We start from the raw sequence: 54,767 nt of genomic DNA on the forward strand, positions 1-54,767 counted from the left end.
CCGGACCGCTCACCTCCTGGTCCCATGACCACCTCTTCGAGGACGACGGCGATGGCACCATCATGCGCGACTCCGTCACCTACACCCTGCCGTTGCCGGCTGCTGCGTCCCGGCCGCTGGGGTGGCTCTCGAACTGGGGCGAGGACCGTTTCGCGGCGGAACTGCAGCGCATGTTCGAATACCGGGAGCGCCAGCTCATCGGCGACCTGCTCTTCCACTCGCGCCACGGCACCGCCCGGCCCCTGCGCATCGCCATCAGCGGCTCCTCGGGGCTGATCGGCACCCAGCTGCGCGCCCTGCTGCTCGGTGGCGGCCATGAGGTCCTGCGCCTGGTCCGCCGACCTGCCACCGCCCCGGACGAGATCTCCTGGGACCCCGATGCCGCCAGGATCGATGAGGCGGCTCTGGCCGGATGCGACGTCGTCGTCCACCTGGCCGGGCATCCGATCGGCGGCCGGTTCACCCCGGCGAACCGGCAGCGCATCATGTCCTCACGCACCGCAGGGACCTCCCTGATCGCCCGCACCCTGGCCGGGCTGTCGGCCGATGGGCGCCAGCGGGCCCTCGTCTGCGGATCCGCCATCGGCTACTACGGCGCCTCCCCGGCGTCCCGCCGGCCCGGCGCTGGACGGGAATTGACCGAGGACTGCCCACCGGGCACCGACTTCCTCGCCGATGCCTGCGCCGCGTGGGAAGCCTCGTGCGCTCCGGCGGAACGCTCCGGGGTCCGGGTGGCACGCATCCGCACCGGCATCGTGCAGACACCGGCCGGCGGGGCGCTGCAGCGGATGCTGCCGTTGTTCATGGCGGGCGTGGGCGGGCCGCTGGCCGGCGCCGGGATGCAAAGCTGGATCGGCATCGACGACGTCGTGGGGATCTTCGCCCAGGCGGCCCTGGATGACCATGTGGACGGGGCGCTCAACGCCGTGGCCCCCTATCCGGTCGACGGAGACGGGTATGCGCGGACCCTGGCCGAGGTGCTGGATCGGCCGGCGCGGCTGAGGGTTCCCGCCGCCGGCCCCGCCCTGCTGCTGGGCCGCCAGGGTGCCCGCGAGCTCGTCCGGGCGGACCAGCAGGTCTCCTCGCTCCGTGCCGAGGAGCTGGGCTACGGGTTCAGGCACCCGGACCTCGCCTCGGCCCTGCGCCACGTGCTGGGACGAACCTGAAGGTCACGAATCGTTACCAGGGAGGGGCTGCCGCGGGACGGTAACGGCCGATCCAGGCACGATGTGGTGCTCCTGGGGCGTGTCTGAAACCTGTGAGGGGTGGGCGGTGAGACTCACAGGAAAGCCGAATAACGGCGATCCTGCCCCGGAATTCCGGGCTTTTGTCTTGTCAACTTTTTGTGGAAACCCCGCGGATGCCACGCCGTGAGTTGACGTGGACCCCCGTTGTGCGGTTACCGTTATCAAGTCACGTTTTGATAACGCCTCGCCGTTCGGGGTAGTGCAAAACGACATTGCACCCGGGTACCTCTTGGATCGTCCACCCGGCTGCCCACAAAACTTGGAGTCGACATCGACGCCGGACGATCGCGCAGTGAAGGCCGGGGACGGTCAGAGCGAACAGGTGGCCCCTGGAGAAATGTGATCCAGCAGCAGAACAAGAAGTTTTCGAAGTTTTCCCGCATCGGCGCGAGCAGCGGCGTAGCCGCACTGGCCCTGGCCGGCGTGGCAGCAGGCATCGGAGCAGCTCCCGCCTCCGCAGCCTCGACCGGGACCTGGGACGCACTCGCCAACTGCGAGTCCAGCGGTAACTGGTCCATCAACACGGGCAACGGCTACTACGGCGGCCTGCAGTTCAGCCAGCAGACCTGGAACGCCTTCGGCGGCTCGGGCAGCGCGGCCAACGCCAGCAAGTCGCAGCAGATCGCCGTCGCCGAAAAGGTCCTGGCTACCCAGGGCTGGGGCGCCTGGCCGGCCTGCTCCGCCAAGCTGGGACTCTCCGGCAAGAGCGGATCGATCGCCTCGACCTCCTCCTCGGTGAAGCCGGTGGAGAAGCAGGCACCGCAGAAGGTCGCCAAGAAGTCCTACGAGGCTCCGCAGAAGACCTACAAGGCAGCCCCGAAGCACCGCTCCGAGGCCCCGGTCCAGAAGGCCGCCCCGCAGCAGTCGGTCAAGTCGACGGGCAAGCACGTTGCCACCGTCAAGGCCACCGACTCGGGCAAGGACTACACGGTCAAGTCCGGCGACACGCTGGCCAAGATCGCCCAGTCCCAGGGCCTGGACAGCTGGAAGGCGCTCTACTCGCTGAACACCGACACGGTGCAGGACGCGAACCTGATCTTCGTGGGCCAGACCCTCGACCTGCCGACCAAGTAAGCTGGCCGGCCCCGGAGCCCAGCTCCGGAACCACAAGCTGCGGGAGCCCCGCTCCCGCATGAAAGCAGCGGCGGTTCACCTTTCCCCCCAAAGGTGGACCGCCGTTGTTTGCGTTGCCGGGCAGGTTCACCGCCCCCCGGCGCCCCCGGTGACCGACTCGACAAAGGCCAGCGCCGCCGGACGGTAGGCGTCGCGCAGGGCCAGGAAACGGGAACTGCTGGCCACCCCGGGCCAGTCGGCAGGCAGGCAGTGCCGCGGCAGGCCGGGATCCACGTAGGGGATGATGCGCCAGCTGTCGATGCACCTGACATAGGTGGCAAAGGCGGCGGCCCCGTCGGCCGGCGGTTCCCCGGAGACGGCCTCCTGGCCGGCGAGGAACCCGCGATGCAGCCCCGCCAGCTCGTCCAGGTCCCACCAGCCGGCAACCGCGTCGCGCAGCGCGCCCTGCACCAACGGGGTGTCCGTGACGAACAGCACCGCGGCACCACGTAGCCCCAGGTCCTCGAGGATCTCCTCGGCTTCCGTGCGCAGATAGTCGGGGCAGATCCACAGGCCTGGCCCCACCGTCCCGCAGCCGATCCAGTGCAGCCGACGGCGCAGCTGGTGCCGGAGCCCGCGTTCGGACTCGGGGATGGTGAAGGTGACCAGGCACCACGCATCGCCCGCCCCCATGGAACGGGGCTGGTGGATCCTGCGGTCACCGCGTTCGAGCATGTGCCGGGCCCGTTCCCCCACGGCATACCCCGAGGAGCCCTCGCGCGTCCGGGCATCCAGCACGCCCTTCTTGCGCATCCGCGTCAGCGCGGTGCGCGTCAGGGGCGCCGTCACGCCCACAGCTTCCATGAGGGTGACCAGCTCGGCCGATGACATCCAACCGCCCGCCTGGCGCAGGTACAGCCCGATGATGGTGCGCAGCAGCGACGTGGTGCTCCCGGGGCGGGAGTCCATGTCGTCGAGGACGGCACTCACTCCATCTCGGCCAGAGTGGTGGCGATGGCGTCGATGCCCGCCTCGAGTTCGGCGAAGCTGGTGCTCAGCGGCGACAGGCCGATGCGCAGCCCGTTCGGCGGACGGAAGTCGGGGATGACCCCCAGGTCCCACAGCCGCTGCGTCACCTCGGCGAACCTGTCGTGGTCCACGGTGACATGCGAGCCACGCCTGGCCGGATCGCGGGGGCTGGCGAGCCGGGCGCCGAGCGGGACCAGGCGCTCGTCGACCAGCCGGATCGCGTGCTCGGTCAGGGCGATCGACTTGGCCCGCACGGCGTCCATGCCGGCCTCGGCGATCAGTTCGACCATGTCCTTGAGCGGTTGCATCGCCAGGATGGGCGGGGTGCCGGTGATGAATCGGCGGATGTTGGCCGCCGGCTCGTACTGTGCGCTCATGCCGAAGGGGTCGGACGCCCCCATCCACCCCCAGATCGGCTGGCGCAGGCTGGACTGCAGCTCGGAGCGCACGTAGGCCAGGGCGGGGGAGCCGGGGCCACCGTTGAGGTACTTGTAGGTGCACCCCACGGCCAGATCCACGCCCCAGTCGTCCAGCTGCAACGGAACCGAACCGACGGAATGGCACAGATCCCAGACCATCAGGGCCCCGGCGGCCTTCACCTGGGCGGTGATGGCCTGCGCATCGGCCAGGTAGCCGGAGCGGTAGGCGACGTGGCTCAAGAGCACGACGGCGGTGTTTGCCGTCAGGACCGGCTCCAGGTCCGCGGTGCCCACTCCGGCCTGCGTCTCGGGGGTGATCCAGCGCAGCGTGGCGCCGCGTTCGGCGGCAATGCCCTCGACGATGAACCGGTCGGTGGGGAAGTTGCCGGCGTCGATGACGATCTCGTTGCGCGACGGATCGACTGCCTGTTGGTGGTCCAGTGCGGCGCGCAGTGCCTTGTAGAGCAGCACCGACGTCGAATCCCCGACGAGCGTCTGGCCGGGCGCGGCCCCCAGGACCACCTGGCCGAGGCGGTCCCCGAGCACCGTCGGCTCATCCATCCACTGCTCACCCCAACTGCGGATCAGCCCGGCTCCCCAATCGGTGCGCACGAAGGTGGCCAGGCGTTCGGCCGTGGCGGTCAGCGGGCGTCCCAGCGAGTTGCCGTCCAGGTAGGCGACGAGCGGGTGGGCCGGATCGTGCTCGGGGACCAGGAAGCGGTCGCGGTAGGCGGCCAACGGGTCGGCGGCATCCAGCTCGGTGCTGGTGGGGGGCACAGTAGTCATGAAAGGGCGCCTTTCGGGCTAGTTGCCGATTTCGGTGCGGACGGCGTAGAGCTCGGGGAAGAAGGTCAGGTCCAGGGCCCGCTTGAGGAAGTCGACGCCCGAGGAGCCGCCGGTTCCGCGTTTGAAGCCGATGGTGCGCTGGACGGTGCGCAGGTGGCGGAACCGCCAGGACTGGAAGTTGTCCTCCAGGTCCACCAGGTCCTCGCAGGCCTGGTAGAAGGACCACACGGTGTCCTCGGATTCGTAGATCTTCTTGAACACCGGGATGAGTTCCTCCTGCAGGACCCAGGGGCTGGAGAAATCACGGTGCAGGATCGATGCGGGGATGTCGTATCCGGCGCGGGCCAGTGCCGCCAGGAACGCATCGTAGACGGTCGGTTCCTCGAGGAGCCGGGCCAGCATGGAATGTGCCTCCGGGTGGGATTCGAAGACCTTGAGCATGCCGCGGTGCTTGTTGCCCAGGATGAATTCCACGGCACGGTACTGCCAGGACTGGAAGCCGGAAGCGGAACCGAGGGACCCACGGAACTGGGCGTATTCACGAGGTGTCAGGGTCGCCAGCACGGACCACTGGTCGGTGAGGATCTTCTGGATGTGTTTCACCCGTGCCAGGCATTTCAGTGCCTTGCCCAGGTCGTCGGCGTCCATCAGGCGCCGTGCCTCGGTGAGTTCGTGCAGGACCAGCTTCAGCCAGAGCTCGCTGGTCTGGTGCTGGATGATGAAGAGCATCTCGTCATGGTGCTCGGGGTTGCTGTGGGGGTGCTGGGCGTGCAGGACGCGCTCCAGGTCGAGGTACCCGCCGTAGGACATCTCGTTGCGGAAGTCGGTGCGGACCGTTTCCTCGATGTCGCGGACGCCTGCCGTGGCGCCGGGCGCCGGCTCGGGATCGTGCTCGGTGGTGTGGTGGGCGCTGCCGGGACCGGTTCCGGGCGTACCGGAGGGATCTTGGGAGTAAGGGCAGCTCATGCACCAAGGATATCTAAAATGTGACGAGCGTCAAGAGTTTGAAATTCGAGTCTTGCCGGGTCCGGCTTTCGCCACCGCTGGTTGGTTGGCATGCTGGAGGCATGGATGACAGCCCAAGCCCCACCCCGCCCACGACCGTCTATACGGTGGGGCACTCGACGCATCCGCTGGATGAGTTTGCCCAGTTGCTCACCGCCCATGGCGTCCAGCGGATCATCGACATCCGCACCGTGCCCAAATCACGGCACAACCCGCAATTCGGCATCGACCAGCTGCCGGGGAACCTGGCGGGACATGGACTCGGCTACACGCGCATCGAGGCCCTGGGCGGCCTCCGGCACACCACCAAGGACTCGCCCAACACGGGGTGGCGGAACACGTCCTTCCGCGGCTACGCGGACTACATGCAGACCGACTCCTTTGCCCAGGGCATGGACGAGCTCACGCAGTACGCCGAGGCGGAGACCGTCGCGATCATGTGCGCCGAAGCGGTCCCGTGGAGATGCCATCGCTCCATGGTCGGCGATGCCCTGCTGGTGCGGGGCTTCGAGGTGCTTGACATCTTCAGCGTCAAGCAGGCGAAGCCACATACGCTCACGTCCTTCGCCCGCGTCCAGGGCACCGGGATCCTCTACCCGCCCGACGACGAGGCGGCCGAGGGGTGAGCGGCTGCCGCCTCAGCTGAAGCCGCGGCTCATCGTGAACCGGTGCGCCACGATATCCAGCAGGGCGCGGCGCCCGGACAGTGCCGAAAGGCCCCGACCGCGCAGCCGGTCCACCGCCGGTGGCAACGGACGGCCGAGCATCATGTTCAGGTGGGCCTGGCGTCCGGCCCGGGCCGCCGCGCGCAACCGTGTCGTGGAGAAGGCGGCGAAAGCAGCCCGGGACATGTCGCCGGCGTCGCCCCGGAGGGTACGAGCCAGCAGCGGTGCCAGGGCGGCGGCATCCATCAACCCCAGCGCCATGCCCTGGCCGCCGATGGGACTGACCTCGTGCGCCGCATCGCCGATGAGGAACACGCGGCCGCTGGCCATGGAACGCACGCTGCGTCGGGAGCAGCGGAAGTTGCCCGGTCCCTCGGCCGCCTCGCGGGCGAGTACATGCCCGGTACGCCGCAGCACCAGTCCGGGCAGGTCCACCGGCTCCCGTGGCAGCCGCCACGCCACCCAACGCCGCAGGCCATCGGGCAGCGGGAAGGACTCGACGATGCCTTCCCGGTGCAGGACCAAGGCAGCGGTGGCCCCAAACCCCGTGCCGTCGGGGTAGTCGCCCATGACGTACCGGTCGCGGTAGCGGCCGCCGGCAAAGGCTTCGCCGGCCAGTGTGCGCACTGTCGAGTCCACCCCGTCGGCGCCGATGAGGAACCGCGCACCCAGCGTGTGCCGGGTGCCCCCGGTGCCGGGGCCGGCTGAAGCGTCGGCGGTGGTGAAGGCGACCCGCACCCCGTCCTCGTCCTGCCGGTAGGTCTCCAGCCGGGCACCGCGCAGCAGGGCGCCGGCGTCCAGCGCCTTCACCCGGTCCTCCAGGAGCCGGACCGTTTGCGCTTGGGGAAGGGAGAGGATGTAGCGGTGCGGTCCGGGCAGGATCCCGAAATCCAGGGAGGCGATCTCCCTCCCGCCGGCCAGGCCCACACCGCCACGGATGCGGACCCCCGCCGTGACGGCGGCATCCCCGACGCCGACGGCATCGAGGACCTCCAGGGCCGGAGGGTGCAGGCCGATGGCCCGCGAATGCGTGCCGGGGCAGTGCCGGGCCTCCAGCACCCGGACCGTGAACCCGGCGTCGAGCAGCAGCGAGGCCAGCGCCAGGCCGCACGGGCCGCCGCCGGCGATGAGGACGTCGATCATGCCAACGGCTCGACGCGATGGAGCAGCAGGTTCCTGAACGGGCGGCGTTCGATGACCTGCCACGCCGGTGGCACCACGGCACGGAGTTCTTCCGGCAGGTAGCTGCGTCGGATCGACGTCAGCCCGTCGCGTCGGATGAAGGAGGTGCCCGCCAGCGGCAGCGTCGCGGCACCGAAGAGCAGCAATGCTGCACGCGAACGCCGGATGTCGGCGTGCACCGCGAGGGAGCGGGCCAAGGCCGCGGAATCGGCGAGCAGGCCATCGAGTTCCGCCTCGCCGAGGTGGTGCAGCACGTGGTTGGACACCACGACGTCGAAGCGCTCACCGGCAGCGACCAGGTCCGAACTGGTGGCCCGGCGGAATTCGACGTCGGGTGCCCCGTGGCGGAGGCGGGCCCCCGCAGCAAAGCGCTGCGCCCTGTCGTCGGGGTCGATGCCGGTGACGTGGATGTCGAAACCGTCGCGCCGGGCCCACCGGGCCAGGGCCAGGGTGATGTCCCCGCCGCCGCATCCAATGTCCAGGATGCCGGCCGGTCCCTGCGTCGGAAGGCGGGGGCGGATCAGCTGGCGGTAGAGCCCACCCCAGCCGGAGACAAGGGTGTTCACCAGCGGGAACTGGGCATAGGTCCTCCGAAGGAGGACCGGGTCGCAGTCGGGACGGTCCATCTCCTCCACGGCGGTCACCGCACGCAGCATCGGCATCCCTAGCGGGTCGGTGCCGCGACCGCCGACTCCGCCCGGGGGGAGCGGCCGGCGACCCCGGGAACCAGCGTCATGAGGGAGGTTTCAACTGTCAGGCCGGGGCCGAACGCCATCGAGCACACGCGCTCGCCGGCGGCATCGGCCCGGGCGGCACAGCCTGCGAGGATGTCCCGGAGCACGAACAACACCGTCGCACTGGACATGTTGCCGTAGTCGTGGAGGACCCTGCGGGCCGGGGCCAGCTGTTCGTCGATGAGGCCCAGGCGCTTTTGCACCCGGTCCAGGATCGCCCGGCCGCCGGGATGGATCCCCCAGTGTTCGATGTCCGTATAGTCGTCCGGGACCGTGGGGTCGTGGGCCAACAGGGGGTCCAGGGCGCCGACGATGTGGTCGTCGATGATGTGCGGGACATAGCTGCCCAGCACCATCTCGAATCCCTCGTCGCCGATGTTCCAGGCCATGGCATCCTCGCCCACCGGGGTCAGCACCGTCTCGAAGAAATCCAGTTGCAGGCCCGGCCCCGCCTGGTCTCCGCCCGGGCGTGCGGTGACCATGGCCGCGGCGGCCCCGTCGGCGAACAGGGCGGAGCCCATGATCGTGTCGGGGTCGTTGGAACTGCGCACATGTAGGGAGCACAGTTCCGCACACACCACCAGGACGACGGCGTCTGGCTCGGCTTCGCAGAAGCTCTTGGCAGCGCGCAGTGCCGGGAAGGCGGCATAGCAGCCCATGAAGCCGAAGTGCGATCGTTTGGTCGAGGGGCTAAGACCCAGGGCGCGGACGATCTGGTAGTCCGGCCCCGGGTTGTAGAAACCGGTGCAGGACACTGTAATGACGTGGGTGACATCGGCGGCCGTGAGGTCCGGGCACGCCTGCAGGGCCCGCCGGGCGGATTCGATGAACAACGGGGCAGCCTCGCGGGCGAAGACCTCGTTGCGGACCTTCGTACTCGGGCTGAGCAGCAGCCGGGTCTCCGCGTCGAAGAACACCGGGTGCTCCACCCGCTCGTCCAGGGTCATCTCCGGCACCGCGGTGTGCCGGGTGGAGATGGCGGCCGAATCGAAGGAGGTGGCGATCAGCCGCTGGCCCAGGCGGGTCAGGCCCGGTTGGGCGGCGAAGACATCACGTGCCTGGTCCTGGTGCAGGATCGTCGGGGGAACGGCCGTCTGGATGGTCCTGATCATTACCGTCATGTCGCGAGCGTAGCCGCGGGGCGTCGGCCCGTAAAGGAACGCGGTCGGGCTCCCGGGGCGGCTACAACTTCCGGTCGCTGCGGTAGACGTGGACCAGGGCGTTGGCATGCCCATGCCCGAAACCGTGCTCGGTCTTCAGCCATGCGACCTGTTCCAGGTGCTTCTTGTCCTGCACTTCATCCAGCACCGTCATCCAGTGCTGAATAGGTTGACCGTACTTCGCCTCGATCGAGGGGAAGTACGACTTCGGGCCCTTCACGGCTTCGCTCATGCCACCATCCCAGCATCGCGGGCCGGACGTGGCAATGACCGGGGGGCGCCCAGGTCGTGAATCGCCGATTCCGCCCTGCCCCACTTCGTGCTTATGGTGGGTGCGGAAGCCCATCCTCCTGCGGCAGTGCCCGCGCCAACGAACCCAGGGAGTATCCATGCAGCAGCTCGTCCCCACCCGCCATCTCTTCGGCCCCGGCCCCTGCAACCCGTACCCGGAGGCGACCGCGGCGTTGGGACTGCCCCTGCTGGGCCACCTGGACCCCGAATTCATCGCCCGCATGGACCGCACCTGCGACGGGCTGCGCACCCTGTGGGGGACCGCGAACGCCCGCACCCTGCCGTTGAGCGCCACCGGATCGGCCGGCATGGAGGCCGCCTTCGTCAACACCATCACCCCCGGCGATGTTGCCATCATCGCCGTGAACGGACTCTTCGGCGAGCGCATGTGCGAGGTGGCCTCACGCGTTGGCGCCGAGGTCGTGCGCGTGGACCACGAGTATGGGACCCCGGTGGACGCCGAACGCGTCGCCGCTGCACACCCGAACCCGAAGGTGATCGCCGCGGTCCACGCGGAGACCAGCACCGGGGTCCTTTCCGACATGGCTGCCTTGGGTGCCATCAAGGATGATGCCCTGTTGATCGCCGACGCCGTCACCTCCATCGGCGGCATGCCGGTGCTGGCCGACGAGTGGGGGATCGACATCGGCTACGCGGGCACCCAGAAGTGCATCGGTGTTGCCCCCGGCCTGGCGCCCTTCACCATCTCGGATCGCGCGTTCGAGCAGCGCGTGCAGAAGCCGCAGTCCTGGTACCTGGACCTCGGACTCCTGGGCGGCTACACCACCGGCGGCTCCGGCGGGCAGCGCACCTACCACCACACGGCTCCCGTGGGCATGGTCGCCTCCCTCGAGGCGGGCATCGACAGGATCCTCGCCGAAGGGCTCGACGCCGTCACCGAACGCCACCGCGCCGCGGGAACGGCACTGCAGGAGGGGCTGCAGGAGATGGGCCTGGAGCTGTTCGCCGCCGAAGGACACCGGCTGCCGCAGCTGACCACGGTCAAGGTCCCCGACGGCGTCGATTCCGCCGCGGTGCGCAAGTACCTGCTGGAGCGCTACACCATCGAGATCGGTGGCGGCGTCGGCCAGTACGCCTCCACCGTCTGGCGCATCGGGCTCATGGGCCCCAACGCGAACCAGGACTCCGTGGCACTGATCCTCGCCGCGTTGAAGGACGCCATCGCCGTCAACAGCTGAGCACGACGGCGCTGACCGGGGCTACTTCTTCTTGGTCCTGGTCAGCGCCGAGCCCTTGTGCATGGCCACGTGGTCGGTCTTGTCGCTGCGGATCTCGTACTGCGGATCGTCCGGGCTGCACCGGCGCATGTGGCCCTTGTACTCGACGTCCTGGGTGTGCTTCCTGACGATGGTCCCCGAGACGCGGCCCGCCTCGGAATCCCACGACACGTGATCTCCGGTGGAGAATCCGGCCGACATTTTGCCTCCTCGGTTCGGGGCGGGTGGTGCACCACGCCGATACGCCCGATGCTACCCGTCGTCACCCGGCGAGCAAGCCGCCCCCATAGCCCAGTGCCGCGGCCGCAACACACAGCACGGCCATGCCCGGGCCGTTGGCCAGCGCTGCCAGATAGCGGCGTTCCTGCAGCAGGCGAACCGACTCGAAGCTGGCCGTGCTGAACGTCGTGTAGCCGCCGAGGAACCCGGTTCCCGCCACGACGTAGACCGGATGGGGTGTCACGAAGGCCAGGGTCAGCCCCGCCAGCAGGCCCAACACCAGCGATCCCGAGACGTTGATGAACCAGGTCCCCACCGGGAACGCGGCACGGGTGCGGGCCTTGACCAGGCCGTCGACGACGAAGCGCAGGGCGGCTCCGCACCCGCCGGCGATCGAGAGGGCAACGAACAGCAGCGGGCTCATGCCGTCCCCTCCGGCCTGGCTCGCCGCAGCCAGCCCGCCAGCGCGATGCCCGCCCAGGAGGCCAGGGCACCGGCCAGGATGGTGGCCAGCAGGAGGAGCACTGCAGCCCCGGGGTCGGCCAGGCCGATGCCGGGAACACCCCACAGCTCGACGACGTCGACGGCGAAGGTGCTGTAGGTGGTGAAGCCGCCCAGGAACCCCGTGCCCAGCATCAGGCGCAGCGCGCGCCGGGCACCGTCGTCGTGCCCGGCCCGCAGCAGCGATTCCAGCAGCAGCCCGAGCAGGAACGCCCCGAGGAGGTTGATGGCCAGGATGGTGCTGGGGAACCCGCCGATGCCGGGGACTGCCAGGCTGAGGCCCTCGCGGGCCGCCGTGCCGAAGACCCCGCCGAGCAGGACCAGGCCCACGTGGGGCAGGCTGAGGTGCAGCGGCCGGCCGGCGGTCCGGCCCTGCGGTCCCCGACGCGGTGGGCGGCGGGTGGTGCGCGGGGGGATCTCGAGGGAATCGGTGTCGGAGTCGACCGGCAACTCGGGGTGCGGGTCCCGCTGGCTCATGTCCAGACGCCCGAGGTGCCGCGCCGGTGGCTGTCGACCAGGTGGGTGTCCACGATCCCGACGGCCTCCATGAGCGCGAACATGGTGGTGGGGCCGACGAAGGAGAACCCCTTCTTGCGCAGCGCCTTGGACAGGGCGATGGATTCCGGCGACGTGGTGGGGACCTCGGCGATGGTCGTCGGCGCCGGGGTGGCTTCCGGTTGGAAGGACCAGATGAACTCCGGCAGTCCTCCCTCGGCCCGCAGGGCGATGGTGGCTGCCGCGTTGTTGATGGTGGCGCGGATCTTGGCGCGGTTGCGGATGATCCCGGCGTCGGCGAGCAGGCGTTCGACGTCGTCCTCGCCGAACGCGGCGACGGTCTCGGGGTGGAACCCGGCGAAGGCGGCCCTGAAGTTCCCGCGCTTGCGCAGGATGGTTGCCCAGGACAGGCCGGACTGGAAGGCCTCGAGGCTGAGTCGTTCGAAGAGCCCTTGTTCGTCCCGTACGGGCATGCCCCACTCGGTGTCGTAGTACTCGCGCATCAGTCCGTCGGCGGCCCAGGCCGGGCGCAGCAGGCCGTCGTCGCCGCGGACCAGTCCGTCTGGTGGTGTTGGCTGCTGGGTGGTGGTGGCCATGTGCGCTGCCTTCCCTCGCTGATGTCCTGCCCACAGGTTATCGGTTCCGGGCATCAACCGGTCTGGTTCCGATATGCTGCGGCCAATGGTTTCTTCATTCGTGCACGTGTGGCTCAAGCCGCTGGCGGTGAACATCGCCGGCTGGCTCCTGCTGGTTGTCGGGGTGTTGGCACTGGTGTTGCCGGGGCCCGGGCTGTTGTGCATCGTGGCGGGCCTGGCGGTGCTCTCCACGCGTTACCGGTGGGCCGAAAAGCTCATGCATCCGGTGAAGGCGCGCGCCTACCACCTGGCCGCCGAGGGAGTGAAGACCCGGTCACGGATCGTGGCCAGTTCGCTGGGGGCCGCGGTGCTGTTCGCCTGCGGACTCGTCTGGGGCCTGCGACCGCCGACTCCCGGCTGGTGGCAGTGGCCCGATGACTGGTGGCTGATCGGCGGGTGGGGGACCGCCATCTCGATCATGGGCTCCGCCGGGTTCGCCATCGGGCTGATCATCTACAGCCACCGGCGCTTCGGGCTCCCGATGAAGGCAGCCCGACGGGCCGGCGGTCCGGGAGCCTAGGCCAGGCGCTCCTTGACCAGGGAGCTGGTCGCCTTGCCATCGAAGCGTCCGGCGACCTCCGCGGTGACCGACTTCATGACCTGCCCCATCTGGCGCATGCCCGGCTTCACCCCGTCCACCGTGTGTTCGGCGATGGCCTTTTCGACGATGGCCACGACGTCGTCCTCGGTCAACGGTGCTGGCAGGTACGACTCGATGAACTCGGCCTCCGCGTTCTCTTGGTCGGCCCGCTCGGACTGGTCGGCATCGGCATAGGTCTGGGCGGTCTCGCGGCGGCGGGCCGCTTCCTTCTGGAGCAGGGCGGTCACCTGCGCATCGTCGAGCTCCACCGGAGTCTTTCCGCCCTTTTCCCGGGTATTGATCTCACCGAGGATGTTGCGCAGCGTCATGAGGGCGAGCTTGTTGCCCGACTTCATGTGCGCTGTCATGTCGGTGCGGAGTTGTTCCTTCAGCGTGCTCATTCTGCTGCCTTTCGTGGCGGTGGTGCCGAAGCGGGTGCTGCCTCCAGTATCCCGTACTCCGGCTGCCTTCCGAGCGCATCAACGGTGGAGGCGAGCCGGTGGATCCCGATGATGACGGCGATCCATCCGGCCAGGGTCAGCAGGCCGCCGAGCGCCAGCAGCACCAGGGCGCCGGGCCCCGGGCCGTCCAGCAGCCCGTAGTAGCTGGCGGTCATGCTCGAGACGGCGAGAGCCACTGCGGCCAGGATGGCCAGGGGGCCGATCAGCACGGCGGCCAGCAGGCCCCACACCAGCAGCGGTGCTGACCTGCGGGGCCCGGGACTCATGCGTAGAAGCCATCCTGCTGCATGGCAGCTGCCAGCGAACCGAAGATCACGATGGCCAGGACGATCAGCAGGACCCAGCCGATGAGCATGACTCCGTTGAGGATCACCCCGGCGATGGCCATGCCCCGGCCCGCCGGTTCGCGCCGGAGTCCAATGAAGCCGAACACCAGGCCGGCAATCGGAACGATGAAGGTGAAGCCGGAGAAGATCGACACCAGGCCCAGGACCAGGGAGGTGATGCTCATGCCGCGGTGTGGTGGCGCGTAGGGCTGCCCGTACCCGGAGGCGTAGGTTCCCGGGTATCCCTGGGCGTTCTGTTGCGGGTACTGCTGCTGGGGGTAATGTCCCGGGTCGGTCATGGGTCCTCCATCGGTGCTGGGGTGGGGGTTCTCTTGCACCCACCGTAGGCGAGCGGCGTCCGGGCCACCAAGAGCGCGCTCCCCATTTACTTGAAGCTCATATAGAATCCACTCCAGTAGCTGGTCCACATCATCACCTGGCCGTCCGGCCACCGCTTTCCTGGGGGGGAATCATTGAAGAAGGTCCTGCGCGGATTCGCCGCGCTCGCTGCCGCATCATCACTGGCACTGTCGGGCGCACAGGTCGTCGCCGTTGCCCACGCGACGCCCGCCTCCGCTGCCGTCATGGTGGCCACGAAGAAGGCCACACCGGCCGTGGCGATCCGCAAGATCCCGAACAAGAGCGTCAAGGGTTCTGCCAAGGTCAGGGTCAGTCCGCTCGTGACCGTGAAGCGGGGCACGAAGGTGACCTCCAAGCGGCTCAAGGTCGTCCAGGGCCGCAAGGTGCTCACCCGCAGTGCCTCCTCGATCCTGCTCAAGGCCGGAACCTACAAGATCACGACCACGGTGAAGTACAAGGTCGGCAGGGCCAAGCAGCGTTCGACCAGTAAGGTGCAGACCCTGGTCGTGAAGAAGGCCGCCAAGAAGGCCTCCACCAGGAGCACGCGGATCTCCGGAAAGGACTGCCCGGCAGGCTACCCGGTGAAGGGCAACCGCACGGGCAGCAAGAAGGAATGGAAGTACCACGTCAAGGGCGGCCAGTACTACAACAAGACAGTTCCCGAGGAGTGCTTCAGAACCCCAGGAGACGCCCGCAAGGCCGGCTACCGCGCCTCGAAGCGCTAGGGCACCCCGATGAAACCCACGGGCCGGGCGCTGCTCTCGACCCTCTTCGCCGGATCCCTGGTCGTGGCGCTGTCCCTGCCGGCGGCATTCGAGGGCACGACGGCGGAGCCTGCTCCCGCACCGGCGGTTGCCGCCGCGTCCCCCACCCCGGTGGCGATGGAATCGCTGCGCACCGCAGTGGTGCTCCCGGCGTCGACCGGGCGGACCAAGGTCAGGCCCGGCGCCCAGCTGACCGGACCGCGGGCGCGTACCGTGCTCAATGCCCTGCCGGTGAAGGGCAAGGCGCCTGCCACCGGGTACAACCGCAACGCCAGGTTCGGCAACGGATTCAAGGACTTCAACGGCAACAAGTGCGATGAACGCCAGGATGCCCTCAAACGCGACATGTCACGCGTGAAGTACAAGGACCGCAAACGCTGCCGGGTGGCCTCCGGTCGGCTGGATGATGCCTACACCGGGAAGGCCATCAACTGGAAGGTCAAGGCAGGATCGGTCGACATCGACCACGTCGTGGCGCTGAAGAACGCCTGGATCTCCGGAGCACAGCGGCTCTCGCAGGCCCAGCGGCAGGCGTTGGCGAACGACCCGTTGAACCTGACGGCGGCCTCGGCCTCGGCCAACCGGTCCAAGGGCGACCGCAATGCCGCCGAGTGGTTGCCGGGGAACAAGGGCTTCCGCTGCCAGTACGTGGCCACCCAGATCAGCGTCAAGCGCAAATACGCACTGTCGGTGACCGCCGCTGAGAAGTCCGCCATGGCCCGGGTCCTGTCCAAGTGCACGTCGCAGCGCGCCGCCAAGGTCACGCCGCTCAAGCCGGCTGGCGTCGCGGCGAAAAAGAAGACGACGAGCAAGCCGGCACCACGCAAAACGGTGAAGACAGCGGCGAGGAAGGTCTCACCCGGCGCTTTCTGCTCCCCGCGGGGTGCACGGGGCGTTGGCAAGTCCAACGGCAAGGTCTACACCTGCAAGACGAGCAGGACAGATACCCGGGCCCGCTGGCGCCGCTGATTCCGTGGCCGGCGGGTCAGTGCGTGATCGTGGTCTGCTGGTAGAGCGCCAGGCGCGCTCGCCCGTCGACGAGGCGGTAGGAACTCGACATGAGCGCCGAGAACGGCTCGGCATCGCCGTCGCGCCGGGCCCGGGCACAGTAGAGCAGCGCGGCGCTGTGGGTTCCCAGGCCCACCACGCGGGGTTCGCTGAGCTGGTAGGCATCCCACGGTGGGGCGTCGTCGAGCGAGGTCGCCACGGAGTCGCGGTCCAGGACCATCCCGTTGACCAGGACCATGAGCGCATCGGGCAACATCAGCTCCCCGTAGAACGCCCCGCCGGTGGACCCGCAGAGCGCACGCCAGCCGGAGTGCTCGAGTTCCAGCAGCGCGTCGAGGTCCAGCGGGCTCACCGCGCGGCGGCGGGGACCGGGGCGTCCACCTTTTCGAGGCGCACCAGCACCGCCTTGGACACCGGGGTGTTGCTGCCCTCGGCCACCAGGCTCAGGGGCACCAGGACGTTCGCCTCGGGGTAGTAGGCGGCCACGCAGCCCGGCGACGTCGGGTATTCGACCAGCCGGCACCGGCGCATGACCCGGGGAACACCGTCGTCGTGCACTCCGTGGACGTCGGCGTAGTCCCCGTCCTTCAGGCCCAGTTCGGCCAGGTCGGTGGCGTTGACGAAGACGACGTCGCGGCCCTTCTTGATGCCGCGGTAGCGGTCGTTGTGGGAGTAGATGGTGGTGTTGAACTGGTCGTGTGATCGCAGTGTCTGCAGGATCAGCGTTCCGGCGGGCCGTTCGACGTACTCGAGGTGGTTGACCGTGAGCATGGCCTTGCCCGTTGCCGTCGGGAAGGTCCGGGTGTCGCGGGGTCCGTGGGCCAGGATGAAGCCGCCCTCACGGCGGACGCGTTCGTTGTAGTTGGCGCAGCCGGGGACCACCCGGGAAATGTGGTCGCGGATCAGGTCGTAGTCCTTCTCGAACCCGACCCAGTCGGCGCCGATCTTGTCGCCCAGGACCGCGTGGGCGATCCGGCAGACGATGGCTGTCTCGGAGAGCAGCTGGTGGGAGACCGGCTCGACGTTGCCCCATGAGGGGTGCACGGCGCAGACGGTGTCCTCCACTGTGACGAACTGTTCGCCGGATTCCTGGATGTCGATCTCGGTCCGGCCCATGGTGGGAAGGATCAGCGCCTCGGTGCCGGTGACCGTGTGGGAGCGGTTGAGCTTGGTGGAGACCTGCACCGTCAACTCGGTGCCCTCCATCGCGGCGCAGGCGACTCCGGTGTCGGACACCGCGGAGACGAGGTTGCCGCCCAACGCCATGAAGACCTTGATCTTGCCCTGGCCCATGGCCTCGAACATCTGGACCGAGTCGACGCCGTGCGCGCGGGGCGGGCTGAAGGAGAATTCGCGTTCCAGGGAGTCCAGGAACGAGTCGGGCATCTGTTCCCAGATCCCCATGGTGCGATCGCCCTGGACGTTGGAGTGGCCGCGGATCGGGGAGGCGCCGGCACCGCGTTTGCCCATGTTGCCGCGCAGCAGCAGCAGGTTGATGATCTCCTTGATCGCCTCAACTCCCTTCTTCTGCTGCGTGATCCCCATGGCCCAGGTGATGATGACCCGGTCGGCGGCGATGTAGCGTGCGGCCAGTTCATCGATTTCGGCGCTGGTCAGCCCGGTGGCCTCCAGGACCGTCTCCTCGCGCAGGTGGCTCAGGTGTTCGCGCAGCTCGTCCAGTCCCTGGCAGTGGCGGTCCAGGAAGTCATGGTCCAGCACCGTGCCGGGGTTGCGGTCCTCCGCCTCCAGGACCCGTTTGGAAACGGCCTGCATCAGAGCCATGTCGCCACTGAGCCGGATCTGCAGGAACTGGTCGGCAAGGTCGGTGCCCCGGCCGATGATGCCCCTGACCTTCTGCGGGTTCTTGTAGCGGCGCAGTCCGGCCTCCGGCAACGGGTTGATGGCCACAATGTGGCCGCCGTTCTTCTTGCAGTTCTCCAGCTCGGTGAGCATCCGCGGGTGGTTGGTGCCGGGGTTCTGCCCCATGATGATGATCAGGTCGGCCTGTTCGTAGTCCTCGAAGTTGACGGTTGCCTTGCCGACGCCGATGGTTTCCCCCATGGCCCAGCCGGAGGATTCGTGGCACATGTTCGAGCAGTCGGGCAGGTTGTTGGTGCCGAACCCGCGGACGAAGAGCTGGTAGGCGAACGCCGCCTCGTTGGAGGTCCGCCCGCTGGTGTAGAACGCCGCCTGGTCGGGCGATTCCAGGGAGTTCAGCTTCGTGGCCAGCAGGTCGATCGCCTCGGACCAGGGGATGGGACGGTAGTGGTCCTCCCCGGCGGGCTTGTAGACCGGTTCGGTCAGCCGGCCCTGTTGGCCGAGCCAGTATTCGCTGCGGCCGCGCAGATCGGACACCGAGTGCTCGGCCCAGAAGGAGGAGTCGACGGTGATGGGGGTGGCCTCCCACGTGACCGCCTTGGCACCGTTCTCACAGAACTCGAACGCCTTGCGATGGTGGGGATCCGGCCACGCGCAGCTGGGGCAGTCGAAGCCGTCCTTCTGGTTCATCTTCATGACGGTCTTCGCGGTGCGCACCGCGCCCATCTTCGCCACGGCCGGTTCCATGGAGTGCAGCACGCCCGGCACACCGGCCGCCCAGGACTTGGGATGGCCGCTGACCTCCAGATCGGATTCGCTCGGTTCGCTGACGTCCTCGACATGCCTGGCCATGGTGACCCACCTTTCCGCAACGCACCCCTCAGGCCTCCGCCATGTGGGCGATCCCCTTCAGGCCTACCAGCGGGGACGCCGCTCCGCAAGAGGGCGCGTCCACCGGCCGGGTGGCTGACGGCCGCGTGGGGCAGGCGAACCTCTCGCCGCTGTGCCTAGCCGCTGCACCGCCGTTGGCATAAACTGCCAATAGAGGTGATGGAAGTGGCCACAAGAAACGTCGTCTTGAGTCAGCACCAGCATGAATTCGTTCAGGAACTGGTGGCATCGGGGCGCTATCAGAACGCCAGTGAAGTATTGCGCGAAGGACTCCGCCTGTTGGAGCGACAAGTGGACGAGGACGCTGCAAAGATTGCCGCCCTTCGGCAAGCCACCGAGCAGGGCTGGTCGGATATCGATTCCGGACGCTATGACGACATTGATGAGCAGGACCTCGATGACTTCATGGGCCAGCTGGGATTCCGGGCTGCCGGGGCCCGCCCCGCCGGCTGATGGCAGCATATCGCCTGGGCTTCGCCGCACAGGCTGACATCGTCGAGATTCTGGCGTGGTCGCACGAACGGTTTGGCGAGGAGGCGCGCCTACGCTACGAGAAACTTCTTGCCGCCGCCATGCGGGATGCGGCTTCGAGTGCGGATGTCGAACGGCCTGCAGCCCGCCCGGAAGGGGGACCCGGTGTCTTCTCGTGGCACCTGGCCCGAAGTCGCACCCGTTCGTCCGGAGGGCCGGTCCACCGTCCACGCCATTTCCTGGTGTGTCGTCGGGACGGTGGCCTGCTGGTCATCGGCCGGGTACTCCACGATTCCATGGATACGCCTCGACACCGTGACGGTGCGTGGACGGGGGAAGAGGCGCGGGACATCTAACGGGACGCAGGGCCCCGGAGTTGCTACGGTCGACAGATGGATGATTCGACAGCGGTTGCCCGGCCGCAGACTGCCCGCGGCCAGTCAACGGTGGATGGATTCGTGCGGGTGCGCGGCGCCCGGGAGAACAACCTGGTGGACGTCGACGTGGACGTGCCCCGCGATGCCATCGTCGCCTTCACCGGGGTGTCGGGATCGGGGAAGTCCTCGCTGGCCTTCGGGACGATCTTCGCCGAGGCCCAGCGGCGCTTCCTCGAATCCGTCGCCCCCTACGCGCGGCGGCTGATCCAGCAGGGCAATACGCCCAAGGTCGAGTCCATCACCGGGCTGCCTCCTGCTGTGGCCCTGCAACAACGCCGCGGGGCGCCGAGTTCGCGTTCCAGCGTCGGTACGCTGACGACGCTGTCGAACTCGCTGCGCATGCTCTTTTCCCGGGCCGGCAGCTACCCGGAGGGCGCCACGCGGCTGGACTCCGACGCGTTTTCCCCCAACACGGCAGTCGGTGCCTGCCCGGTCTGCCATGGCCTCGGCGTCTCCCACACGGTCACCGAGCAGACGCTGGTGCCCGACCCCGCACTGAGCATCCGCGAGGGCGCGGTCGCCGCCTGGCCGGGCGCTTGGCAAGGCAAGAACCTGCGCGATGTCTCGGCCGAACTCGGTTACGACATCGATGCGCCCTGGCACACGCTGCCGCAAAAGGACAGGGACTGGCTGCTGTTCACCGACGAACAGCCGGTGGTCCAGGTCAGGCCGCTGCGCGACCGCGTCGAAAAGCCCTACAAGGGCCGCTTCTGGAGCGCCAAACGCCACGTCATGCACACCCTGGCCGATTCGAAGTCCGCCACCATGCGCGAACGCGTCCTGGCGTTCATGGTCTCCGGCCCGTGCGCCGACTGTTCAGGCACCGGCCTGACCGCCGCGGCGCTCGCCGTCACGTTTGCCGGGCGCACCATCTCCGAGGTGAACCGCCTGCCCTTGGGGGGCCTTGCAGCACTCCTGGAGCCCACTGCGGCGCTCACGGAGGCCGAGCAGGAGACCGGGGCGGCGCCGTCGTCGGGGTCCTGGGGCGAACGCAGCGAGGTCGCCGTGACCATTGCCGCCGACCTGGTCGAGCGGATCGGGGTGCTCATCGGGCTGGGGCTGGGCTACCTGAGCCTGGACCGGGGGACCACCACGCTCTCGCCGGGGGAGATGCAGCGGCTGCGCATTGCCACCCAGCTGCGTTCGGGCCTGTTCGGGGTGGTCTACGTGCTGGATGAGCCCTCGGCCGGCCTGCACCCCGCCGACGCCGAACCGTTGCTGGCCGTGCTCGAGGAGCTGAAATCCGGGGGCAATTCGGTGTTCGTCGTCGAGCACAACATGGATGTGGTGCGGCGGGCCGACTGGATCGTGGACGTGGGCCCACGCGCCGGCGAGGGCGGGGGAGAGGTCCTGTATTCCGGGGCCGTCGACGGGCTGGCGGGGATCACCGGTTCGCTGACGCGGTCCTTCCTCTTCGATGACGGCGACCAGCCCCGGCTGGGCTCCGCCGGGCGCACGGCCACGGGAACCCTGGAGCTGACCGGCATCACCATGCACAACCTCGCCGACCTCGATGCGCGGATCCCGCTCGGTGTGCTCACCGCGGTCACCGGGGTCTCCGGCTCGGGGAAGTCCACGCTGGTGAGCCGCGTGCTGGCCGACGCCGTCGGCGCACTGGTCCGCACTCCGGTCGCCGACACCGAGGACGACGACGATGCCTCCACGGCGGGCGAGTCACCCCGGGTGCGGGCCATCCACGGCGCCGAGGGCATCGGCCGGTTGGTGAAGGTCGACCAGAAACCGATCGGGCGCACGCCGCGCTCCAACCTGGCCACCTACACCGGGCTGTTTGACGCGGTCCGCAAGACCTTCGCCGCCACCGACGAGGCAAGGGCGCGCGGCTACGGGGCCGGACGCTTCTCCTTCAACGTGGCAGGTGGCCGCTGCGAGAACTGCCAGGGGGAGGGGTTCATCGCCGTCGAGCTCCTGTTCCTGCCGGGCAGCTACGGGCCCTGCCCGGTCTGCCATGGAACCCGCTACAACCCCGAAACCCCGGAGATCGCCTACCAGGGGCGCACCATCGCCGAGGTGCTGGCGCTCAGCGTGGACGAGGCCGCGGGCTTCCTGTCCGAGGTGCCCGCGGCGGCCCGGAGCCTGGAGACGCTGCGGCAGGTCGGCCTGGGCTACCTGCGTCTGGGCCAGCCGGCCACCGAGCTCTCCGGGGGCGAGGCCCAGCGCATCAAGCTGGCCACCGAACTGCAGCGCGCCCGCCGCGGCCACACGCTCTACTTGCTCGACGAGCCGACCACCGGGCTGCACCCGGCCGACGTCCAGCTGCTGCTGGCCCAGCTGAACCGGCTGGTCGACGCGGGGAACACCGTGGTGGTGGTCGAACACGAGATGGACGTGGTGGCCGCCGCGGACTGGGTGATCGACTTGGGCCCCTCCGGCGGCGACGCTGGCGGAAGGATCATGGCCGAGGGGAAGCCGGAACAGGTGGCCCACTCGACCGACAGCCGGACCGCGCCCTATTTGCGGGCGAGGCTGGACAACTGACTTGGTGATCGGCGGGGCCGGCCCTCAGCGGTCCGGCGGGCCGAGCCGGCGAGACGGCTTGTGCCCGGGGGCCAGTCTTCGGAGCTTGGACAGTCTTAGAGAACCACGTAGACCAACCAGGACAGGACTGGTGCGACCGCAATCATGGACATTCCCCAGGTCATCATGCCCTTGAATGTCTTGTCGCGCAGTTTCTCCTCGGTATTGGCCACGACAAGCGCGCCGCCCGTGGAGAACGGGCTGGAGTCCACGGCAGAGGCCGCGATACACAGGGCAATAACGAAGCCCAGCGGAGCCAAGGGGCCGGAAGTGAGCAGCGGGGCCGCCAGCGGCACGAGCACGACGAACATGGCGTTTGTCGAGGCGAATGCTGACACGACACCGGCGACGAGGAGCATGAGCAGTGCCGCTACGAGTGGGGTCCCGATGTCTGCAACCCGGTTGGCGAGGCTGTCGATCACTCCGGCGTTCTCCAACATGCTGATGTAGGTGACGATGCCGCCGATGAGCAGGATGACGTTCCAGCCAATGTGGCTCAGGCCCTCCTTGGAATCACGCGGGTACAGCACGGACAGGATGACGGCCGCAGCCAATGCCAGGAATCCGACGTCGAGCTTGAATCCCAGTCCACCGACCAGAACTCCGACCATCAGCACGATGGTGATGATCTTCGGAGCGGTCCACGAGCCCTTCTCGGTTTCCGTATCGAGGTCGTCATCCGCTCGGCCGCGGCGGAGTAGTCCGGGGCCGCCCAGGATCATGAAGGCCGCGGCATTGATCACGACGTTGGCCACGAAGGTCCAGAGGAACAGCTGACCCGCGTCGACGGTGACGTTGATGGAATCGAGGACGCCGTTGACGATGCTGTAGTAGACGGCGATGGGCGAGAAGCCGCCGGCGTTGGTGCCGTTGATGATGGACAGGCCCATGAGCAGAGGGCTGATTCGGTAGCGCTGGGCGAATGCGAGGCCAACGGGGACGAGAATGGCATTGGTGGCGGCTGAGAGGGCCCCGGAACCTGTGATGATGGCAGCGAGCAGGAAGAATACCCAGGGGATGAGTGCGGCACGCCCGCGGACGGCGCCTACCGCTCCGCTGACGATCTGGTCGACGGTTCCGTTGGCGCGTGCGATGCCGAAGAGGAAGGTCACGCCGAGGAGCGTGATGAGCAGCCCGCCGGGGAATCCGTCGGCAATGTCGCCGGACTTCTGACCGAAGTATGTAGTTCCGAGGACAAAGGCTGCAACGAGGGCGACAGCGCCCATGTTGATGTTTCGCCACATGGCGATGGCAAATATGAGGACAAGGCCGGAGACGGCCACGAGTTCTGGCATGGTTAGTTGATTTCTACTCGGTAGCGGAAGGTGTCGGCGGGGCCGAAGGACTCGCGGTATTCGACGATGTCCCCGGCGTGTGTGGTGGCGATTCGGGTGATCCGAACCAGTGGTGAGCCGGCGGCCACTTGCAGGAGCTCGGCCAGGGGCTCGTCGGCTTCGGCGACAGATAGCTCCTCGCTGGCACGGCCGACCGACACTCCCGCTAGCCGCTCGTAGGCGGGATACAACAGGGGTGCCAATTCTGTTTCTGATGCCATGGCCACTTCACGGAATGCTGGCAAGGGCAGCCAGATCCGTTCCGAGAGGAAGGGACGCTCGCCCCAGAGGCGAAGGCGTTGGATGCGCAGTACGTCGGAGCCTGTCTTGATGCCCAGGGCCTCGGCTTGCTGGGGACCCGCGGGTTCGGTGGTGCGGTCCAGGATCCGGCTGGCAGGCTGCACTTCTGCATCGCCCTGGACCCGGAAAAAGCGGAAGAGGGAATTCTCGAAGGAGGCCCGGCGAACGAAGGTCCCGCGGCCCTGTTGTCGGAGGAGCATGCCTTCAGCGGTCAACTCGCTGAGGACCCGGCGCATCGTCCCGACGGAGCTGTCGTAGCTCGAGGCCAGTTCTGCTTCCGGTGGCAGCGGGACGTCCGTCGGCCATTCGCCGGACTGGACGCGACGGAGCAAATCGTCCTTGATCCGCGCATGTAGGGGAAGGCGGTGATCGGTAGAACCGCTCCGAGATGCATGTGTCATGTGCCACACGGTACAACAAAATACCTTTATAGGTCTAGTCCTTTAAAGGTTTAGATATTCACTGTCATTTGCCCGTAGACTCTGGGCATGAGCAATGCCCTCGCCCCACACATCGACACCCATGCGCACGTATTTGAGCCGGGCCTAGCGACGGTCGCGCAACCGCGATATGTGCCGTCTTATGCGGCGCCCTTGGCTGCCTATCTCGAGCAACTGGACGTCAATGGCATGCAGCGGGGTGTTCTGGTGCAACCGAGTTTTCTGGGAAGTGACAATTCCTATCTGCTCGCTGCCCTGGCCCAGGCACCGGACCGGCTCCGCGGTGTCATCGTCGTGGATACGGCCCACCTTGAGTCCGAGTTGTCCGAGGAGCGCATGGCACGTCTCGACGCGTCCGGTGTGCGGGGCATGCGGCTGAACCTCGTTGGAGCTGCTGTCCCGGCGCTCCAAAGTGCCGAGTGGCAGATTGTCGGCGAACGCCTCGCCGCACTCGGATGGCATCTAGAAATTCAAGCCGCAGGCGCCCAGTGGGAGGCGCTGGAATCGGCTCTGACAGCGTGGCCATCGACCGTGGTCATCGACCACCTCGGGCTGCCCTCGCCGGACGAGCGGGACGCCAAGCGCAGAGTCCTGCGTTTGGCGTCCCGGATCAATACCTGGGTCAAGGTCTCTGGCTTCTATCGCAGCCAACCGGGCGAAGCCCTGTCCATGACGTCCGCACTCCGATCCGCCGGGCTGACCGAGCGGTTGGTCTTCGGCAGCGATTGGCCGTTCACGCGCTTCGAGGATCAGCGATACGCCGATTTGAAATGCCGGGCCGTGGAAGCCCTTGGCGACGACGCCGAACGGGTACTTGGCCAAAACGCGTTGAGACTCATGGGCTGGGGAATCGGCTGATATTGACCACCCGCGCAGGGGAAGCAAGGATCGCGACGCAGCCGACGTCCAGCTACTGCTGGCCCAGCTGAACCGGCTGGTCGACGCGGGGAACACGGTGATGGTGGTCGAACACGAGATGGACGTGGCGGCCGCCCCCGACTGGGTGATCGACCTGGGCCCCTCCGGCGGCGACGCGGGCGGAAGGATCATGACGGCACTCTCGGTGCTCCGCTCTGGCACGTGCGTCGAGTTGGTGCCATCATGGCACCATGAAGCGGATGAACCTGCGCGACGTCCCCGATGACGTCTACGCCGCACTTGTTGCCGCGGCCAAGGACAGCCGCCAGTCGCTGAGCGCGTTCGTCGTCGACCGGCTAGCGGAGGTGGCGCAGGCAGTGCGTGTCGCAGATTACGTTGCTGCCTACTCGCCACCTCGCGGGACAGGGGTTACGGCCGAGGAAGCGGTGGCAGCGGTGCGGGAGCTGCGCGAGGCGTCGTGAGCCTGGCGGTGGTTGATGCTTCGGTCCTCGCAGTGTTCTATGCTGCCGACGATCCACGGCACTCCCTCGTTGCCGAACGACTGGCCGCGGGCGACGCGCTGTTCGCGCCTGCCCACCTGGATGCGGAGATCGTGTCCGCCCTGCGTGGCATGGCCCGGGGCAACGCAGGACTCGAGCAGGCCGTTCCCAGCGCCTTGGCGCATCTAGCGGGATTTCCCATCAGGCGGATGCCACTGCCTCCGTTGCTGGAACGCATGTGGGAGCTCCGTCACAACATCACGCCCTATGACGCGGCCTACGTGGCCTTGGCGGAACGGCTTGATGCGGTATTGATCACCTGCGATGCAAGGCTTGCTAGCGCGAGCGGCCCCAGCTGCACTTTCGACAAGATCACCTGAGCAGTGTGGTCCCGCTGTGGGGCCGGAACGCAGGCCAAGCGATCATCGCCCGGCCGCGCCCCGTCGGCCTACTGTCCGGTGCGTTTCGTCTCCGTGGGATCCGCATCGGAGCCGGGTTCCGTCGTCGTGCTGGTGTCCTGGGGGCCTTCGGCCGGAGCGCCGTCGTCGGTTGGGGCACCGGACGGGTCCCCAACGGAGGCTTCGGTGGTGGCCTCGTCGGCCGCCGGTTCGAAGCCCGGGCGGTAGACCGAGGTCTCCGGTTCGCGATGCCGGATGCCCTGGACGATGAAGAGGACCAGCCCCAGGGCGATGGCCGCGAACGAGGTCCACATGTTGGCGGGGACCCCGAGGAAGCCGTCGGAGGTGGGGTCGATGCGGATGGACTCCAGCCAGCTGCGTCCAATGCCGTACCAGATGAGGTAGAGGCCCAGGCTGCGGCCCCAGCGGGCGCGGATCTTGCGCTCGAGCAACAGGATCACCGCCACGCCGATGAGGTTCCAGATGATCTCGTAGAGGAACAACGGGTGGAACAGGGTGCCGATGGGCGCGTCCGCCGGGAATTTCGGGTTGGTCGACTCGATCTGCAGGCCCCAGGGCAGCGTGGTCGGCAGGCCGAAGAGCTCGTGGTTGAACCAGTTGCCCAACCGTCCGATGGCCTGGGCGACCAGCATGGCCGGGGCCACCGCGTCGGCGAAGGACAGGAAACGGACCCCGGCCCGGCGGCAGCCGATGTAGACGCCGAGGGCGCCGCCCAGCAGCGAACCGTAGAGGGCGTTGCCGCCGTCCCAGATCTTGATGATGTCCCACGGGTCGGCACCCGGGTAGAAATAGTCGCCGACGTGGGTGAACACGTGGTAGAAACGCGCACCCACCAGGCCCAACGGCACACACCAGAGGACCACATCGAGCACGATTTCCGGGTTCCCGCCGCGCCGGGCCAGGCGCTTTTGGGTGATCACGATGGCCGCGACGATCCCGGCCAGGATGCACAGGGCGTAGGTGTGGATCGTCAGCGGGCCCAGGTGGAACTGGGACAGGACGGGATCGGGGCTGGGAATGCTGGCGGGAAGGTACATCGGGACCCTACGTGTCAGGGGGTGTTGTCAGGTTCGATCATGCCATCCTTTGGGCCGGCGGGAGGAATGCCCGCAGCGACCCGGGTCACCGGCGGGCAGGAATAGGGGGCCGCCGACGGTGGTTGTCGCGTACATGTTGGTCATCGGAGTCACAGAGTTCGGAGGGCCGGACGCCCTCGCCATCCACGAGGTCCCCGAGCCCCACGCCGGGCCGGGACAGGTGCGGATCAAGGTCCGGGCCGTCGCTGTGAGCCCGACGGATACCGTCGTGCGCTCGGGCGGCAATGCCCAGGTCGCACGCGCCAAGAAGCCGCCCTACGTTCCCGGCATGGACGCCGCCGGCATCATCGACGAGGTCGGGGAGGGGATGGCGTTCGAAATCGGCGACGAGGTCATGGCCATCGCCCTGCCCGCCGGTGAACATGGTGGCGCCTACGTCTCCCATCTCGTCGCCGACGCGGACTCGGTCGCCTACACCCCGGCCGGGACCGAGCTGGAAACCGCCTCGACGCTACCCATGAACGGGCTCACCGCCCTGCAGGTGCTGCGGCGCTTGGACCTGCAACCCGGCCAGGTCCTGGCCGTCACCGGTGCCGCCGGCACCCTGGGCGGCTACACGGTCCAACTCGCCAAACACTTCGGGCTGACGGTGGTCGCCGACTTCGCCGAGAAGGACCGTCGGATCGTCGAGGCGCTGAACCCGGACCACCTGGTCCCGCGCGGTGACAGTGTGGCCCGGCATATCCGCCGTCTCTACCCGGACGGCGTCGACGGGATGCTGGACGGTGCAGTGCAGAACGAGCTCGGCTTGCCGGCCGTGAAGGACGGCGGCGGGTTCGCCACCGTGCGCTACTGGGAGGGGCCGAGCGAACGCGGCATCACCATCCACCGGGTGGCCGTCTCCGAGGACTACCACTCCGGGGGCAAGCTGGACCAGCTGCGCGAACTCGTCGAAGAAGGTGTCCTGACCCCGAACGTGGCCGATATCATTCCGGCGGAACGCGCCGCCGAGGCCCACACCATGCTCGAGGGCGGCGGCGTCCGCGGGCGTCTGGTGCTGGTCTTCGAGTAGGCCGGCCCCCGCCGCCGGGCACAATGGAGGGGTGAAACCCCAGTCCCCAGGCCGCCCCGGCCGGCCCTTCGACCTGGACGCCATCGGTTCCGGACTCGTCTTCGCCGAATCCCTGGCCGACCTTCGGACCGCGCTGGCCGGGAGCGCCCCGGCCGGCACCGCAGTGGTGCAGGCACCGCCGGGCACCGGCAAGACCACGCTGGTGCCGCCACTGGTGGCCAACCTGGCCGGCCGGGTCATCGTCACCCAGCCGCGCCGGGTGGCCGCCCGCGCCGCGGCCCGCCGGCTGGCCCAACTCGACGGCAGCCGCCTCGGCGAGCGCGTAGGATACACGGTCCGCGGCGAACACGTGGCCGGCCCCGGAACCCTGGTCGAATTCGTGACGCCGGGCATCCTGCTGCGCCGGTTGCTCGCGGATCCCGGATTGGAGGACATCGGCGCGGTCATCATCGACGAGGTGCACGAACGCGCGCTGGATACCGACCTGCTGCTGGGCCTGCTCGGCGAAGTCCACGAACTGCGCGGCGACCTGGCCTTCCTGGCCATGTCGGCGACCCTCGACGCCCTCAGGTTCGCCGCACTGATGGGCAGGTACGACGGCGACGGGCCGGCTCCCGTCGTCGACTGCCCCTCGGCACTGCACCCTTTGGACACCCGGTGGGAGCCATCCCCGGTGCCCCGGCTGGATGAGCGCGGTGTGACCCGGGGCTTCCTGGACCACGTGGCCACTACGGCCGTCGCCGCACATCGCCGCGCCCTCGCCGCGGACCCCGGCATCGACGCCCTGGTCTTCGCGCCCGGTGCCTGGGAAGTCGGGCATATTGCCTCCACCCTGCGCCGCCAAGTGGCCGGAACCGCCACCGAGGTCCTGGAACTGCACGGCCAGGTCGATGCCGCCATCCAGGACCGGGCCGTCTCAGGTCGCGGACCGGGGGATCCGGCCCGCATCATCGTGTCCACCTCGCTGGCCGAATCCTCGCTGACCGTCCCCGGCGTGCGGCTGGTCATCGACTCCGGCCTGGCCCGCGAACCACGCCGCGACGCCACCCGCGGCATGACCGGGCTCGTCACCGTCTCCGCCTCGAGGGCCTCCTGCGATCAACGCGCCGGACGTGCTGCACGCCAGGGGCCAGGCACCGTGGTGCGCTGCTTCGATGAGAGGACCTTCGGAGCCGCCCCGGCCCACCCCACCCCTGAAATCGCCGTGGCCGAACTGACCGGGGCCGCGCTGACCCTGGCTTGTTGGGGTGCTCCCGGCGGGCGCGGGTTGAAGCTCCCGGAAAGCCCGCCAACTGCCACGATGGACGATGCCCTCCGCGTGCTCACCGAACTCGGGGCCATCGACGCCGGCGGCATGGCCACCGAGCTGGGACGGACCCTCTCGGGGATCCCCGCCGAACCGCGGCTCGCCCGGGCCCTGATCGATGGCACGTCCTGGCTGGGATCCGGCCCGCGCAGCCAACGGCAGCAGGCCGCCCGCCACGTTGCGGAGATCATCGCCATGGTGGCCGGTGACGCCCGCGCCCCGGGAGCGGATCTGACCCGGCTGCTGGCCGACCTGCGCCGGGGCGGCGATCCAGCGGCCAGGGCGTGGAAGCGCGAGTCGAAACGTTTCGAAGCCATCGCCCGGTCCGCCCAGGACCACGCCATCAATTCCCCGTCCGGAACCCGGCAGGCCCCGGATGCTGCGGCCGAACCGGGATTGGTCGTCGCCCTGGCCTTCCCCGACCGGGTCGCCCGGCGGGTGGGGACCGGCGCGCAACAAAGCTACCTGCTCGCCTCCGGAACCCGCGCCGGACTGCCGGACGGGTCCCACCTCTCAGGGTACAAATGGCTGGCCATCGCCGATGTCTCCCGCGCGACGGGGCGGAACACCGCGGGAACCGGCGCCGTCATCCGCAGCGCCGCACCCATCGATGAAGACGTGGCCCAGGCCGCCGCGGCACACCTGCTGACCGACCAGGTGGAAGCACGGTTCGCTTCGGGACGGGTGGTGGCCCGCCGCGAACGCCGCATCGGGGCCATCGTCCTGGGGTCGACGCCGGTCAAGGCCTCGGTCAAGAGTGCCCGCGCCGCCGTGGCCGTGGCACTGGAACGTGATGGCCTGCAGGTCATTGGATTCTCGGAGGGGGCCGATGCGCTGCGCCGCCGCCTGGCGTTGCTGCACCGTGAATTCGGCCCACCCTGGCCCGATGTCTCCGAGCCGGCACTGCTGGCCCGGTTGGATGACTGGCTAGGCCCGGAACTGGATCGGCTGGCCGGCGGGGCGAACGCGGGCTCCATCGACCTGGCCGACCCGCTGCGACGCCTCCTGCCCTGGCCCGAGGCCTCCCGGTTCGGCGAACTCGTCCCGGAGCGGCTGCAGGTCCCCAGCGGATCCCACGTGAGGATCGCCTACCCGGAACCGGGGGACCCGGACGGGCGGCCCGTGGTGGCCGTCAAGCTGCAGGAATGCTTCGGGTGGACCGAGACACCGCGGCTGGCCGATGGCCGCGTCCCCGTGCTCTTCCACCTGCTCTCCCCGGGACGGCACCCCGTGGCGGTCACCGATGACCTCGCCTCGTTCTGGGCCGGACCCTATGCCCAGGTGCGTGCCGAAATGCGTGGCCGCTACCCGAAGCACCCCTGGCCCGAGGACCCCTGGAGCGTCCCGGCGACCGCGAAGACCAAGCGGCGGCTGGCCGAGGGCGGCAGCCGCTGACCAGCCCCTTGCCGGGGAGCGCCGACTACTTCTTCCCGTTTTCGGGGTGGCGGTGGTGCAGGGCACCCTTGACCCGTTCCACGCCCTCGGTCACCACTGCCTTGGCCGTGTCGCGGATGACGTCGGCCGCTGCCGGGTCCCCCTTGAGCAGGGCCATGCCGGTGTTCTTGGCGAACTCGAAGGCCACCTTGGGCGGCAACGGCGGGACGTTCTTGCTGGTGTACGCGTCGATGACGGTGACGCCGCGATGCGCGAAGGCCGTGTCCCACGCCGCGGCCACGTCGTCGTCGCTCGTGAGGCGGATGCCGGTGAAGCCCAGCAGCTCCGCGTAGCCGGCGTAGTCGACCGACTCCACCTCCTGGGACGTCTTCCAGACGGGGTTGGCGTCCTCGGTCCGCATCTCCCAGGAGACCTGGGTGAGGTCGTTGTTGTGCAGGATCAGGACGATCAGCTGCGGGTTCTCCCACTGCTGCAGGTACTTCTTGATGGTGATCAGCTCGTTCATGCCCAGCATCTGGAATGCGCCGTCGCCGATGGTGCAGACCACGGTGCGGTCGGGATGGGCAAACTTCGCAGCGGTGGCATAGGGCATGGCCGCCAGCATGGTGGCCAGGCTTCCCGAGAGGTCTCCCATCATGCCCTCACGCAGCCGGATGTGGTGGCCGTACCAGTCGGCCGTCGTGCCGGCGTCGGCGGTGACGATGGCACGCGGAGGGAGGCGCCGATTGAGCTCGTGGTAGACCCGGCGCGGGTTGACACCGTCGTCGTAGGAGACCATGGCCTCGGCCTCCATCTCCGCTTCCCACTCCTTCATCGACTCGATGACCCCCTGTTGCCAGGACGTGTCGGTCTTGTCCTGCAGATGCGGGATCAGGGCGGCCAGCGTCTCCTTGACGTCGCCCCACAGGTTCAGCTCGGTGGGGTAGCGCAGACCCATGTGCTCCGGTTTGAGATCGACCTGGAGGGCACGTGCCTGGCCGCTCTGGGGCAGGAACTGGGCGTAGGGGTAGTTGGTGCCCAGCAGGACCAGGGTGTCGCAGCCGGAGATCTGGTCCATGCTGGGACGCGAACCGAGCAGGCCGAGTTGCTGGGTATGGAACGGCACGTCGGAGGAGATGACCTGCTTGGCCCGCAGTGCGGTGATGATTCCTGCACCGCACAGTTCGGCGGCCTGCAGGACCTCCTCCGCCGCGCCACGGGAGCCGTGGCCGACCAGGAACGTCACCCGCGACCCGGCATTGATGATCTCCGCGGCCTGCAGGACGGCCTCACGCGGGGGTGCGATGCGGGTGGAGGGGACGACGGCGCTGGAACGGGACACCCAGGTCTCCGGGGTGAGTTCGGGCATCTCCATGCCCTGGACGTCGTGGGGGAGGATGACGACGGCGGGGCCAAGCCTCACACGGGCCATGCGGAATGCGGTGTCCACCACTGCCTGTGCCTGCTCGGGCGAGACCACGGTCTGGGCGTAGACCGCGACGTCCGCAACGGCACGTTCGAGGTTGGCCTCCTGCTGGGAAAAGGTACCCAACGAGTTCAGGCCCTGCTGCCCCACGATGGCGACGACCGGCTGGTTGTCCATCTTGGCGTCGTACAGGCCGTTGAGCAGGTGGAACGCGCCGGGGGCGGACGTGGCGGCACACACCGCCACCTCGCCGGTGAACTTTGCATACGCCGTGGCCATCAGGGAGCAGATCTCCTCGTGGGTGGGACGGATGTATTCCAACCCCTGGCCGGCGCGTTCGGCCTTGCCCAGGGCGCCGTCGAAGGCGCCAATCCCGTCGCCGGGGAAACCGAAGATGCGGTTGATGCCCCATTCCCGGATGCGTGCAATGACAAAGTCGCTGACAGTTGTTGCCATGGAAAGTTCCTCCTGGGTGCTGCCGGCCGGACGCCCCGGGGCGCGTCGGGCCGGCGGCTGGGCGTGCTGGATGTCCTTTCAGCTTGCCCACGGGAGGGGAATACGACAAGGTCTGGTGCACGCCACCGGTGAACCCGCCGGGCCGCGCAACGGTTTACCGGAAGATGTCCGAGCGCACGCCCATGATGATCTGGTCGCCCTTGCGGGCACTCTTGACGTACTTCACCAGGGGGCCGTAGCCGATGGCGATGCAGCCCCAGGTCGGGACCACATGGGTGTGCAGGAAGATCGCGAAGCCGGCGCCCTGCTTGATCCGCGAGTCAGGGGGCCGGTTGTAGTTGATGACCACCGCCTGGCGGTAGTCCCCGGCCTTCATGATCTTGTAGAGGTTCTCGTCCGGCCAGCGGCGGTGCGAGGCCGATTTGTCCAGGTAGTACTTGTTGTAGGAGGACCCGGCGGTGCCGGACCAGCGGGACCTCGGGTTCAATTTCCGGTAGGACAGCTTCGTACCCGGGTTGCCCGAACCGAAGGCCTCGGTCACCGAGAACATGCCTTGGGGTGACCAGCGGTTGCCGGTGTGCCCGGAGGCGACGCCTGGCTTCTTGAATCCACGCAGCCCCACGGTGGCCGGCGTCTGCCATTCCTTCTTCCACGTCGACCCGGACTTCACGCACTGGGTGAACGTCGCCCGGTAGCTGCCGTAGGACTCGGCGATCGCGAAGGACACGCGTTTTGCCCTGCCCGGGTTGTAGCGGGTCTTCTGCTGGTTCAGCGCGGTGCACGGATTGGCGAACCTGACAGGTTTCACGCTCACCGTCTTCAGGTAGCCCGAATGCACCCAGCCGGTCTTCCCGGAGGCCTTGACCTGCCACCATTTTCCTGACCGTTTGCCCGTGGGCACCACCGTGGTCCCCGCCTTCAGCACGCCGAGCGAACGGTGCTTGGTGCCGGCGCCGCGGCGGATGTTCAGGTTGGCGGTGGTGACCGTTTTCCGTTTCGACTTCACGGCGGACGGCAGTGCCGAGGGCAGTGCCGCGGGGACCGCGGACGACGCCGGTGCCACCCGGGCAGGCATGGTGATCCCCGCCGTCGTGCCCGCGGAAACGGAGGGTGCTGCGGTGGCCGGCGCGGAACCCAGGCCAGCGGCGATGAGGCCGAGGGCCATCCCCGCCACGGCGAGGATCGAGGGTCGTTTAGTCAGGTACATGGACTTTTTGTACCACAGGTTCACGCGTCCGCCTAGACGGTGGCGTCGTCCCGTCCCACAGGCGGGACCTGCGCCCGGCACAGCCCCTCCATGGAATGGTTTCCTAGGCTCGGTGGAACCACCCCAACCAACGAAGGAACACCATGGTCCACCACCACGACGGACGCCCCCTGCCCCGCCCCGACGAGGACCTCGAAGACCAGGGCCTGGGCTTCGACGTCGGCACGCTGCTGCAGCGCCGCCGGGTCCTGCAGGCCTTCGGCATCGGAGCCATGTCGCTGGGGCTGGCTGCCTGCTCCAGCGCCACCGGCGCCTCGTCCTCCAGTACCGCTGCAACCTCCAGCGGGGAGATCCCCGACGAGACAGCCGGGCCCTACCAGGGCGACGGCTCCAACGGCCCAGATGTGCTGGAGGAATCCGGGATCGTGCGCAGCGACATCCGCTCCAGCTTCGGCGACGCGTCGGCCACCGCGGAGGGGATCCCGATGACCCTGACGCTGAACCTGAAGGACCTCGCCCAGGGCGGCAGCGCGTTCGCCGGGGTCGCCGTCTACGTCTGGCAGTGCGACCGCGAGGGCAGGTATTCGATGTACAGCAGCGGCGTCGAGGACGAGAACTACCTGCGTGGTGTCCAGATCGCCGATTCCGCCGGGCAGGTCAGGTTCACCAGCATCTTCCCGGCCTGCTACACCGGTCGCTGGCCGCATATCCACTTCGAGGTCTACCCGGATCGCGAGGGCATCCAGGACAGCAGCAACGCCATCGCCACCTCGCAGGTGGCCCTTCCGCAGGACGCATGCGACGCGGTCTACGCCACCGCCGGGTATGCGTCGTCGGTCAAGAACCTGGCAGGAGTCACCCTGGCCGGCGACAACGTCTTCGGGGACGACGGCGGTGTGCACCAACTCGCGCAGGTCACCGGGTCGGTGAAGGCGGGGTACCAGGTGTCGCTGACCGTCGGGGTGGACACGGGCACCGAACCGACCGGTGGCGGTGCCCCCGCCGGCGGAGGCGGGCCCGGCGGGGGAGGACCCGGCGAAGGAGGGGCCCCGCCCAATGGTGGTCCCGGCGGGGAGGGCACGGGCACCTCCGGCTAGGTTCATCCGGTGGGGGACGCCCCGGTGCCGCCCCGGTGCCGGGGCGGTGCCCGGTAGGCTGGCTCGGTGGATCCCCAAATCGTTGCCGTTGCCGCCGGACTGGTGCTCATCGGCGCCGTGGCCCAACGCGTGGCAGGGCTGGGATTCGCCATGCTGGCCTCCCCGTTCCTGGTCCTGCTGTTGGGGCCCCACGACGGCGTCCTGCTGGTGAACATCTGCGGCGTCGTCTCCTCGCTGCTGATCACCCCACGCGTGTGGAAGGACATCAACTGGTCGGCCTTCCGGTGGCTCACCGCCTTCAGCGTGGTGGGCTCCGTCGGCGGGGCCATCATCGCCTCCCGGATGGAATCCTCACTGCTCTCCCTCGTGGTCGGGATCGTGGTGCTGATCGCCCTGTTGCTGTCACTGGGATTGTCGAAGGCGAACGCACACGTCAGCGGGCCGGCACCCCGCGCCGTGGCCGGTGCCCTCTCCGGGCTGACCAACGCGATGGCCGGGGTCGGCGGGCCCGCGGTCAGCGCCTACGCGGTGCTCTCGCGGTGGCCGCAGCGCTCCTTTGCCGCCACCATGCAGCCGTTCTTTGCGGTGATCGGGTTCGTCACAGTCGTCTCCAAGGCCATCGTGGCGCCGGAACAGCAACTCATGCTCCCCTGGTGGGATTGGGGTTTGTTCGTGCTCGCCATCGCGATCGGCATCTTTGGTGGTGAACGGCTCCAACGGTTCGTGAAGGACCACCACGCCCGGATCTTCATCCTGGCCATTGCGTTTGCCGGTGCGCTGGCCGCGGTGGCCAAGGGCTGGGTCGGCCTGGCCTGAGCTACGGCTGGAACCGAGGCGATCATTTGCTTTCCGTGTCCGGAGGCTGCGCCGCCACACGGCTGATCCGCGGACGTGAATCCGCCACTGCGCCATCCAGTTGGTGATTTTGATCGCGGCGCATCAGCTGGCGCGACGCAATTCGTCCAGGACCTCGCGCCGTTGTTCCTCGGGGAGGATGCCCCCGAACGGCGAGACCTCGCGCATCTCGATGGAGGTTCGGTCCAGACCTGTCATGGCACGGTGCAGGCCGATGATGTCGCTGTGGTCGATCAGGGTCAGCCATTGCTGGATGTTCCGACGGTGCACCGTTCCCCGAACGCCGTGGCGCAGGCGCTCGAAGTTGCGCACCAGCCGGGGGAGCCACTCCTGGAGCGAAGCCATCGTCAGGCGCGTCGAGAGTTTGCGGTGAAGCATCCACGACCGACGCTCGGAATGCGTCAGCTCCGGGCGTACGGGCCGACGGACCACTTCGAGGCGACGCTCCATGCAGGAGAGCAGCCGGTCGAGTTGCTCGTCACTGAAATCCACTTTTCCGGAAAGGAATTGGCTGATGCTGGGCTGGTGAACGCCACTCATCCGTGACAGGCACATCTGGGTGGTGCCGGTCTCGAGCATCACCCCTCGAAGGATCTCCCCACGTGAAGACATGGACCAATTATAGCAACCAAGACTATGAATACGGCTTCGCTCCCAGCAGGCCTCAGGACAACGCGGACATCGTGCTCAACCTCAGCGTCGCTGCGCCACCACGACCGTGTCCTCCAGCGTGGCGCGCTCACCGTCGGGTCCGGTGGCCTCCCGCGTCCTGGTTTCCGCCGTCGTGATCTCCCAGGCATCCTCGTCGAGATCGAGTGCCGCCAGCTCATCCTCGGGCGAGGGGAAGTCCACCGGCCCGTGGTGGTGGTTGCCCGCCCAGGAGGGGGCGCTCGCATGCGAGACGAGCACGAGCATGCCCCCGGGGGCGACGGCCGCCGCCGCCCGGCGCAGGATCTGGGCACGGGGCAAGGGGATGTTGGAGGCCAGGAAGCAGGCGGAAACCAGATCGAAGGTCCCGGACGGGAAGTCCCGGGCGAGGTCGACGTGCAGCCATTCGACGTCGTCCTCGCCCAGGCCGCGTGCCGCCGATTCCTTCCGCGCACGGGCCAGCGCCGTTTCCGAGACGTCAACGCCGGTGACCATCCATCCGTTCTCGGCAAGCCACAGTGAATCACCGCCTTCGCCGCACCCCAGGTCCAGGGCGCTCCCCGGCTTGACCGACTCGACCTCGTCAACCAGCGATGCGTTGGCCGAGCCGCTCCAGATCCGCTGGCGCTCGCCGTAGCGAGCATCCCAAAATGCCTGGGCATCCACGGGTGCATCGGCTCCGGGCGCTCCGGCTCCGGTCCCGCCGTCGTCGTGCTGGTCATGGTGGTGGTGGTGTTCCATCGTGTCCTCGATCCGTTCGCTCATGCTGCGTTGGCCCCCGCGGCGGCCAGGTCAAAGTCCTCGGTCACCAGGTCCATGTTGACCATGCTGCCAGCCATGGTGCCCGCCGCCATGCTGATGGGCACGTTGGCCATGGGGTTGGTGATGTTGCCGGCGGCGAAGATGCGGGCGTTGTTGGTCTTGCCCGTGAAGTCGGCGTGGATGAAGCTGCCGACGGGGAGCTCGTCGCGATCCAGAGCCAGGCCGTCGAGGTAGCCGTCCTGGGGGTGCAGTTCACCCGCGGTGAAGATGGCGTCCAGCCCCACGTGTTCGCCGTCTTCCAGCCGCACCCCGGTGAGGGCACCGGCGTCGTTCCTGGTCACCTCGAGCACGCGCCGGTCTTCGATGACGACATCGCGCGAGGCGAGCGTGCTGGCGACCGTGTCCTCGATCGGGCCGGCGTCGGCGCTGAGGAACACGACGTCGTTGCTCCATTGCCGCAGCAGGTGCGCCTGGTGCAGGCCCATGGGTGAGGTGGCGAGCACGCCGATGCGCTGGCCCCTGACCTCCCAGCCGTGGCAGTAGGGGCAGTGCAGCACGTCGCGGCCCCAGCCCTCGGCCAGGCCGGGGATGGGTGGGAGATCGTCCCGGACGCCGGTGGCGGCGATGAGCCGGCGGGCGGTGAACGTGCTGCCATCGGTGGTGGCCACGGCCACGCCCGTGGCCGTCTCGGCGACGGTGGAGGCGCCCGCCGCGCCGAACTGGACGCCGTAGGCTGTCGCCTCCGCCCGTCCGCGGGCCAGGAAGTCCCGGGGGCTCAGGCCGTCGCCGCCCAGGACGCCGTGCATGTGGCCGGCGAAGCGGTTGCGGGGGTTGGAGGTGTCGAGCACCAGGACGCTGCGCAGGGAGCGGCCGAGCATTTGCGCGGCGCTGAGGCCGGCAGCGCCGGCGCCGATGATGATGACGTCGAAGTCGTGTGTGGTTTCCATGCTTCAACTGTGGACCCCGCAATGCTAGAATCGCAACTATCTTTGCGGAAACAGCAAACTAACGACGTGTAGGGGTGTGGGATGAAGGACGCTGTACTCGAACAGATCGGGCCACGGCTGCGCGCGGCCCGGGTGAAACAGGACAGGACGCTGGATGACCTGGCCACGAAGGCCGGCATGTCCGTCTCCACGCTCTCGCGCCTGGAATCGGGGAAGCGGCAGGCCAGCCTGGAGCTCCTGCTGCCCTTGACCCGCGAGCTGCGCATCACCATCGACGACCTCATCCCGGCCGAGGTGCCCGATCCGCGCATCCGACCGGTTCGGACGACGCACCACGGCATCCGGACGCTCAAGCTCTCCCCGCCGAATTCGCCGACCCAGACCTTTCGGATGACCTATCCGGGCCGCAAGACCCTGCCCGAGCAGCGGGTGCACGACGGCTACGACTGGGTGTACGTCCTGTCCGGCCAGCTGCGCCTGCTGCTCGGCGACCGGGATCTGGTGCTCGGACCCGGCGAGGCTGCGGAGTTCGACACCCGGGTGCCGCACGCGATGGGTTCGGCCGATGGCAAGCCGGTGGACGTGCTGAGCATCTTCGGAGCCGACGGCGAGCGCATCCACACGCAGACGCACGACGAGGGATGATCGGCCGACCCTAGTATGTAACCAGCGCAACGACGTCAGCTCCCGCAGTGAGCAGTGCCACGGCTTGCTCCGCGATGGCGTCGACCAGTGCCGCTGTCCGCGGGGCAGCCCCTGCCTTCACCGCCACCACGAGGAGCACCACCGTGACGTCACTGCTGGAATCAGCCCGATCGGCCAACTCGACCATGGTCCGGGACATCATCGAGCTCGTCCGCCTCGAGACGCACAGCTACGACCGGGCAGCGCTCCATCACGGGGCCGAGCACATCCGACGGCTGACCGTGGGGCACCTCGGTGAGCCCGCCGGCCTGGACGTCCTCGACGGCGGCGACCAGGGACCCACCGTGAAAATGACGTATCCGGGAACCGGATCCGGCCGGGTGCTGGTCATCGCGCACTACGACACGGTGTGGCCCACCGGAACCCTGGGAGGGTGGGGCATCAGGGAAGCGACCGACGATGCCGGACGCCCCACGCTGAGCGGCCCCGGCATCTTCGATATGAAGACCGGACTGGTCCAAGGCATCTGGGCCGTCCGGCTCCTGCGGGAGGCCGGACGCGAAACCCCCACCGTGACCTACCTCTTCAACGGCGACGAGGAAATCGGGTCGTTGTCCTCGCGCCCGCACATCGAAGCGGCGGCCCGCGAGGCCGACGCGGTCCTGGTGCTGGAACCGACCTCCGGAGGTGCGGTCAAGACGGGACGCAAGGGAATCGGCATCTTCCGCATGACGGCCACCGGGATCGAAGCCCATGCCGGGCTCAACCCGACCGCAGGGGCCAGCGCCATCCACGCCATCGCCGAGGCCATCACCGCAGCCACCCGCATCGCTGACCTGTCCCAGGGAACCTCCATCAACGTGGGGCTGGTCAACGGCGGCTCCGGCACCAACGTCTCGGCCGGACACGCAACGGCAATGGTGGACATCAGGGTCGAAAACAGCGGGGAAATGCAACGCGTCGACGCCGCATTCGACGCGATCGCCATCAGCGACGATCGAGTGCGCCTGGAGATCGACCACCAGTGGAACCGGCCCCCGATGGCGATGGGCCAAACCGGGGAGAAGCTCTTCAACATCGTGCGCACCGCCGCGGCCGGCTTCGGCCATGACCTGGAGGGAATTTCGGTCGGCGGCGGCAGCGACGCCAACTTCGTCGCCGCCCTGGGCATCCCCGTCCTGTGTGGCATGGGTGCCGTCGGCGATGGTGCCCACGCGCGGAACGAATACATCTACCCCGATGCGATCCCCCTCTACACCGCCATCACCGCGGAGACCATGGGCATGCTCGCCACCGCGCTGGCGTAGCGTCGTCCGGTCTTCTGTGACGTGCCTTCTACGTGCGTGGCCCGGCAGGCGGGATAATGGGACGTTGCGCCCGGTCGTCTGGCGCGCATTCGAGACACGAGGGGAGCCCGGGACATGACCGAACGGTTTGTGAAGATCTGCGGCCTGCGCACCCCCGACATGGTGTCCGCCGCGGTCGCTGAAGGCGCCGACGCCCTCGGGTTCATCTTCGCCCCCGGGAGCGCCCGCACCGTTGACGCAGCAAGGGTGCGCGGGTTGGTCGCAGCGGTCCCGGCCACCGTCGAAACCGTGGCCGTGTTCCGCAACCAGCCCCTCGCCGTCGTGCTGGAAACAGCCCAGGCTGCCGGGGTCACGACGGTGCAGTTGCATGGAGACGAGTCCCTCGAGGACGTCCGGGCCGTCCAGGCTGCCGGGTTCCGCACCCTCCGGGCGTTTGCCGCGGCGGCCTTCACCGCCCTGCCGGCGTCCGAGCGCGCCGCCTGGGCGGGGGAGCGGCTCCTGCTGGACGCCGTCGAGCCCGGTGCCGGGCAGACCTTCGACGCGTCGGTGCTGGCCGATCGCACACCCGAGGGGTTCTGGCTGCTCGCCGGCGGGTTGACCCCCGGCAACGTCGGGGCGTTGCTGGCCGGTTCCGGGGCGAGCGGGGCGGACGTCTCCAGCGGCGCCGAGTCCAGCCGGGGCGTCAAGGACGCCGGGTTGATCCGCGACTTCATCCGGGCGGCACGCACCGGCGACGCCTGACGGGATCGCGCGGGATCGCGCGGCCACGGTGCCGCCGCCACGTAGCCGCCGCCACGCGTTCTCTGGTGCCCCGCGGCCGGGGTGGCTACGCTCGGAGCGTCGAAGGAGGACCGATGAAACGCCTGCCTGGCTTGAACGTCATGGATCGGCTGGAGAACCTCTCCATCCTGGATCCCCTGGTCAACAGCGTGCGGTCGGTGGTCGATCGCGCCCTGCGCCCCCAGGGACTGCGCGACGTGCTGCACGGCGTCCCGATCGGCCACCCGGTGCACCCGCTGGCGGTGCAGGTCCCGCTCGGGGCCTGGGTCTCCACGGGTGTCCTGGACCTGGTGCCCGGGATGGAGAAGCCGGCCCAACTGCTCGTGGGCGTGGGGCTGATGGGTGCCGCCCCCGCGGCGCTCGCCGGCTATGCCGACTGGGCCAAGCTGCACGAACAACAGCTGCGGGTGGGGATCGTGCACTCGGGAGCGAACGTGCTGGCCACCAGCCTGTATGCGGCATCGTTGGTCCAACGGATCCGCGGGCGCCACGGTGCCGGCCGGGCGTTGTCCTTCACCGGTCTGGCGCTGGCCGGCGTCGGCGGCTATCTCGGCGGGCACCTGGCCTACCGGCAGGCAGCCGGTGCTAACCACACCGAAGACGTCCCGCACCGTTTTCCCACCGGCTGGCAACAGCTGGGGCCGTTGGCTGACATCGAGGACGGCGTGCTCGGTCAACGGGTCGTGGCGGGTGTCCCGCTGCTGGTCAGCCGGCGCGGGACCCGGCTCCATGTTCTGGCCGATACCTGCAGCCATCTGTCGGCACCGCTGCACGAGGGCCGGTTGCTCGACGGCGGGGAGGGCCGGCATGCCGGCGCGCCCTGCGTCGAATGCCCCTGGCACGGCAGCGTCTTCTCCCTCGACACCGGCGCGGTCGTCCACGGGCCGGCCACCACCGACCAGCCGGCATTCGAGACCCGCATCGTCGACGACCTGGTGGAGGTCCGGCTGCCCGGCGCCGGATAGCGCCCATGCGGAGGGCGCGGCGCGGCCGACAGGGGGCGTGACCAGCAGGTTTGCGGGCGTCCCGGCCGCGCGGATAGCGTTGCCGGGTAAGAACACCTCTGGGCCGTTGGAACTCCGGGCGATCACCGCACGGGCCGCCGGCTGCCGGCATCCTGTGGAGTGCGACTCCCCATCCGGCACCCACCCTGCCCCCTCACGGAAAACCTGGTGCCCATGAAGAACCTGACCGTTGGCATTGCCGCCGACCCCGGCTTGCCGCTGTCCCTATCGCACCGCCTCCGCGAACATCTGGCGAGCGAGTTGAACCAACGGGTCGACGACGGCGTCGACTGGAGCGTCGAGGTCGAGGAACTCTCCCTGCCCCTGGACCGCGATGGCAGCGTCCAGCTCACGGCGAACTCCGAACTGGTGCGCACCGAGCACCAGTGGGACTACATCCTGTACGTCACCGACCTGCCCAAATACGTGCGCGGCGAACCGCTGGTCTCCTCGGTGAACACCGGGTACGGATCCGCCATGGTGGTGCTGCCCTCCCTGGGCATGGTGCACCCGCGCCGCCTGGGCCGCCGGCTGGTGGGCGTGACCGCAACGCTGCACGAGGCCCATGCGCGACGGGCGGCGGCCGTCGAGGACGATTCGCTGACCCGCAGGACGTTCTCGGTCGATGACGGACTGGAGGACCCGGAGTCGCAGCACACCTTCGAAACCGTGAAGGGACTGTTCGGACGGGTGGCCATGCAGATCGGCATGGTACGCAGCAACCAACCGTTCCGCCTCGTCCCCAAGCTGTCCTCGGCCATGGCCGCGGCGTCGGCGACGGGGGCGTTCGGCATCTTCTACACCAGCATCTGGTCCATGGCCGACTACCTGAGCACCCCACGGCTGCTGGGCATCGCCCTGCTCTCGGTGGTCGTGATGACCGTGTGGCTGATCGCCTCCCACGGGTTGCTGGAACGCCCCCAAGGCGCCAAGTGGCGCGAACGGCGCATCACCTACAACACCGCGACACTATTGACCGTAGCGTTGGCCGTGACGACGATGTTCGTGTTCCTGTTCGTGCTGATCCTCATCGGTGGACTGGTGGTCATCAACCTCGACTACATGTCCGACCAGCTCGGCCACGAGGCCGGGTTGCCCGAATTCCTGAACCTGGCCTGGCTGGCGGCGTCCATGGGCATCATCGCCGGTGCCGTCGGATCCGGGCTTTCGGACGCCGATGCCGTGCGCCGCGCGACGTTCAGCAACCGCGAATACCTGCGCCGCCAGATCTCCCTCGCCTCCGACGGGGCCACGCAGGAGGCCCGGGCCGAGGCTAAAGCCGCCTCCGAGTCCGCCGACGTGGCCGACTCGGCCGCCACCTCCGCCGCCGGTGACGCCGAGGCCACGGCCGAGGCAGCGGAGGAGGCCGACGCGGCGGCCCGTGAGGCCGTCGAGGCAAAGGAGGTCGCCACGGGGGAGGTCCAGCAGACCGAGCAGCCCGACGAGCGGCGGTAGCCCGCATCGATGGCCCTTGCCCGCGCAACAAGTTGCATATAGTGTGCAAATTGTTCCGGACGGTGGGAGCTGCATCACCGGGGGGATCGTGGCAGCCCGCCGCCGTCCGGAACGCGACGGCGGGCCCGCAGGTCCGCGAACCCCCCAGGACAGGACGGCAGCCAGTGCAACAAACAGGAACGGTCACCAGCGACTACTTCCGGCTCGACGACGAACTCAGCGCCGAGGAGACCGCGCTGCGCGACAGGATCCGGGCCTTCGTCGACGCGGACATCCTCCCGATCATCAACGACTACTGGGAACGCGCCGAGTTCCCCCGCCAGCTGCGCCCCGGCCTGGCGGACCTGGGCATCATCGGCGGCACCATAGAGGGCAACGGCTGCCCGGGGCTCAGCCGCCGGGCCATGGGCATCGTCTCGCGCGAGATCGCCCGCGGCGACGGCTCCGTGAACACCTACATCGGAGTGCACTCCTCGCTGTGCATGGGGGCCATCGACATGCTCGGCAGCGGCGAACAGCGCGCCCGCCTACTCCCGGCCATGGCCACGCTGGAGCGCACCGGCGCCTTCGCCCTGACCGAACCGGAGCACGGATCCGATTCCGTCGCCCTGGAAACCAGTGCCCGCCGCGACGGCGAGGACTGGGTCCTCACCGGGCACAAGCGCTGGATCGGCAACGGGGACGCCGCCGACGTCGTGGTCATCTTCGCCCGCGACGAGGCCGATGGCAACGTCAAGGGCTTCGTGATGGAGAAGGACGACGACGGCGCCCACCCCGCCGGTTACCTGCCCACCGTCATCACGGGCAAGATGGGCAAGCGCGCCATCCCGCAGTCCGACATCGTCATCGAGGACCTGCGCATCCCGGAGGCCAACCGGCTGGCGAACTGCCACTCCTTCCGCGACGTCTCCCGGGTCCTCACCGCCACCCGTGGCGGGGCCGCCTGGGAAGCCGTCGGCCACGCCATGGCCGCCTACGAGATCGCCGCCGCCTACGCCGGCGAACGCGTCCAGTTCGGCAAGCCCATCGCCAGCTTCCAGCTCGTGCAGAACAAGTTGGCGAACATGCTGGCCGAACTCACCGCCATGCAGCTGATGTGCACGCGGATGGCGGAGCTCGCCGACACCGGACGGCTCACCGGCCCGATGGCATCGATGGTCAAGATGTCCACCGCGCAGAAGGCGAAGTGGATCTGCAGCGAGGCCCGCGACATGCTAGCCGGCAACGGGGTGCTCATTGAACGCCACGTCGCCCGCCACCTGACCGACATGGACATCGTCAGCACCTACGAGGGTACCGACTCCATCCAGTCGCTGCTCGTCGGCCGGGACATCACCGGCATCTCAGCGTTCAAGTAGACCGTCCCGCGAGCGGATCCCCAGGAAGGCCCCCATGTCCACCACAACACACCCCACCCCGCAGGCCGCCATCACGGTGCACGGCCCGGTCGCCCTCATCACCCTGGAGGCTCCACCGGTCAACGCGCTGGGCCAATCGGTCCGCCAGCTGCTGGCCAACGCCCTCGAGGAGATCCGCGCCCATCAGGCGATCCGCGCCGTGGTGCTCACCGGCACCGACCGGGCGTTCTCCGCCGGAGCCGACATCACCGAATTCGGCGGCACCACCACCGGCATCACGCTGCCCGAACTCGTCGACCGCCTCGAGGACTTCCCGGTACCGGTCACCGCCGCCATCGCCGGCGTCGCGTTGGGCGGGGGACTGGAACTGGCGATGGCCGCCCACAGCCGCGTCGCCCACCCCGACGCCACGCTGGGCCTGCCGGAGATCACCCTGGGCATCATCCCGGGCGCTGGCGGGACCGGGATGCTCCCGCGCCTGGTCGGCGCCGAACGCGCGGTGGACATGATCCTGTCCGGACGGCGCATCGGCACCAACACGGCCGTCGAGTACGGACTCGTCGACGCGGTGCTCGACAGCGGTGACTTCGCCGGCGCGGCCGTTGCCTGGGCGGCCTCCCGGCTTCCGGCGACACCAGGACCCACGGAAGGGGCCCCGACCCGCACCCGGGACCGCACCGAGAAGATCGCCGACGCGGCCGCCCGCCCCGGCACCATCGCCGAACTGGCGAGCGGACCGCTGCGCAAGGCCAAGGACCCGTACGCGGCACGCGCCGCCGTCGAGGCCATCACCGCCGGCATCGAGGAGGGGTTCGACGCCGGGGCAACAGCGGAGCGCCGCCTCTTCCTCGAGCGCGTGGCCAGCCCCGAGGCCGCAGCCCAACGCCACCTCTTCGCCGCCGAACGGGCCACGCGCAAACCCGCCGGACTCGACGCCACCTCCGCCCGCGATATCGGGCAGGCCGCGGTGATCGGTGCTGGCACCATGGGTGGCGGCATCGCCCTGGCCCTGGCCACCTCCGGCGTGCCGGTGATCGTCGTCGAAACCCGGCAGGAGGCGCTGGACCGCGGGCTGGCCCAGGTCCGCAGGAACCTCGACGTCTCCGTTTCCCATGGCAGCCGCACCAGTGGGCAGGCGGACGAACAATTCGCCCGCATCACCGGGACCCTCGACTACGCGGACCTGGCCGCTGCCGACCTGGTCATCGAGGCGGCCTTCGAGGACCTGGACGTCAAGAAGGACATCTTCACCCGACTCGACGCGAACACCCGCCCCGACACCGTGCTGGCCACCAACACCTCCTACCTCGACGTCGATGCGATCGCCGCCACCGTGGCCGATCCGGGACGGGTGCTGGGCATGCACTTCTTCAGCCCCGCCAACGTGATGGAACTGGTCGAGGTGGTCCGGGGAGCCCGGACGACACCGCAGACCCTGGCCACCGCCGTCGCCTTGGGCCGCCGACTGGGCAAATGCCCCGTCGTCGTCGGCGTCTGCCACGGATTCGTCGGCAACCGGATGTTGGAGGTCCGCGGCCGGCAGGCAGAGGCCCTGCTGCTGGAGGGGGCACTTCCCGGGCAGGTCGACGACGTGTTGACCGGCTTCGGGTTCCGCATGGGCCCGTTCGCGATGGCCGACATGGCCGGACTGGACATCGGCTGGCGCAACCGCACGTCCCAGGGGACCTCGGCACCGGTGTCCGACGCGCTCTGCGAGGCGGGCCGGTTCGGGCAGAAGACCGGTTCCGGGTTCTTCGCCTACGACGGGCGCGAGCGCTCCGACGACCCGGAGACGACCCGGATCATCGAACGGGTCAGCGCCGAGCAGGGGACCGATCGCCGCGACATCGGTTCCGAGGAGATCCTCGAACGGCTGCTCTACCCGATGGTCAACGAGGGCGGCCGGATCCTCGCCGAGGGCATCGCCGAACGGCCCGGGGACATCGACGTCATCTGGGTCAAGGGCTACAACTGGCCGGCCTACCGGGGCGGGCCGATGTTCCACGCCGAGGCCGTCGGCCGCGCCCACGTCGCCGAGCGGCTCGTCCACCATGCCGAGGCCACCGGGGACGAGACCCTGCGCCCCGTCGCCTGGCTCACCGCCCCCGGCGGCGTCGACGGAGCGGGTGCACCGAGGTGAACGAGGTCGATGGGCGCAACGCCCGCGCCGAACGCACCCGCTCGCTCATCGTCGATGCCCACCTGGCCCTGATCACCGACGGAGAGCTCAAACCCACTGCGCGCCAGGTCACCGAGCGGGCCGGGGTCTCCCCGCGCACGCTCTGGGGCCACTTCGCCGACATGGAAGCGGTCATGGCCGCCTCCGCCGGCAGGCAACTGGAGGGCCAGGAAGCAGCCACCGTGCCGATCGACGTCGACCAGCCGCTGCATCGGCGCCTGGCGGCCTACGCCCACCAGCGCGCCACCCTGCTCGAGGCCCTGGCGCCGCTGGCACGCGCCGCCGATGTGCAGCGCCCGTTCTCCCCGGTGCTCCAGGCGAACCTGCGGGAGAACCTGGCACGCATCCGCGCGGAAGCCGAACGCGTCTTCGCCCCCGAACTGTCCCGGCTGGAGGCGGCGGAGCGGGAACGGAGACTGCTGGCGCTGGTCGTCGTCGCGGACTGGGCCAGCTGGCAGCTGCTGCGCCAGTATCTGGGCCGGACGGCCACCGAGGCGACGGACGTGCTGCGCACCGCCGTCGCCGGCATCCTCACCGGACCGACGGGCCCGGACCCGACGAACGGAGACCCCGCATGACCGCCTTGTCCCTGGCCGCGATCCTCGAGGGATCCGCCCGCAAGTACCCCGATGAGACCGCGGTCATCAGCGAGGGGGAGTCCTACAGCTACGGCGAGCTCTGGTGCCAGGCCCTGGGCCAGGCGGCGGCCTTGCGGGTTGCAGGCGTGGCGGCCGGGGATGTCGTGGGGATCATGAGCCCCAACGTCGTGGACTTCCCCCGCTCCTACTACGCCGTGCTCGCCGCCGGCGCCGTCGTCGTGCCCGTCCACCTGCTGCTCACCGTCCCCGAGGTCGTGCACGTGCTGCGCGACAGCGGGGCGACGATGCTCATCTGCCACCCCTTGTTCCTGCCCGTGGGCGGCCCCGCGGCGGAGGAGCTGGGCCTGCCGGTGCTCACCAGCAGCTGGCCGGAGGCCGCCGATACCGGCGGCACATCCGGCGCACCCGTCCCCGAGCCGCTGGCCACCTACGTGACGCGCCAGGCCGAGGATCCCGCCGTCGTCTTCTACACCTCCGGCACCACCGGCCAGCCCAAGGGTGCGATCCTCACCCACGTGAACATGGTCATGAACGCCACGGTCTCCGCCGTCGACGCCAACGACGTCCACCACGAGGACACTGCCCTGGGCTGCCTGCCGCTGTTCCACGTGTTCGGGCAGACCGCCAGCATGAACGCCATCTTCCGGCTCGGTGCCACCCTGGTGCTGCTGCCGCGCTTCTCCGGAGCGGCGGCGTTGGAGGTGATCCGCGAACACCACGTCGACGTCTTCCACGGCGTGCCGACCATGTACATCCAGCTGCTCGCCGCCGCAGAGGGACAGGCCGATCTGCCGAAGCTGCGGTTGTGCGTCTCCGGCGGTGCAGCGCTTCCGCAGGCGGTGATGGAGCGCTTCAACACGGCGTTCGATGTCACCATCTACGAGGGGTACGGCCTCTCGGAGACCTCCCCGGTCGTCTCCACCAACAACCCGCACTCCGGGGTCAAACCCGGCACTGTCGGCCCGGCGATCTGGGGCGTGGACGTGATGGTCAACGACCGCAACACCCCCGGCTCGCTGTCCCCGGTCCCGCACGGGGAACTCGGGGAGATCCTGGTGCGGGGGCACAACGTCTTCGCCGGGTACCTCGGCAACGAGCAGGCCACCGCGGAGGCCATGATCGAGGGATGGTTCCGCACCGGGGACCTGGGCACCCTGGACGACGACGGCTTCCTGGCCATCGTGGACCGCACCAAGGACGTCATCATCCGCGGCGGCTTCAACGTCTACCCGCGCGAGGTCGAGGAGGTCCTGGCCCGCTGCCCGGGCATCGCGCAGGTCGCCGTCATCGGGGTCCCGGATGAGGAGCGCGGTGAGGAGGTGTGCGCCGTGGTCATCCGCGATCCGGAGCACGACGGCGGTGAGGTCACCCAGGAATCCATCATCGAGTGGTCGCGGCAGAGGCTGGCCAAGCACAAGTACCCGCGGATGGTGCGGTTCGTCGACGAGTTCCCGCTGGGCCCCAGCCACAAGATCCTCAAGCGCGAGCTGCGCCGGAGCATGACCAAGCATGGAGAATAAGGGGTGGAATAAAAGACAGAAAAGTACCTTGCCTGTTTGCAAGTCCCGGATTCCCTGCAAGGAGTGGATCGTGAAAACGGATACCAGGAACATCGTGAGCGTGACGACCTTCAGTCAAAACGTCTCGACGTTCGTCAGGGGAGCCGAAGACGGCGAACCCCAGGTCATCATGCGGAACAACAGGCCGGCCGCTGTCCTCATGGGCATGGAGGATGCCGAACGGCTGAGCAGGATCGACGAGTTGGAAGATGACCTCAAACTCCTGACTGCTGCCATGGTGCGCACCATCACTGACAAGGGAAATCGCCATAGCCTGTCCGACGTTGCCGGGGAATTTGGCATCGACCTGAACGACCTGTCCACGGACTGAGGCTTCCCATGGCGGACGTGTTCCTGACTGACGAGGTCAAGGGGGACCTTGCCCGATTGGATCAGCCAACTCGACTCCTCGTTTTCAAGGGGATGACGAAGTTGGCCGATGAGCCGGGAAAGCGGGGCTCTCCGCTCGGCAGCCGGCGCACGGGGGACTTGACCGGGTTGCGGAAGTTGGTCGTGGGCAATGGCGATTGGCGCATCGTCTATCGCGTGGAGGCCGACGGGAGCGTTTGCGTGGTCTGGGTCATCGGCAAACGAGCAGACGATGAGGTGTATGACATCGCGATGGCCCGACTGGAACGACATCGGAGCCCGGCTGGCGTGGTGGAGATGGAACGAGCGCTCAAGGAAGCTTTCCGCAAGCCACAGTGACCCGCAGACGAGTTCCCGCGGGGCCCCAGCCACAAGATCCTCAAACGCGAACTGCGCCGGAGCGTGGCAGAGGGGAAGGGGGGAACGCCGAAACCCGGACATGAGGGAAACGCCGGCGGCCCGGGGTGGGGCCGCCGACGTTTCGGTGGGGGAATCAGCCGATTAGCACTGGGTGACCGGTGTGGCCTCGGTGATCCCGTAGTCGGCCCGCTCGTCGAAGAGCAGCGGGATCAGCGACCGGCCCGGCTGGGCCAGCGTGACATAGGCTCCGGCGTCGTTCTTCTTGAAGGTGATGCCATGCAGCTTCAGGGTCTTGCGGGTGTCCTTCAGCTGCGCAGCGGTCAGCTGGTAACCGCACATCGGGTGGGTCTCCACCCCCGCGGGGTCGGTGGGCAGCATGTTGTCCTGGCCGGAGAAGTAGATGACACCCGAGCGGTCGGCCCCTGCCTGCGTGGCCCGTTCGGCGGCCTGTGCCGATTGGTTGGCCAGTGCCCGGCGATTCTCCATCATCATCGACATGGTGCCCATGGCGCTGGCGTACTGGTCGGTGACCCGGCGGCGGTTCACGGCCGTGGCGCTCTGGTCGTCGTCGGTGGGGACGGCGCGTGACGCCGTTTCGGTCAGCTGGCCGGTGATGTGCCGCATCCCGGTGTAGTTGCGCAGGATGCGTGCCTGGTGGTCGCCGGCGACCTGCTGGAAGGGGGCGCCGTCCTTGACCAGTTCACCGTAGATGCCCACGGTGTGACCTCCGGCCTCGATCTGGGCCCCAGTGTAGGCGTTGACCATCCGCTGGGACAGGCCGTGGATCCTGGAATCGACGTTGCGGTTGCGGGGCCACAGCACCAGGGCCTGGGTGTTGTAGTACTCCCGGGGGCCGAACTCATGCAGGTCGTTCATGACGTCGGGCTTCCAGTCGCCCATGATCTTCGCGAGCGTCTGGGCCTCCGGTGTTTCCAGGGCGAGGAAGTCGCGGTTGATGTCGACTCCGTCCGCGTTCCCGCGGGTGTTGGCCTTCCAGCCGTCGGGGTTGATGTTGGTGAACAGGACGGTGGACTGCTTCAGCAGGCGCTTCCAGCTCGGGTCGTTGGTGGTGGACATGTCGCGCGCCATCTGCAGGCAGCCTTCGCGGCCGGAGGGCTCGTTGCCGTGGATGGAGCAGTTGAACAGGACCACCGAGCCCTTCTTGGCCTGGCCGAGGGGCTTCGGCTTCGGGAAGCCGACGGAGATGAGTTCGATGGGTTGCTTGTTCCCGGACCGGCCGACAGTCTGGACCTTCACGCGGTCGCTGGAGGCATCGAGTTGGTGTCTGAACTTCCTAGCCTGTTCCACGCTGGTCCAGGTGGCGCCGTTGCTGAGTTCGAACGGTGTCTTCAGCCCCTTCTCGGGTGCTGCGGCCAGCGCCCGTTGCAGGGAATCGCCGTCGGTATTCAGGCCGGCCGGCGATGCCGGGGCATTGGCCGCCTGGGCGGCGGGGGTGGTATAGGTGAATTGGCCGGATGTCAGCAGGACCCCGGTCATGGCCGTGGCGCAGATGGCAGCAGTGATGCGAGCTTTCTTCATGCTGTTGCTCCTCAGTTCATGAGTCGCACTTCCAGCGTCGGTGGTCGGCACCGCACTGTGTGACCCATCGGTCCCTCCATCGGAACAGGGGGCCGCCGGGGAGTCAAGGTTTGCAGAGGCAACCATTTATGGAACGGCCTCCGGGACATGGTGCGACGACCACCCGGCCGGTCTCAGGTGGTGCCGGGGCCGGCGTCGCGGGGAGCCCCGGTGTCCTCCGTGGCCTCTGTCGGCCCATCGACCAGCAGTGCCGTGCCCTCGAACGGGCCGAGTCGGAGGTGGAAGCTGAACAGGTCATCGACGGTGCCGACTTCGCCGCCGGTGAAGGCGTCGACCACGGTGGCCCCGGGGGCGAGTGCCTCCGAACGGACGGTCCCGGCGACGTCCTGGCCGGAGAAGTTCAGGACCGTGACCTCCTGGCGGCCCGACTCCAGGGCATGGACCATGACCAGCATTCCCTTGTGGGAGACGTCGGGGACGTCGAGCAGGCCGCCCTGGGCGATGCCGTGCTCCTCGCGGACCTCCAGGATGCGGGAGAGCCGGCGGGCGAAGGACGTGTCGTCCTGGAGCTGCTCCGGCAGGGTGCCGTAGAGTGCCTGGGCGCGGGGCATGCCGGACGTGGAGGCCACGGCCTCCGGATTGAAGCCCATCAGGTCGTGGGCACCGCGGTGGATCCACCGGGTATCGCCGCGGCTGAGCAGGTCGGTCACCTGATCGCGGTCCAACGGGAGCATGCCGCACAAATCCCAACCGGAGAGGGCGAAGACCCCGGGCTGGAGCGCGTTGTACATCGCCAGCAGCAGGTGGACCCGCTGGATCTCCCGCTTCTGGTCGGCGGTGATCGAGTCCAGGTCGGTGATGCCCAGCACCGCGGTGATCACGCTCGCCGTCGTGCACGCGATCCCATTGGAGGTGAAGACCAGGTTGTAGGGGGCCGCGTCGCCGGTGATGCCGTCGCGCAGGGTCTGCTGCACGTGGGCCGCCAGCTCCGCGCCGGTCAGTTCCCGGCCCTCGAGTTCGTAGATGTCATCCTGGTGCGCACTGGTGAAGTGCACCAGTTCATAGGTCAACTCGTCATGGTTCTGCAGCGCATGCACCAGGGATGCCTGGTCCACGCCGATCTCCTGGGCCAGACGCAGGGTCAGGCGCAGGAATTCGGTGTCGGCCGTCACGAGGGCGTGGTGGTAGGCGGGGCGCGTCACGAAGTCGTAGGACAGGTCCGGGCCGGCGGCCGAGGTGGCCTTGATGTCGTCGATGCCCAGGTTCAGCTCCTGGAAGGTGAAGCCACCGACCTTGCGCACCATGCTGCCGATGATCTGGTTGGCGGCCGCCGAGAGCGGGTGGCCCTCGGACCAGCCGGGGGTTTCCTCGCTGGACTTCTCCACGCCCAGGAAGCCATTGGCATCCAGCCGCAGGGCGCCGGTGCCGAGGTCGACGAGTGAGTGCAGGGCATCACCGACCACCAGGCGCATGCCCGCGAACGAGGGGTCGAGCCAGTTGATGGACGGCTGTCCCTCCTTGAAGTAGTGAAGGTAGACCCAGCGGTGGTAGGTGCCTTCGGTGTCCAGTACCGGGGGAGTGGCGCTCCAGTTCGTCTCCTTCACGCCGGGCTCGAAGAAGATGACGCGCTGCAGCTCGCCGATGATGTAGCCGGCCTGCTGGAGAGAGCGCTCGGTGGCGACATCGATGTTCACCGCGTCGTGCCCCTCCGGGACGTCGGGCAGCAGTGTCCAGTCCTCTTCGGGGATGTCGATCATGTGGTAGATCCCCGGGTAGTCACGGAAGTTCATCTCGGCCAACCGGAAGTCGGCGCCCTTGCCGGTGTGTCCGGGGACGATGTCGTCGAGGATCGTGCCGTCATGGTCCGCCGCAGTGGCGCACATGGCCCGGAACTCGTCCTCGGTGCCGAACAGCGGGTCGATGGCCATGCTGATCCGGTCGAAATGCCCGTCCACGCTGGGGGTGTGGTCCCAGCCGGTCACGCCGCCGGCGACCTTCACCGGGCCGATGTGGATGCCCTTGATGCCGATGCGCTGGAACGCAGTCCAGAGTTCCGCGTCACCGAGGGTGGACAGGAAGGTCTGTTGCGGGCGGGTCATCAGGGAGAGCGGATAGGCGGTGAACCAGACGGAGGCCTTTTCCACGGCGGCCCGCGGGTTGGGGTGTGCGTAGGGGTTCTGCCACATGCTGGCCTGGCCCGAGAGCTGACGGGCCAGCGTCTTGGCGTCGCCGAGCATCGACTGGTTGCGCAGCCATTCGACGTAGACCCGGTTCCTGGCGTCCGGGGCGAAGGGTGGCCGGTCCGCGGTGAAGTGCCGCCGCCGGGCCCGGGGGCGCAGGGTCCGTGGACGCGCCGGGTAGAACTGCTCGTCGAAGCTCGTCTCCGCCGCCGTCGTGGCGTCCGGGGCGGGCTCCGCCGCGGACGGCGCGTTGGCGGGCCCCCGGTGTGGGGGCATCGAATCGGTCACGGGGCTACCTCCTCGAACGGGTGCTCGGATGGGATCATCCGAACCGGCTGCTGCCCACACTGCCAGACATGGCGGGCGTTCCACTAGTCCGGTCGCGCGTGGCGGCGCCGGGGCCTATGCGGCGCCGGCCTCGTCCAGCTCGCCCACGCTGGCATTCTCATCGGCCAGGCGGGTCTTGCGCACGCTCCAGATGTGGGTCAGCACCAGCAGCAGGGCGCCGGGGACGAGCCAGAGCGCCAGCATCAGCAGGTCCAGGCCGATCGCCTGGCCGGGGAAATAGGCGATGGTCTGGACCGCATGCAGCCAGGCGTTGCCGTTCCAGAAGGTGCTGAGCCCGGCGAAGAGGCCCGGCTGGACCTCGGGGACGAAGATCCCGCCTGAACTGGTGAAGTTCAGGGCCACGAAGAGCAGGGTGAGCACCGGCGTCGTCCAGTGTCTGAGCATCGGATGCAGGCCCATGCCCAAGAGCACGATGGCGCTGACGTAGAGCCAGGAGATGAGCCAGGAGCCCCAGATGCTGGCGTCGATGATGTGGTAGATCGGTCCGGCGATGATCAGGCCGAGGCCGGCGACCACCGCCCCGGCGCCGGCCGCCAATCCGAACCGCCCGGCCAGGCGGAAACGCCCCATGTGCCCGGAGATCGGGATGGCGCTGGCGTAGCCGCCGATGCTCAGGGCGACGAGCAGGAAGAAGAGCCCCTGGCCGGTGCTGTCGTGTTCGCCGGCGGGGACGACGTCGTCGATCTTCAACGGCAGATGCTGCTGGTAGGCGATCGGCAGGAAGACCTTCTGCGCGA

General features: G+C 68.6%; 56 protein-coding genes and 1 pseudogene (2 of these 57 cut by a window edge). 29 read left to right on the plus strand and 28 right to left on the minus strand.

Annotated features, from left to right (window positions below):
• Positions 1–1,166, plus strand: partial view of a TIGR01777 family oxidoreductase gene (locus ACN0TP_RS00810; RefSeq protein WP_417215461.1) — the 3' portion only. It extends 322 nt beyond the left edge of the window; 1,166 of the gene's 1,488 nt are visible here — the last part of the coding sequence; its start codon lies off the left edge, out of view; its stop codon occupies positions 1,164–1,166.
• A gap of 420 nt (positions 1,167–1,586) precedes the next feature.
• Positions 1,587–2,321, plus strand: a complete 735-nt coding sequence (locus ACN0TP_RS00815) for a transglycosylase family protein (protein WP_417215463.1) — start codon at positions 1,587–1,589, stop codon at positions 2,319–2,321.
• Positions 2,322–2,447: 126 nt separating this feature from the next.
• Here the strand turns inward: ACN0TP_RS00815 and ACN0TP_RS00820 are convergent, their stop codons facing one another.
• The 3 genes from ACN0TP_RS00820 to kynA are packed head-to-tail and all read right to left on the minus strand — an operon-like array spanning position 2,448 to position 5,500.
• Positions 2,448–3,290, minus strand: a complete 843-nt coding sequence (locus ACN0TP_RS00820) for a PaaX family transcriptional regulator C-terminal domain-containing protein (RefSeq protein ID WP_417215465.1) — start codon at positions 3,288–3,290, stop codon at positions 2,448–2,450.
• A complete protein-coding gene (locus ACN0TP_RS00825; protein ID WP_417215467.1) occupies positions 3,287–4,534 on the minus strand; it encodes a kynureninase in 1,248 nt (415 codons plus the stop codon). The genes ACN0TP_RS00820 and ACN0TP_RS00825 overlap by 4 nt, the downstream gene beginning before the upstream one ends.
• An 18-nt stretch (positions 4,535–4,552) precedes the next feature.
• Positions 4,553–5,500, minus strand: a complete 948-nt coding sequence (gene kynA / locus ACN0TP_RS00830; protein ID WP_417215469.1) for a tryptophan 2,3-dioxygenase — start codon at positions 5,498–5,500, stop codon at positions 4,553–4,555.
• A 101-nt stretch (positions 5,501–5,601) separates the two neighbouring features.
• Here kynA and ACN0TP_RS00835 point away from each other — a divergent pair, with 101 nt between their 5' ends.
• On the plus strand, positions 5,602–6,165 hold the full coding sequence (locus ACN0TP_RS00835) for a DUF488 family protein (protein ID WP_417215471.1): 564 nt from the start codon (positions 5,602–5,604) through the stop codon (positions 6,163–6,165).
• Positions 6,166–6,177: 12 nt separating this feature from the next.
• On the opposite strand, the gene ACN0TP_RS00840 is transcribed toward ACN0TP_RS00835, so the two are convergent.
• From ACN0TP_RS00840 to ACN0TP_RS00855, 4 genes are all read right to left on the minus strand, one after another.
• A complete protein-coding gene (locus ACN0TP_RS00840; protein ID WP_417215473.1) occupies positions 6,178–7,347 on the minus strand; it encodes an FAD-dependent oxidoreductase in 1,170 nt (389 codons plus the stop codon).
• On the minus strand, positions 7,344–8,042 hold the full coding sequence (locus tag ACN0TP_RS00845; protein ID WP_417215475.1) for a class I SAM-dependent methyltransferase: 699 nt from the start codon (positions 8,040–8,042) through the stop codon (positions 7,344–7,346). The genes ACN0TP_RS00840 and ACN0TP_RS00845 overlap by 4 nt, the downstream gene beginning before the upstream one ends.
• Positions 8,043–8,050: 8 nt before the next feature.
• A complete protein-coding gene (locus tag ACN0TP_RS00850; RefSeq protein ID WP_417215477.1) occupies positions 8,051–9,241 on the minus strand; it encodes a type III polyketide synthase in 1,191 nt (396 codons plus the stop codon).
• Positions 9,242–9,302: 61 nt separating this feature from the next.
• The gene (locus tag ACN0TP_RS00855; RefSeq protein ID WP_417215479.1) at positions 9,303–9,512 is read right to left on the minus strand and encodes a DUF4287 domain-containing protein; all 210 of its coding nucleotides are present in this window, start codon (positions 9,510–9,512) and stop codon (positions 9,303–9,305) included.
• 157 nt (positions 9,513–9,669) lie between these two features.
• Between ACN0TP_RS00855 and ACN0TP_RS00860 the strand changes: the two genes are divergently transcribed.
• Complete coding sequence (locus ACN0TP_RS00860; protein ID WP_417215480.1) at positions 9,670–10,770, plus strand: pyridoxal-phosphate-dependent aminotransferase family protein; 1,101 nt, start codon at positions 9,670–9,672, stop codon at positions 10,768–10,770.
• Positions 10,771–10,791: 21 nt separating this feature from the next.
• Here the strand turns inward: ACN0TP_RS00860 and ACN0TP_RS00865 are convergent, their stop codons facing one another.
• From ACN0TP_RS00865 to ACN0TP_RS00880, 4 genes are all read right to left on the minus strand, one after another.
• The gene (locus ACN0TP_RS00865) at positions 10,792–11,010 is read right to left on the minus strand and encodes a DUF2945 domain-containing protein (RefSeq protein ID WP_417215482.1); all 219 of its coding nucleotides are present in this window, start codon (positions 11,008–11,010) and stop codon (positions 10,792–10,794) included.
• Between the two features lie 61 nt (positions 11,011–11,071).
• The gene (gene crcB / locus ACN0TP_RS00870) at positions 11,072–11,452 is read right to left on the minus strand and encodes a fluoride efflux transporter CrcB (protein ID WP_417215484.1); all 381 of its coding nucleotides are present in this window, start codon (positions 11,450–11,452) and stop codon (positions 11,072–11,074) included.
• Positions 11,449–12,006, minus strand: coding sequence for a fluoride efflux transporter FluC (locus tag ACN0TP_RS00875; protein WP_417215486.1), 558 nt, complete (start codon positions 12,004–12,006; stop codon positions 11,449–11,451). The genes crcB and ACN0TP_RS00875 overlap by 4 nt, the downstream gene beginning before the upstream one ends.
• Entirely contained in the window at positions 12,003–12,620 is a 618-nt protein-coding gene (locus tag ACN0TP_RS00880) for a DNA-3-methyladenine glycosylase I (RefSeq protein WP_417215487.1), read from the minus strand. The genes ACN0TP_RS00875 and ACN0TP_RS00880 overlap by 4 nt, the downstream gene beginning before the upstream one ends.
• An 85-nt stretch (positions 12,621–12,705) precedes the next feature.
• On the opposite strand from ACN0TP_RS00880, the gene ACN0TP_RS00885 reads away from it, so the two are divergent.
• On the plus strand, positions 12,706–13,179 hold the full coding sequence (locus ACN0TP_RS00885; RefSeq protein WP_417215488.1) for a PGPGW domain-containing protein: 474 nt from the start codon (positions 12,706–12,708) through the stop codon (positions 13,177–13,179).
• Here ACN0TP_RS00885 and ACN0TP_RS00890 read toward each other — a convergent pair.
• Genes ACN0TP_RS00890 through ACN0TP_RS00900 form a run of 3 tightly spaced genes read right to left on the minus strand, consistent with a single transcriptional unit; the run spans position 13,176 to position 14,325 of the window.
• Positions 13,176–13,640 carry a GatB/YqeY domain-containing protein gene (locus ACN0TP_RS00890; protein ID WP_417215490.1) on the minus strand — a complete coding sequence of 155 codons (465 nt, stop codon included), beginning with the start codon at positions 13,638–13,640 and terminating at the stop codon, positions 13,176–13,178. The two genes, ACN0TP_RS00885 and ACN0TP_RS00890, sit on opposite strands and share 4 nt — an antisense overlap.
• Positions 13,637–13,966 (minus strand): hypothetical protein, encoded by a 330-nt coding sequence (locus ACN0TP_RS00895; protein WP_417215492.1) that lies wholly within the window; start codon positions 13,964–13,966, stop codon positions 13,637–13,639. The genes ACN0TP_RS00890 and ACN0TP_RS00895 overlap by 4 nt, the downstream gene beginning before the upstream one ends.
• Positions 13,963–14,325, minus strand: coding sequence for a DUF4190 domain-containing protein (locus ACN0TP_RS00900; RefSeq protein WP_417215493.1), 363 nt, complete (start codon positions 14,323–14,325; stop codon positions 13,963–13,965). Before ACN0TP_RS00900 ends, ACN0TP_RS00895 begins: the two co-directional genes overlap by 4 nt.
• Positions 14,326–14,499: 174 nt before the next feature.
• On the opposite strand from ACN0TP_RS00900, the gene ACN0TP_RS00905 reads away from it, so the two are divergent.
• Positions 14,500–15,111, plus strand: a complete 612-nt coding sequence (locus ACN0TP_RS00905) for a hypothetical protein (RefSeq protein ID WP_417215495.1) — start codon at positions 14,500–14,502, stop codon at positions 15,109–15,111.
• A gap of 9 nt (positions 15,112–15,120) precedes the next feature.
• Positions 15,121–16,119 (plus strand): HNH endonuclease family protein, encoded by a 999-nt coding sequence (locus ACN0TP_RS00910; RefSeq protein ID WP_417215496.1) that lies wholly within the window; start codon positions 15,121–15,123, stop codon positions 16,117–16,119.
• A 16-nt stretch (positions 16,120–16,135) separates the two neighbouring features.
• Here the strand turns inward: ACN0TP_RS00910 and ACN0TP_RS00915 are convergent, their stop codons facing one another.
• Together ACN0TP_RS00915 and ACN0TP_RS00920 are read right to left on the minus strand one after the other, a co-directional pair.
• Complete coding sequence (locus ACN0TP_RS00915; RefSeq protein WP_417215498.1) at positions 16,136–16,510, minus strand: nuclear transport factor 2 family protein; 375 nt, start codon at positions 16,508–16,510, stop codon at positions 16,136–16,138.
• Positions 16,507–18,828 carry an FdhF/YdeP family oxidoreductase gene (locus tag ACN0TP_RS00920; protein WP_417215500.1) on the minus strand — a complete coding sequence of 774 codons (2,322 nt, stop codon included), beginning with the start codon at positions 18,826–18,828 and terminating at the stop codon, positions 16,507–16,509. Before ACN0TP_RS00920 ends, ACN0TP_RS00915 begins: the two co-directional genes overlap by 4 nt.
• Before the next feature lie 198 nt (positions 18,829–19,026).
• Between ACN0TP_RS00920 and ACN0TP_RS00925 the strand changes: the two genes are divergently transcribed.
• The 3 genes from ACN0TP_RS00925 to ACN0TP_RS00935 are packed head-to-tail and all read left to right on the plus strand — an operon-like array spanning position 19,027 to position 22,271.
• Entirely contained in the window at positions 19,027–19,320 is a 294-nt protein-coding gene (locus ACN0TP_RS00925) for a type II toxin-antitoxin system ParD family antitoxin (protein ID WP_417216474.1), read from the plus strand.
• On the plus strand, positions 19,320–19,694 hold the full coding sequence (locus ACN0TP_RS00930) for a type II toxin-antitoxin system RelE/ParE family toxin (RefSeq protein ID WP_417215502.1): 375 nt from the start codon (positions 19,320–19,322) through the stop codon (positions 19,692–19,694). The genes ACN0TP_RS00925 and ACN0TP_RS00930 overlap by 1 nt, the downstream gene beginning before the upstream one ends.
• 36 nt (positions 19,695–19,730) lie before the next feature.
• Positions 19,731–22,271: an ABC transporter gene (locus ACN0TP_RS00935; protein WP_417215504.1), complete on the plus strand. Its 2,541-nt coding sequence runs from the start codon at positions 19,731–19,733 to the stop codon at positions 22,269–22,271.
• Between the two features lie 95 nt (positions 22,272–22,366).
• Here the strand turns inward: ACN0TP_RS00935 and ACN0TP_RS00940 are convergent, their stop codons facing one another.
• Both ACN0TP_RS00940 and ACN0TP_RS00945 read right to left on the minus strand, forming a co-directional pair.
• Complete coding sequence (locus ACN0TP_RS00940; RefSeq protein ID WP_417215506.1) at positions 22,367–23,605, minus strand: SLC13 family permease; 1,239 nt, start codon at positions 23,603–23,605, stop codon at positions 22,367–22,369.
• A gap of 2 nt (positions 23,606–23,607) precedes the next feature.
• A complete protein-coding gene (locus ACN0TP_RS00945; RefSeq protein WP_417215507.1) occupies positions 23,608–24,345 on the minus strand; it encodes a GntR family transcriptional regulator in 738 nt (245 codons plus the stop codon).
• Between the two features lie 87 nt (positions 24,346–24,432).
• On the opposite strand from ACN0TP_RS00945, the gene ACN0TP_RS00950 reads away from it, so the two are divergent.
• The 4 genes and pseudogenes from ACN0TP_RS00950 (at position 24,433) to ACN0TP_RS00965 (ending at position 26,122) form a co-directional block, all read left to right on the plus strand.
• On the plus strand, positions 24,433–25,242 hold the full coding sequence (locus ACN0TP_RS00950) for an amidohydrolase family protein (protein WP_417215509.1): 810 nt from the start codon (positions 24,433–24,435) through the stop codon (positions 25,240–25,242).
• Between the two features lie 37 nt (positions 25,243–25,279).
• Positions 25,280–25,528 (plus strand): annotated as a pseudogene (locus ACN0TP_RS00955) (hypothetical protein); the annotation flags it as partial.
• Positions 25,494–25,724, plus strand: a complete 231-nt coding sequence (locus ACN0TP_RS00960; RefSeq protein ID WP_417215511.1) for a hypothetical protein — start codon at positions 25,494–25,496, stop codon at positions 25,722–25,724. The pseudogene ACN0TP_RS00955 and the gene ACN0TP_RS00960, both read left to right, overlap by 35 nt.
• Positions 25,721–26,122: a type II toxin-antitoxin system VapC family toxin gene (locus ACN0TP_RS00965; RefSeq protein WP_417215513.1), complete on the plus strand. Its 402-nt coding sequence runs from the start codon at positions 25,721–25,723 to the stop codon at positions 26,120–26,122. Before ACN0TP_RS00960 ends, ACN0TP_RS00965 begins: the two co-directional genes overlap by 4 nt.
• A gap of 68 nt (positions 26,123–26,190) precedes the next feature.
• Here the strand turns inward: ACN0TP_RS00965 and lgt are convergent, their stop codons facing one another.
• Entirely contained in the window at positions 26,191–27,198 is a 1,008-nt protein-coding gene (gene lgt, locus ACN0TP_RS00970) for a prolipoprotein diacylglyceryl transferase (protein ID WP_417215515.1), read from the minus strand.
• 133 nt (positions 27,199–27,331) lie between these two features.
• Here lgt and ACN0TP_RS00975 point away from each other — a divergent pair, with 133 nt between their 5' ends.
• Both ACN0TP_RS00975 and hrpB read left to right on the plus strand, forming a co-directional pair.
• Entirely contained in the window at positions 27,332–28,270 is a 939-nt protein-coding gene (locus ACN0TP_RS00975; RefSeq protein WP_417215517.1) for an NADP-dependent oxidoreductase, read from the plus strand.
• A gap of 31 nt (positions 28,271–28,301) precedes the next feature.
• A complete protein-coding gene (gene hrpB / locus ACN0TP_RS00980) occupies positions 28,302–30,971 on the plus strand; it encodes an ATP-dependent helicase HrpB (RefSeq protein WP_417215519.1) in 2,670 nt (889 codons plus the stop codon).
• Between the two features lie 25 nt (positions 30,972–30,996).
• Here the strand turns inward: hrpB and ACN0TP_RS00985 are convergent, their stop codons facing one another.
• Entirely contained in the window at positions 30,997–32,832 is a 1,836-nt protein-coding gene (locus ACN0TP_RS00985; RefSeq protein WP_417215520.1) for a thiamine pyrophosphate-requiring protein, read from the minus strand.
• 154 nt (positions 32,833–32,986) lie between these two features.
• On the minus strand, positions 32,987–34,039 hold the full coding sequence (locus ACN0TP_RS00990; RefSeq protein ID WP_417215522.1) for an SH3 domain-containing protein: 1,053 nt from the start codon (positions 34,037–34,039) through the stop codon (positions 32,987–32,989).
• Between the two features lie 143 nt (positions 34,040–34,182).
• Between ACN0TP_RS00990 and ACN0TP_RS00995 the strand changes: the two genes are divergently transcribed.
• Entirely contained in the window at positions 34,183–35,136 is a 954-nt protein-coding gene (locus ACN0TP_RS00995) for an intradiol ring-cleavage dioxygenase (protein WP_417215524.1), read from the plus strand.
• Between the two features lie 66 nt (positions 35,137–35,202).
• Positions 35,203–35,952 carry a sulfite exporter TauE/SafE family protein gene (locus tag ACN0TP_RS01000; RefSeq protein ID WP_417215526.1) on the plus strand — a complete coding sequence of 250 codons (750 nt, stop codon included), beginning with the start codon at positions 35,203–35,205 and terminating at the stop codon, positions 35,950–35,952.
• Between the two features lie 123 nt (positions 35,953–36,075).
• Here ACN0TP_RS01000 and ACN0TP_RS01005 read toward each other — a convergent pair whose 3' ends face one another.
• The 3 genes from ACN0TP_RS01005 to ACN0TP_RS01015 all read right to left on the minus strand — a co-directional run bounded on the left by ACN0TP_RS01005 (position 36,076) and on the right by ACN0TP_RS01015 (position 38,348).
• Complete coding sequence (locus ACN0TP_RS01005; protein WP_417215527.1) at positions 36,076–36,603, minus strand: helix-turn-helix domain-containing protein; 528 nt, start codon at positions 36,601–36,603, stop codon at positions 36,076–36,078.
• An 81-nt stretch (positions 36,604–36,684) separates the two neighbouring features.
• Positions 36,685–37,404 (minus strand): class I SAM-dependent methyltransferase, encoded by a 720-nt coding sequence (locus ACN0TP_RS01010; RefSeq protein ID WP_417215529.1) that lies wholly within the window; start codon positions 37,402–37,404, stop codon positions 36,685–36,687.
• On the minus strand, positions 37,401–38,348 hold the full coding sequence (locus ACN0TP_RS01015) for an NAD(P)/FAD-dependent oxidoreductase (protein ID WP_417215531.1): 948 nt from the start codon (positions 38,346–38,348) through the stop codon (positions 37,401–37,403). Before ACN0TP_RS01015 ends, ACN0TP_RS01010 begins: the two co-directional genes overlap by 4 nt.
• Positions 38,349–38,429: 81 nt before the next feature.
• Between ACN0TP_RS01015 and ACN0TP_RS01020 the strand changes: the two genes are divergently transcribed.
• Positions 38,430–38,993: a helix-turn-helix domain-containing protein gene (locus ACN0TP_RS01020; protein ID WP_417215533.1), complete on the plus strand. Its 564-nt coding sequence runs from the start codon at positions 38,430–38,432 to the stop codon at positions 38,991–38,993.
• A 10-nt stretch (positions 38,994–39,003) separates the two neighbouring features.
• Here ACN0TP_RS01020 and ACN0TP_RS01025 read toward each other — a convergent pair whose 3' ends face one another.
• A complete protein-coding gene (locus ACN0TP_RS01025) occupies positions 39,004–39,135 on the minus strand; it encodes a hypothetical protein (protein WP_417215534.1) in 132 nt (43 codons plus the stop codon).
• Between the two features lies 1 nt (position 39,136).
• On the opposite strand from ACN0TP_RS01025, the gene ACN0TP_RS01030 reads away from it, so the two are divergent.
• From ACN0TP_RS01030 to ACN0TP_RS01075, 10 genes are all read left to right on the plus strand, one after another.
• Positions 39,137–40,300: a M20/M25/M40 family metallo-hydrolase gene (locus ACN0TP_RS01030; protein ID WP_417215536.1), complete on the plus strand. Its 1,164-nt coding sequence runs from the start codon at positions 39,137–39,139 to the stop codon at positions 40,298–40,300.
• Positions 40,301–40,414: 114 nt separating this feature from the next.
• A complete protein-coding gene (locus ACN0TP_RS01035) occupies positions 40,415–41,041 on the plus strand; it encodes a phosphoribosylanthranilate isomerase (protein WP_417215538.1) in 627 nt (208 codons plus the stop codon).
• A 113-nt stretch (positions 41,042–41,154) separates the two neighbouring features.
• Entirely contained in the window at positions 41,155–42,045 is an 891-nt protein-coding gene (locus ACN0TP_RS01040) for a Rieske 2Fe-2S domain-containing protein (RefSeq protein ID WP_417215540.1), read from the plus strand.
• 213 nt (positions 42,046–42,258) lie between these two features.
• Positions 42,259–43,539: a hypothetical protein gene (locus ACN0TP_RS01045; RefSeq protein ID WP_417215542.1), complete on the plus strand. Its 1,281-nt coding sequence runs from the start codon at positions 42,259–42,261 to the stop codon at positions 43,537–43,539.
• Between the two features lie 164 nt (positions 43,540–43,703).
• Positions 43,704–44,897 carry an acyl-CoA dehydrogenase family protein gene (locus ACN0TP_RS01050; protein WP_417215544.1) on the plus strand — a complete coding sequence of 398 codons (1,194 nt, stop codon included), beginning with the start codon at positions 43,704–43,706 and terminating at the stop codon, positions 44,895–44,897.
• Between the two features lie 34 nt (positions 44,898–44,931).
• Positions 44,932–47,037, plus strand: a complete 2,106-nt coding sequence (locus tag ACN0TP_RS01055; RefSeq protein ID WP_417215545.1) for a 3-hydroxyacyl-CoA dehydrogenase NAD-binding domain-containing protein — start codon at positions 44,932–44,934, stop codon at positions 47,035–47,037.
• Positions 47,034–47,654: a TetR/AcrR family transcriptional regulator gene (locus ACN0TP_RS01060; protein WP_417215547.1), complete on the plus strand. Its 621-nt coding sequence runs from the start codon at positions 47,034–47,036 to the stop codon at positions 47,652–47,654. Before ACN0TP_RS01055 ends, ACN0TP_RS01060 begins: the two co-directional genes overlap by 4 nt.
• Positions 47,651–49,195 carry a long-chain-fatty-acid--CoA ligase gene (locus tag ACN0TP_RS01065; protein WP_417215548.1) on the plus strand — a complete coding sequence of 515 codons (1,545 nt, stop codon included), beginning with the start codon at positions 47,651–47,653 and terminating at the stop codon, positions 49,193–49,195. Before ACN0TP_RS01060 ends, ACN0TP_RS01065 begins: the two co-directional genes overlap by 4 nt.
• A 70-nt stretch (positions 49,196–49,265) precedes the next feature.
• On the plus strand, positions 49,266–49,565 hold the full coding sequence (locus ACN0TP_RS01070) for a type II toxin-antitoxin system Phd/YefM family antitoxin (RefSeq protein ID WP_417215550.1): 300 nt from the start codon (positions 49,266–49,268) through the stop codon (positions 49,563–49,565).
• A gap of 8 nt (positions 49,566–49,573) precedes the next feature.
• Positions 49,574–49,942 carry a type II toxin-antitoxin system RelE family toxin gene (locus ACN0TP_RS01075; protein ID WP_417215552.1) on the plus strand — a complete coding sequence of 123 codons (369 nt, stop codon included), beginning with the start codon at positions 49,574–49,576 and terminating at the stop codon, positions 49,940–49,942.
• Between the two features lie 162 nt (positions 49,943–50,104).
• Here ACN0TP_RS01075 and ACN0TP_RS01080 read toward each other — a convergent pair whose 3' ends face one another.
• The 3 genes from ACN0TP_RS01080 to ACN0TP_RS01090 all read right to left on the minus strand — a co-directional run.
• Complete coding sequence (locus ACN0TP_RS01080; RefSeq protein ID WP_417215554.1) at positions 50,105–51,502, minus strand: M14 family zinc carboxypeptidase; 1,398 nt, start codon at positions 51,500–51,502, stop codon at positions 50,105–50,107.
• A 173-nt stretch (positions 51,503–51,675) separates the two neighbouring features.
• Positions 51,676–53,958 carry a maltose alpha-D-glucosyltransferase gene (gene treS / locus ACN0TP_RS01085; protein ID WP_417216476.1) on the minus strand — a complete coding sequence of 761 codons (2,283 nt, stop codon included), beginning with the start codon at positions 53,956–53,958 and terminating at the stop codon, positions 51,676–51,678.
• A 126-nt stretch (positions 53,959–54,084) separates the two neighbouring features.
• Positions 54,085–54,767: the 3' portion of a hypothetical protein gene (locus ACN0TP_RS01090; RefSeq protein ID WP_417215556.1), read on the minus strand. The gene runs 430 nt beyond the window's last position; 683 of the gene's 1,113 nt are visible here — the last part of the coding sequence; its start codon lies beyond the right edge, outside the window; it ends in the stop codon at positions 54,085–54,087.

The organism is Arthrobacter sp. (assembly GCF_048266065.1).
Classification (GTDB): domain Bacteria; phylum Actinomycetota; class Actinomycetes; order Actinomycetales; family Micrococcaceae; genus Arthrobacter_H.

Excerpts from the sequence above, each read along its gene's own strand:
- ACN0TP_RS00825 (WP_417215467.1), bottom strand. The coding sequence starts at position 4,534 with ATGACTACTGTGCCCCCCACCAGCACCGAGCTGGATGCCGCCGACCCG.
- kynA (WP_417215469.1), bottom strand. The coding sequence starts at position 5,500 with ATGAGCTGCCCTTACTCCCAAGATCCCTCCGGTACGCCCGGAACCGGT.
- ACN0TP_RS00835 (WP_417215471.1), top strand. The coding sequence starts at position 5,602 with ATGGATGACAGCCCAAGCCCCACCCCGCCCACGACCGTCTATACGGTG.
- ACN0TP_RS00840 (WP_417215473.1), bottom strand. The coding sequence starts at position 7,347 with ATGATCGACGTCCTCATCGCCGGCGGCGGCCCGTGCGGCCTGGCGCTG.
- ACN0TP_RS00845 (WP_417215475.1), bottom strand. The coding sequence starts at position 8,042 with ATGCTGCGTGCGGTGACCGCCGTGGAGGAGATGGACCGTCCCGACTGC.
- ACN0TP_RS00850 (WP_417215477.1), bottom strand. The coding sequence starts at position 9,241 with ATGACGGTAATGATCAGGACCATCCAGACGGCCGTTCCCCCGACGATC.
- ACN0TP_RS00855 (WP_417215479.1), bottom strand. The coding sequence starts at position 9,512 with ATGAGCGAAGCCGTGAAGGGCCCGAAGTCGTACTTCCCCTCGATCGAG.
- ACN0TP_RS00860 (WP_417215480.1), top strand. The coding sequence starts at position 9,670 with ATGCAGCAGCTCGTCCCCACCCGCCATCTCTTCGGCCCCGGCCCCTGC.
- ACN0TP_RS00865 (WP_417215482.1), bottom strand. The coding sequence starts at position 11,010 with ATGTCGGCCGGATTCTCCACCGGAGATCACGTGTCGTGGGATTCCGAG.
- crcB (WP_417215484.1), bottom strand. The coding sequence starts at position 11,452 with ATGAGCCCGCTGCTGTTCGTTGCCCTCTCGATCGCCGGCGGGTGCGGA.
- ACN0TP_RS00875 (WP_417215486.1), bottom strand. The coding sequence starts at position 12,006 with ATGAGCCAGCGGGACCCGCACCCCGAGTTGCCGGTCGACTCCGACACC.
- ACN0TP_RS00880 (WP_417215487.1), bottom strand. The coding sequence starts at position 12,620 with ATGGCCACCACCACCCAGCAGCCAACACCACCAGACGGACTGGTCCGC.
- ACN0TP_RS00885 (WP_417215488.1), top strand. The coding sequence starts at position 12,706 with ATGGTTTCTTCATTCGTGCACGTGTGGCTCAAGCCGCTGGCGGTGAAC.
- ACN0TP_RS00890 (WP_417215490.1), bottom strand. The coding sequence starts at position 13,640 with ATGAGCACGCTGAAGGAACAACTCCGCACCGACATGACAGCGCACATG.
- ACN0TP_RS00895 (WP_417215492.1), bottom strand. The coding sequence starts at position 13,966 with ATGAGTCCCGGGCCCCGCAGGTCAGCACCGCTGCTGGTGTGGGGCCTG.
- ACN0TP_RS00900 (WP_417215493.1), bottom strand. The coding sequence starts at position 14,325 with ATGACCGACCCGGGACATTACCCCCAGCAGCAGTACCCGCAACAGAAC.
- ACN0TP_RS00910 (WP_417215496.1), top strand. The coding sequence starts at position 15,121 with ATGAAACCCACGGGCCGGGCGCTGCTCTCGACCCTCTTCGCCGGATCC.
- ACN0TP_RS00920 (WP_417215500.1), bottom strand. The coding sequence starts at position 18,828 with ATGGCCAGGCATGTCGAGGACGTCAGCGAACCGAGCGAATCCGATCTG.
- ACN0TP_RS00925 (WP_417216474.1), top strand. The coding sequence starts at position 19,027 with ATGGAAGTGGCCACAAGAAACGTCGTCTTGAGTCAGCACCAGCATGAA.
- ACN0TP_RS00930 (WP_417215502.1), top strand. The coding sequence starts at position 19,320 with ATGGCAGCATATCGCCTGGGCTTCGCCGCACAGGCTGACATCGTCGAG.
- ACN0TP_RS00935 (WP_417215504.1), top strand. The coding sequence starts at position 19,731 with ATGGATGATTCGACAGCGGTTGCCCGGCCGCAGACTGCCCGCGGCCAG.
- ACN0TP_RS00940 (WP_417215506.1), bottom strand. The coding sequence starts at position 23,605 with ATGCCAGAACTCGTGGCCGTCTCCGGCCTTGTCCTCATATTTGCCATC.
- ACN0TP_RS00945 (WP_417215507.1), bottom strand. The coding sequence starts at position 24,345 with ATGACACATGCATCTCGGAGCGGTTCTACCGATCACCGCCTTCCCCTA.
- ACN0TP_RS00950 (WP_417215509.1), top strand. The coding sequence starts at position 24,433 with ATGAGCAATGCCCTCGCCCCACACATCGACACCCATGCGCACGTATTT.
- ACN0TP_RS00960 (WP_417215511.1), top strand. The coding sequence starts at position 25,494 with ATGAAGCGGATGAACCTGCGCGACGTCCCCGATGACGTCTACGCCGCA.
- lgt (WP_417215515.1), bottom strand. The coding sequence starts at position 27,198 with ATGTACCTTCCCGCCAGCATTCCCAGCCCCGATCCCGTCCTGTCCCAG.
- ACN0TP_RS00975 (WP_417215517.1), top strand. The coding sequence starts at position 27,332 with ATGTTGGTCATCGGAGTCACAGAGTTCGGAGGGCCGGACGCCCTCGCC.
- ACN0TP_RS00985 (WP_417215520.1), bottom strand. The coding sequence starts at position 32,832 with ATGGCAACAACTGTCAGCGACTTTGTCATTGCACGCATCCGGGAATGG.
- ACN0TP_RS00990 (WP_417215522.1), bottom strand. The coding sequence starts at position 34,039 with ATGTACCTGACTAAACGACCCTCGATCCTCGCCGTGGCGGGGATGGCC.
- ACN0TP_RS00995 (WP_417215524.1), top strand. The coding sequence starts at position 34,183 with ATGGTCCACCACCACGACGGACGCCCCCTGCCCCGCCCCGACGAGGAC.
- ACN0TP_RS01005 (WP_417215527.1), bottom strand. The coding sequence starts at position 36,603 with ATGTCTTCACGTGGGGAGATCCTTCGAGGGGTGATGCTCGAGACCGGC.
- ACN0TP_RS01010 (WP_417215529.1), bottom strand. The coding sequence starts at position 37,404 with ATGAGCGAACGGATCGAGGACACGATGGAACACCACCACCACCATGAC.
- ACN0TP_RS01015 (WP_417215531.1), bottom strand. The coding sequence starts at position 38,348 with ATGGAAACCACACACGACTTCGACGTCATCATCATCGGCGCCGGCGCT.
- ACN0TP_RS01020 (WP_417215533.1), top strand. The coding sequence starts at position 38,430 with ATGAAGGACGCTGTACTCGAACAGATCGGGCCACGGCTGCGCGCGGCC.
- ACN0TP_RS01035 (WP_417215538.1), top strand. The coding sequence starts at position 40,415 with ATGACCGAACGGTTTGTGAAGATCTGCGGCCTGCGCACCCCCGACATG.
- ACN0TP_RS01040 (WP_417215540.1), top strand. The coding sequence starts at position 41,155 with ATGAAACGCCTGCCTGGCTTGAACGTCATGGATCGGCTGGAGAACCTC.
- ACN0TP_RS01045 (WP_417215542.1), top strand. The coding sequence starts at position 42,259 with ATGAAGAACCTGACCGTTGGCATTGCCGCCGACCCCGGCTTGCCGCTG.
- ACN0TP_RS01055 (WP_417215545.1), top strand. The coding sequence starts at position 44,932 with ATGTCCACCACAACACACCCCACCCCGCAGGCCGCCATCACGGTGCAC.
- ACN0TP_RS01065 (WP_417215548.1), top strand. The coding sequence starts at position 47,651 with ATGACCGCCTTGTCCCTGGCCGCGATCCTCGAGGGATCCGCCCGCAAG.
- ACN0TP_RS01075 (WP_417215552.1), top strand. The coding sequence starts at position 49,574 with ATGGCGGACGTGTTCCTGACTGACGAGGTCAAGGGGGACCTTGCCCGA.
- ACN0TP_RS01080 (WP_417215554.1), bottom strand. The coding sequence starts at position 51,502 with ATGAAGAAAGCTCGCATCACTGCTGCCATCTGCGCCACGGCCATGACC.
- treS (WP_417216476.1), bottom strand. The coding sequence starts at position 53,958 with ATGCCCCCACACCGGGGGCCCGCCAACGCGCCGTCCGCGGCGGAGCCC.